The organism is Stenotrophomonas sp. 2619 (assembly GCF_040548725.1).
Lineage (GTDB): Bacteria > Pseudomonadota > Gammaproteobacteria > Xanthomonadales > Xanthomonadaceae > Stenotrophomonas > Stenotrophomonas maltophilia_AP.
The window spans coordinates 1-57,671 of record NZ_JBEPSF010000016.1 but is presented as its reverse complement, the minus strand read 5'-3'; the positions used below and the strand labels follow the sequence as shown (position 1 = coordinate 57,671).

43 protein-coding genes, 1 pseudogene and 1 riboswitch (1 of these 45 running past the window's edge) are annotated in these 57,671 nt (G+C 68.3%); of the genes and pseudogenes, 27 read left to right on the top strand and 17 right to left on the bottom strand.

Annotated features, from left to right (window positions below):
* On the top strand, positions 1 to 875 hold the 3' portion of the coding sequence (locus ABIA71_RS15895; RefSeq protein ID WP_354286466.1) for a DnaJ C-terminal domain-containing protein. Its footprint begins 22 nt before the window's first position; only the last 875 of its 897 coding nucleotides appear in the window; its start codon lies off the left edge, out of view; it ends in the stop codon at positions 873 to 875.
* 111 nt (positions 876 to 986) lie between these two features.
* Here the strand turns inward: ABIA71_RS15895 and pilH are convergent, their stop codons facing one another.
* Positions 987 to 1,370, bottom strand: coding sequence for a twitching motility response regulator PilH (gene pilH / locus ABIA71_RS15890; protein ID WP_038686928.1), 384 nt, complete (start codon positions 1,368 to 1,370; stop codon positions 987 to 989).
* A gap of 89 nt (positions 1,371 to 1,459) precedes the next feature.
* Positions 1,460 to 2,455: a YhdH/YhfP family quinone oxidoreductase gene (locus ABIA71_RS15885; RefSeq protein ID WP_354286464.1), complete on the bottom strand. Its 996-nt coding sequence runs from the start codon at positions 2,453 to 2,455 to the stop codon at positions 1,460 to 1,462.
* A 204-nt stretch (positions 2,456 to 2,659) separates the two neighbouring features.
* On the opposite strand from ABIA71_RS15885, the gene hflK reads away from it, so the two are divergent.
* The 5 genes from hflK to ABIA71_RS15860 all read left to right on the top strand — a co-directional run bounded on the left by hflK (position 2,660) and on the right by ABIA71_RS15860 (position 9,177).
* Positions 2,660 to 3,784: an FtsH protease activity modulator HflK gene (hflK, locus tag ABIA71_RS15880; protein WP_128098128.1), complete on the top strand. Its 1,125-nt coding sequence runs from the start codon at positions 2,660 to 2,662 to the stop codon at positions 3,782 to 3,784.
* A complete protein-coding gene (gene hflC, locus ABIA71_RS15875) occupies positions 3,781 to 4,644 on the top strand; it encodes a protease modulator HflC (protein WP_128098129.1) in 864 nt (287 codons plus the stop codon). Before hflK ends, hflC begins: the two co-directional genes overlap by 4 nt.
* A gap of 70 nt (positions 4,645 to 4,714) precedes the next feature.
* Positions 4,715 to 4,903: a DUF2065 domain-containing protein gene (locus tag ABIA71_RS15870; RefSeq protein WP_354286461.1), complete on the top strand. Its 189-nt coding sequence runs from the start codon at positions 4,715 to 4,717 to the stop codon at positions 4,901 to 4,903.
* A gap of 590 nt (positions 4,904 to 5,493) precedes the next feature.
* Positions 5,494 to 6,786 carry an adenylosuccinate synthase gene (locus ABIA71_RS15865; protein WP_128098131.1) on the top strand — a complete coding sequence of 431 codons (1,293 nt, stop codon included), beginning with the start codon at positions 5,494 to 5,496 and terminating at the stop codon, positions 6,784 to 6,786.
* Positions 6,787 to 7,053: 267 nt separating this feature from the next.
* A complete protein-coding gene (locus ABIA71_RS15860) occupies positions 7,054 to 9,177 on the top strand; it encodes a methyl-accepting chemotaxis protein (protein WP_354286459.1) in 2,124 nt (707 codons plus the stop codon).
* A 317-nt stretch (positions 9,178 to 9,494) separates the two neighbouring features.
* Here ABIA71_RS15860 and ABIA71_RS15855 read toward each other — a convergent pair whose 3' ends face one another.
* A complete protein-coding gene (locus ABIA71_RS15855; protein WP_354286458.1) occupies positions 9,495 to 14,513 on the bottom strand; it encodes an autotransporter domain-containing protein in 5,019 nt (1,672 codons plus the stop codon).
* 258 nt (positions 14,514 to 14,771) lie between these two features.
* Here ABIA71_RS15855 and ABIA71_RS15850 point away from each other — a divergent pair, with 258 nt between their 5' ends.
* Positions 14,772 to 15,584, top strand: coding sequence for a hypothetical protein (locus ABIA71_RS15850; protein WP_354286456.1), 813 nt, complete (start codon positions 14,772 to 14,774; stop codon positions 15,582 to 15,584).
* 56 nt (positions 15,585 to 15,640) lie between these two features.
* Here the strand turns inward: ABIA71_RS15850 and ABIA71_RS15845 are convergent, their stop codons facing one another.
* From ABIA71_RS15845 to ABIA71_RS15835, 3 genes and pseudogenes are all read right to left on the bottom strand, one after another.
* Complete coding sequence (locus ABIA71_RS15845) at positions 15,641 to 16,477, bottom strand: hypothetical protein (RefSeq protein WP_354286454.1); 837 nt, start codon at positions 16,475 to 16,477, stop codon at positions 15,641 to 15,643.
* Between the two features lie 206 nt (positions 16,478 to 16,683).
* Positions 16,684 to 16,866, bottom strand: a pseudogene (locus ABIA71_RS15840) (HupB); the annotation flags it as partial.
* A 31-nt stretch (positions 16,867 to 16,897) separates the two neighbouring features.
* Complete coding sequence (locus ABIA71_RS15835; protein ID WP_354286452.1) at positions 16,898 to 18,982, bottom strand: catalase; 2,085 nt, start codon at positions 18,980 to 18,982, stop codon at positions 16,898 to 16,900.
* Positions 18,983 to 19,157: 175 nt separating this feature from the next.
* Here ABIA71_RS15835 and ABIA71_RS15830 point away from each other — a divergent pair, with 175 nt between their 5' ends.
* Together ABIA71_RS15830 and ABIA71_RS15825 are read left to right on the top strand one after the other, a co-directional pair.
* A complete protein-coding gene (locus ABIA71_RS15830; RefSeq protein WP_038686947.1) occupies positions 19,158 to 19,865 on the top strand; it encodes an AraC family transcriptional regulator in 708 nt (235 codons plus the stop codon).
* A gap of 81 nt (positions 19,866 to 19,946) precedes the next feature.
* On the top strand, positions 19,947 to 21,329 hold the full coding sequence (locus ABIA71_RS15825) for an amino acid permease (RefSeq protein ID WP_502961266.1): 1,383 nt from the start codon (positions 19,947 to 19,949) through the stop codon (positions 21,327 to 21,329).
* Between the two features lie 423 nt (positions 21,330 to 21,752).
* Here ABIA71_RS15825 and gcvP read toward each other — a convergent pair whose 3' ends face one another.
* Positions 21,753 to 24,632, bottom strand: a complete 2,880-nt coding sequence (gene gcvP, locus ABIA71_RS15820; protein ID WP_354286450.1) for an aminomethyl-transferring glycine dehydrogenase — start codon at positions 24,630 to 24,632, stop codon at positions 21,753 to 21,755.
* 88 nt (positions 24,633 to 24,720) lie between these two features.
* A riboswitch (glycine riboswitch) is annotated at positions 24,721 to 24,822 on the bottom strand.
* 293 nt (positions 24,823 to 25,115) lie between these two features.
* Between gcvP and ABIA71_RS15815 the strand changes: the two genes are divergently transcribed.
* The 3 genes from ABIA71_RS15815 (at position 25,116) to ABIA71_RS15805 (ending at position 27,853) form a co-directional block, all read left to right on the top strand.
* Positions 25,116 to 26,339 carry a multidrug effflux MFS transporter gene (locus ABIA71_RS15815; protein ID WP_354286448.1) on the top strand — a complete coding sequence of 408 codons (1,224 nt, stop codon included), beginning with the start codon at positions 25,116 to 25,118 and terminating at the stop codon, positions 26,337 to 26,339.
* Between the two features lie 148 nt (positions 26,340 to 26,487).
* Complete coding sequence (locus tag ABIA71_RS15810; RefSeq protein WP_354286446.1) at positions 26,488 to 27,381, top strand: siderophore-interacting protein; 894 nt, start codon at positions 26,488 to 26,490, stop codon at positions 27,379 to 27,381.
* A gap of 79 nt (positions 27,382 to 27,460) precedes the next feature.
* A complete protein-coding gene (locus tag ABIA71_RS15805) occupies positions 27,461 to 27,853 on the top strand; it encodes a hypothetical protein (protein ID WP_354286444.1) in 393 nt (130 codons plus the stop codon).
* Positions 27,854 to 27,965: 112 nt separating this feature from the next.
* On the opposite strand, the gene ABIA71_RS15800 is transcribed toward ABIA71_RS15805, so the two are convergent.
* The 4 genes from ABIA71_RS15800 to ABIA71_RS15785 form a co-directional block, all read right to left on the bottom strand.
* On the bottom strand, positions 27,966 to 29,963 hold the full coding sequence (locus tag ABIA71_RS15800) for a M2 family metallopeptidase (protein ID WP_354286442.1): 1,998 nt from the start codon (positions 29,961 to 29,963) through the stop codon (positions 27,966 to 27,968).
* A gap of 399 nt (positions 29,964 to 30,362) precedes the next feature.
* Positions 30,363 to 32,015, bottom strand: coding sequence for a phosphoethanolamine transferase (locus ABIA71_RS15795; RefSeq protein WP_354286440.1), 1,653 nt, complete (start codon positions 32,013 to 32,015; stop codon positions 30,363 to 30,365).
* Complete coding sequence (locus ABIA71_RS15790; protein WP_502961265.1) at positions 32,012 to 32,785, bottom strand: phosphatase PAP2 family protein; 774 nt, start codon at positions 32,783 to 32,785, stop codon at positions 32,012 to 32,014. The genes ABIA71_RS15795 and ABIA71_RS15790 overlap by 4 nt, the downstream gene beginning before the upstream one ends.
* 111 nt (positions 32,786 to 32,896) lie before the next feature.
* Complete coding sequence (locus tag ABIA71_RS15785; protein WP_354286554.1) at positions 32,897 to 34,522, bottom strand: ArnT family glycosyltransferase; 1,626 nt, start codon at positions 34,520 to 34,522, stop codon at positions 32,897 to 32,899.
* 214 nt (positions 34,523 to 34,736) lie between these two features.
* Between ABIA71_RS15785 and ABIA71_RS15780 the strand changes: the two genes are divergently transcribed.
* The 5 genes from ABIA71_RS15780 to ABIA71_RS15760 all read left to right on the top strand — a co-directional run bounded on the left by ABIA71_RS15780 (position 34,737) and on the right by ABIA71_RS15760 (position 39,877).
* Positions 34,737 to 35,438, top strand: coding sequence for a response regulator transcription factor (locus tag ABIA71_RS15780; RefSeq protein WP_128096234.1), 702 nt, complete (start codon positions 34,737 to 34,739; stop codon positions 35,436 to 35,438).
* Positions 35,425 to 36,735, top strand: a complete 1,311-nt coding sequence (locus ABIA71_RS15775) for a sensor histidine kinase (protein WP_354286438.1) — start codon at positions 35,425 to 35,427, stop codon at positions 36,733 to 36,735. Before ABIA71_RS15780 ends, ABIA71_RS15775 begins: the two co-directional genes overlap by 14 nt.
* A gap of 115 nt (positions 36,736 to 36,850) precedes the next feature.
* Entirely contained in the window at positions 36,851 to 38,101 is a 1,251-nt protein-coding gene (locus ABIA71_RS15770; protein ID WP_128096232.1) for a DUF819 family protein, read from the top strand.
* Between the two features lie 312 nt (positions 38,102 to 38,413).
* Positions 38,414 to 39,550 (top strand): DUF3103 family protein, encoded by a 1,137-nt coding sequence (locus ABIA71_RS15765; RefSeq protein WP_354286436.1) that lies wholly within the window; start codon positions 38,414 to 38,416, stop codon positions 39,548 to 39,550.
* A 102-nt stretch (positions 39,551 to 39,652) separates the two neighbouring features.
* Positions 39,653 to 39,877 (top strand): hypothetical protein, encoded by a 225-nt coding sequence (locus tag ABIA71_RS15760; protein ID WP_354286434.1) that lies wholly within the window; start codon positions 39,653 to 39,655, stop codon positions 39,875 to 39,877.
* 130 nt (positions 39,878 to 40,007) lie between these two features.
* Here the strand turns inward: ABIA71_RS15760 and ABIA71_RS15755 are convergent, their stop codons facing one another.
* Together ABIA71_RS15755 and ABIA71_RS15750 are read right to left on the bottom strand one after the other, a co-directional pair.
* Positions 40,008 to 40,232, bottom strand: coding sequence for a YbdD/YjiX family protein (locus ABIA71_RS15755; protein WP_038686969.1), 225 nt, complete (start codon positions 40,230 to 40,232; stop codon positions 40,008 to 40,010).
* Positions 40,232 to 42,313 carry a carbon starvation CstA family protein gene (locus ABIA71_RS15750; protein ID WP_128096230.1) on the bottom strand — a complete coding sequence of 694 codons (2,082 nt, stop codon included), beginning with the start codon at positions 42,311 to 42,313 and terminating at the stop codon, positions 40,232 to 40,234. The genes ABIA71_RS15755 and ABIA71_RS15750 overlap by 1 nt, the downstream gene beginning before the upstream one ends.
* Before the next feature lie 262 nt (positions 42,314 to 42,575).
* Between ABIA71_RS15750 and ABIA71_RS15745 the strand changes: the two genes are divergently transcribed.
* Complete coding sequence (locus tag ABIA71_RS15745) at positions 42,576 to 43,427, top strand: pirin family protein (protein ID WP_354286431.1); 852 nt, start codon at positions 42,576 to 42,578, stop codon at positions 43,425 to 43,427.
* Positions 43,428 to 43,589: 162 nt separating this feature from the next.
* Here the strand turns inward: ABIA71_RS15745 and ABIA71_RS15740 are convergent, their stop codons facing one another.
* The 4 genes from ABIA71_RS15740 to ABIA71_RS15725 form a co-directional block, all read right to left on the bottom strand.
* The gene (locus ABIA71_RS15740) at positions 43,590 to 44,051 is read right to left on the bottom strand and encodes a hypothetical protein (RefSeq protein WP_502961264.1); all 462 of its coding nucleotides are present in this window, start codon (positions 44,049 to 44,051) and stop codon (positions 43,590 to 43,592) included.
* A gap of 256 nt (positions 44,052 to 44,307) precedes the next feature.
* Positions 44,308 to 45,030, bottom strand: coding sequence for an aquaporin Z (gene aqpZ / locus ABIA71_RS15735; protein ID WP_159497537.1), 723 nt, complete (start codon positions 45,028 to 45,030; stop codon positions 44,308 to 44,310).
* Between the two features lie 103 nt (positions 45,031 to 45,133).
* A complete protein-coding gene (locus ABIA71_RS15730; protein WP_354286429.1) occupies positions 45,134 to 45,997 on the bottom strand; it encodes a pirin family protein in 864 nt (287 codons plus the stop codon).
* A gap of 411 nt (positions 45,998 to 46,408) precedes the next feature.
* On the bottom strand, positions 46,409 to 48,472 hold the full coding sequence (locus tag ABIA71_RS15725) for a 3-hydroxyacyl-CoA dehydrogenase NAD-binding domain-containing protein (RefSeq protein ID WP_354286427.1): 2,064 nt from the start codon (positions 48,470 to 48,472) through the stop codon (positions 46,409 to 46,411).
* Positions 48,473 to 48,710: 238 nt separating this feature from the next.
* Between ABIA71_RS15725 and rpoE the strand changes: the two genes are divergently transcribed.
* The 9 genes from rpoE to recO all read left to right on the top strand — a co-directional run bounded on the left by rpoE (position 48,711) and on the right by recO (position 57,438).
* Entirely contained in the window at positions 48,711 to 49,331 is a 621-nt protein-coding gene (gene rpoE, locus ABIA71_RS15720) for an RNA polymerase sigma factor RpoE (RefSeq protein ID WP_038686981.1), read from the top strand.
* Between the two features lie 8 nt (positions 49,332 to 49,339).
* Complete coding sequence (locus tag ABIA71_RS15715) at positions 49,340 to 50,221, top strand: sigma-E factor negative regulatory protein (protein WP_354286424.1); 882 nt, start codon at positions 49,340 to 49,342, stop codon at positions 50,219 to 50,221.
* 97 nt (positions 50,222 to 50,318) lie between these two features.
* Positions 50,319 to 51,845, top strand: coding sequence for a DegQ family serine endoprotease (locus ABIA71_RS15710; RefSeq protein ID WP_354286423.1), 1,527 nt, complete (start codon positions 50,319 to 50,321; stop codon positions 51,843 to 51,845).
* A gap of 168 nt (positions 51,846 to 52,013) precedes the next feature.
* Entirely contained in the window at positions 52,014 to 53,804 is a 1,791-nt protein-coding gene (gene lepA / locus ABIA71_RS15705; protein ID WP_181394095.1) for a translation elongation factor 4, read from the top strand.
* A gap of 114 nt (positions 53,805 to 53,918) precedes the next feature.
* Complete coding sequence (lepB, locus tag ABIA71_RS15700; protein ID WP_354286420.1) at positions 53,919 to 54,713, top strand: signal peptidase I; 795 nt, start codon at positions 53,919 to 53,921, stop codon at positions 54,711 to 54,713.
* Between the two features lie 32 nt (positions 54,714 to 54,745).
* Positions 54,746 to 55,129: a DUF4845 domain-containing protein gene (locus ABIA71_RS15695; RefSeq protein WP_038686989.1), complete on the top strand. Its 384-nt coding sequence runs from the start codon at positions 54,746 to 54,748 to the stop codon at positions 55,127 to 55,129.
* On the top strand, positions 55,119 to 55,799 hold the full coding sequence (rnc, locus tag ABIA71_RS15690; protein WP_128098210.1) for a ribonuclease III: 681 nt from the start codon (positions 55,119 to 55,121) through the stop codon (positions 55,797 to 55,799). Before ABIA71_RS15695 ends, rnc begins: the two co-directional genes overlap by 11 nt.
* Positions 55,796 to 56,692, top strand: coding sequence for a GTPase Era (gene era, locus ABIA71_RS15685; protein ID WP_038686993.1), 897 nt, complete (start codon positions 55,796 to 55,798; stop codon positions 56,690 to 56,692). Before rnc ends, era begins: the two co-directional genes overlap by 4 nt.
* Positions 56,693 to 56,715: 23 nt before the next feature.
* The gene (gene recO, locus ABIA71_RS15680; protein ID WP_354286417.1) at positions 56,716 to 57,438 is read left to right on the top strand and encodes a DNA repair protein RecO; all 723 of its coding nucleotides are present in this window, start codon (positions 56,716 to 56,718) and stop codon (positions 57,436 to 57,438) included.
* The last annotated feature ends 233 nt before the right edge of the window (positions 57,439 to 57,671 follow it).

Genomic DNA, 57,671 nt, shown 5'->3' with positions numbered 1-57,671 from the left:
CCACGCTCGGGGTGGAACCGACCGCGGGCGATGCCGAGATCAAGACGGCCTACCGCCGGTTGGCACGCAAGTACCACCCCGACGTCAGCAAAGAGGCGGGGGCCGAAGACAAGTTCAAGGCCGTGAACGAGGCCTACGAGGCGCTGCGCGACCCGCAGAAGCGCGCGGCCTACGACCAGCTCAAGGCCCAGGGCTACCGGCCGGGCGAGGAGTTCCATGCACCGCCGAACTACGGCGGCGGGCAGGGCTTCGATTACGAGGAAGTGTTTGGCGGCGGCGCCGGCGGCGGCGGCTTCAGCGACTTCTTCGAAAGCCTGTTCGCGCGCCAGCGCGGCGGTGGCGGTGGCCGCGCCAGTGGCTTCGGTGGCGCCAGCCAGGGCCCGCAGCCCACCCGCGATACCCGCGCCAAGCTGTCGGTGCCGCTGGAAGCCGCCCACACCGGCGACAGCCTGCGCATCAACGTCAACGGCAAGCAGCTGGACGTGCGTGTGCCCAAGGGCATCCGCCCGGGCCAGGTGATCCGTCTGGCCGGGCAGGGCACCGGCGGCGGCAACCTGCTGCTGGAAGTGGAATACGCCGAGCACCCGCAGTTCGAGGTCGACGGCCGCAACATCCTGTACACCCTGCAGGTGACGCCGTGGCAGGCCGCGCTGGGCACCAGCATCAGCGTGCCCACCCTGGGCGGGTCGGTGGAGCTGAAGGTGCCGGCCGAATCCGATGCCGGGCGCAAGCTGCGCCTGCGCGGTCGCGGCCTGCCGGGCAACCCCGACGGCGACCAGATCGTGGAGCTGGAGATCGTGGCGCCGGCCCCGACCGAAGAGGCGCAGAAGAAGGCCTACAAGGCGCTGGCCAAGGCGTTCGGCGAGAAGGTGTAAGACCTGCGGTGCGCCGGTGCATCGGCGTACCGGCCGGTGTTGCGTACCGACCAACGGTCGGTACCTGCACGGCAGGCGCCGACCGTGGGTCGGCTCACCCCACCGCCGGCATCACGCCGTCGGCGGTTCCTGGTTGCTGAAAACGCGCTCCAGCACTTCGGACAGCTCGTCCTCGGAGAACGGCTTGGTGATATAAGCCTTGGCGCCCTGGCGCATGCCCCACATGCGGTCGGTGTCCTGATCCTTGGTGGTCACCAGGATCACCGGAATGTGCTTGGTGCTCGCATCGCGGGCCAGCGTGCGGGTGGCCTGGAAACCGTTGAGGTTGGGCATCACCACGTCCATCAGCACCAGATCGGGCAACTGCGCACGGGCCGCTTCCACCCCGGCCGCGCCATCGGTGGCGGTCAGGATCTCGTGCCCGAGCTTTTCGACGATGCGCTGTATCCCCAGCAGCTGCGACGGTGAATCGTCGACGATCAGAATGCGTGCCATGTTGTTCCCCAGGTTATGCCCGCAGTGTAGTGCCGCGCGCGCATGGCCGGGAAGCGTCCGGCATGCCGTCCGTCGCCCCCCTGCAACGCTCAGTCGATCCGCACCACCGTGCGACCCACTGCGCCGCCCGTGAGCATCGCCTCGAACACGTCGGCCAATCCATCCAGGCCCACTTCGCGCGTGCAGATGGTCGCCAGGTGGCGCGGCTTCCAGTCGCCGGCGAGCTTTTCCCAGACTTGTTCGCGCAGCGCACGCGGTGCAGCCGCCGACGACACCCCCAGTAGTGACACACCGCGGATGATGAAGGGCATCACCGTCATGTCCAGCGCCGGGCTGGCGGCCAGACCGGCGCTGACCACGCTGCCGTAAGGCACCGTCTGCGCCAGCAGGCTGGCCAGCATGGGGCCGCCGGCATTGTCCAGGCCGCCACCGAAGCGCGCCGATTCCATCGGTTTGCCCGTGGCCAGCGCCTCGCGCGGCAACACCTGGCTGGCACCCAGCCCATGAAGGTAGTCGGCCTGGTCGGCCTTGCCGCTGACGGCATGCACCTCGAAGCCGGCGCGGCTGAAGATGTCCACCGCCAACGAGCCGACCCCGCCGGTGGCCCCGGTGACCGCCAGCGGGCCATGCGCCGGGGTCAGCCGGTTGTCGGTCATGCGCAGCAGCGCCAGCGCGGCAGTGAAGCCGGCGGTGCCCAGCACCATCGCCTCGCGCGGGCTCAGCCCGGCCGGCTGGGCGATCACCGCGCTCGCTGCCAGCCGCACGTACTGGCTGTAGCCGCCGTCACGGGTCTCGCTCAGCCCGCAGCCGGTGGCCAGCACCGCATCGCCCTCGCGGTAGGCCGGGTCGGTGGAGGCCACCACCGTGCCGGCCACGTCGATGCCCCCCACCAGCGGGAAGCGGCGCAGGATGCGGCCCTTGCCGGTGCCGGCCAGGGCATCCTTGTAGTTCACCGACGACCACTGCGCGCGGATCACCACCTCGCCCGGGTTGAGCTGGTCCAGGCCGATCGCCTCGATGCCGCTGCGGTGGCCGTGCTCGTCCTGGTGGATGCGGAAGGCGTTGAAGCGGTCGGGGAGGGGCATGGGGCGGCCTGGTGGGGTGTGGAACGACACCTTACCTGCTGCCCGCGCGGGCCGGGACCCCCGGGTGGGCAGCGCATGAATCGATCCCGTTGGCCCCTTGCCCCTTCCAATCCTGCCGATCCGCCCCATCTAGTAGAATCGAACAGGATTCATGGTTGACGGTGCGGAATGGCCCGCAGGCAACCTTTCACTGATGGAGCGTGCATGGCCTGGAATACACCCGGCGGCAACAAGGGCGGACAAGGTCCCGACGAGAACCGACGGGGGCCGTTTGGCCCGCGCGGTGGCGGCAATGGCAGCGGTTGGGGCGGTTTTCCCGGCCCGCTCAAGGATCTCTTCGATGGCAACATCCTGCGTTGGGTGGCGGTCGCGGTGGTTCTGCTGCTGCTGTTTTCCAGCTTCCAGCTGATCGGCGAACAGCAGCGCGGCGTGGTGCTGCGCTTCGGCCAGTTCTCGCGGATCCTGCAGCCCGGCCCCAACTTCAAGCTGCCCTGGCCGATCGAATCGGTGACCAAGGTCAATGCCACCCAGATCAAGACGTTCAGCAGCCAGGTACCGGTGCTGACCCGTGACGAGAACATCGTCAATGTCTCGGTCAACGTGCAGTACCGCATCGACGACCCGCGCCTGTACCTGTTCGGCACGGTCGCGGCCGACCAGGTGCTGGAGCAGTCCGCGCAGAGCGCGGTCCGCGAGCAGGTGGGCCGTGCCGACCTCAACGCGGTCCTCAACAACCGCGGCCCGCTGGCACTGGTGGCCCAGGAACGCCTGCAGGCCGCACTGAAGGCCTACCGCACCGGGCTGGCCGTGACCGGCCTGACCCTGCCCGACGCGCGCCCGCCCGAGGAGGTCAAGCCGGCCTTCGACGAGGTCAACGGCGCCCAGCAGGTCAAGGAACGCCTGATCAACGAAGCCCAGGCCTACGCGGCCAAGGTCGTGCCGGAAGCGCGCGGCCAGGCCTCGCGTGCGCGTACCACCGCCGAAGGTTACAAGCAGGCGGCCGTGGCCAAGGCCGAGGGTGACGCCGAACGCTTCACCCTGCTGCAGGCCCAGTACAAGGACGCCCCGGAAGTCACCCGCAAGCGTCTGTGGCTGGAAACCGTGCAGCAGGTGCTCGGCCAGAACCGCAAGATCATCGGTGGCGATGGCCGCCAGCTGATCTACGTGCCGATGCCCGGCGACAACCGCGGCGCTGCCGCACCGGCCGCACCGGCCGTGACCCCGGAAGTGATGCTGCCGTCGCTGCCGGCCAGCACGCCGGTGGATGGCGTGCGCAACACCGAACGCCCGACCACCCGCCCGACCGGTCGTGAAGGAGTCAGCCGATGAAGAGTTCCCTTTGGATCGGGCTGGCCGTGGCCGCCCTGCTGGGCCTGCTGGGCTCGGTGTACGTGGTCCGTGAGGACCAGACCGCGATGGTGTTGAACCTGGGCAAGGTGGTCCGTGCGGACATCAAGCCGGGCCTGCACTTCAAGGTGCCGCTGGTGGAAACGGTGCGGGTGTTCGACCGCCGCTTCCAGGTGCTTGCCACCGCCCCGGCGCGTTACTTCACCGCCGAGCAGAAGGACGTCAGCGTCGACTTCTTCGCCATCGGGTACATCTCCAACGTGCGCGATTACTACCGTGCCACCGGTGGCGATGCCAGCGTGGCCGATGCGCGCCTGGCCCCCATCATCACCGACTCGCTGCGCAACCAGATCAACTCGCGCTCGCTGCAGCAGCTGGTGTCCGGTGACCGCAGCGAGCTGATTGCCGGGCAGTTGACCGGCATCAATGAAGCGGTGAAGGGCCTCGGCATGCAGATCATCGACCTGCGCATCAAGCAGATCGACCTGCCCACCGACAGTCAGGTGATCAACGATGTGTACGAGCGCATGCGCGCCCAGCGCAAGCAGGAAGCGGCCAAGCTGCGTGCAGAGGGTGAGGAGCAGTCGCTGACCATCCGTGCCCAGGCCGACCGCGACAGCACGGTGATCGTGGCCGAAGCCGAGCGCGATGCGCAGCAGCTGCGTGGTGCCGGCGATGCCGAAGCCGCGCGCATCTACGGCAAGGCCGGCTCGGCCGACCCGTCGTTCTACGCCTTCTACCGCAGCCTGGAGGCCTATCGTGGGTCGATGGCCGACGGTAACGGCGTGATCGTGCTCGACAAGAACGACCCGTTCCTGCAGTACCTCAAGAGCGATCGCTGAGGCCGCAGGCGGCAGGTAACCCACGGGGACCCGGTGCAGACCGGGTCCCCGTTTTGTTGGTGGAGATGTCATGAAAGAGTTGTTCTCGGCCCTGTGCCTGGTGGCCGTGCTCGAAGGCCTGTTCCTGTTCGCCGCCCCGCTGGCCTGGAAGCGCATGGCCGAACAGCTGCTCATGCTGCGCAGGGCCACGCTGCGCACCTGGGGCGGGGTGATCCTGCTCGCCGGGCTGACCACCCTGTGGTGGATCCGCCGCGCGTAGCGCCGGGCCTGTCGCCGATCGTAGCGCCGGGCTCTGCCCGGCTCCCGACCCGGTAGTGCCGGCCGCTGGCCGGCTCCCCAGCCATGGTCGGCAGCCGGCCTTCCGACCCGTAGCGCCGGGCTCTGCCCGGCCCCCGACCCGGTAGTGGGGGGGGGGGGGGCGGGCCCCCCCCCCCCCCCCGCCCCCCCCCCCCCCCCCCCCCCCCCCCCCCCCGTGTGGGGGGGGGGGGGGGGCCCCCCCCCGGGGGGGGGGGGCCGCCGGCCAGCGGCCGGCACTACCGTTCACGCTCAGGCAGCCGGCCAGCGGCCGGCACTACCGTTCACGCCCAGGCAGCCGGCCAGCGGCCGGCACTACCGGTGGCGCCCCGTCCTGACCGGTTGCCAACGCCGCCCTCCAGCGGGGTGGCACCTGCCCGGGGAAACCCGGATAATGCAAAAAAGCCGGACGGGCCTCCCCGTTCGGCTTTTTCCGTGTCTGGGCCTTCCATCGCCGGCCGCTCCCCGTTTGGAGCCGCCATCACCGCGCTGGCCAGCCCCGCCACGGTTTACCCGTCCGCGGCCCCGATGGCCGCAACATATGAGGAGCCCGTCATGGGTCAGTCTGTCGTAGTGCTTGGTGCCCAGTGGGGCGATGAAGGCAAGGGCAAGATCGTCGATCTGCTCACCGAGGAAATCGGTGCCGTTGTACGTTTCCAGGGCGGCCACAATGCCGGCCACACGCTTGTCATCAATGGCAAGAAGACCGTGCTGCACCTGATCCCGTCGGGCATCCTGCGTGCCGACGCGCTGTGCCTGATCGGCAACGGCGTGGTGATCTCCCCGGCCGCGCTGCAGAAGGAAATCGCCGAGCTGGAAACCTCCGGCGTGGAAGTGCGTTCGCGCCTGAAGATCTCCCCGGCCGCGCCGCTGATCATGCCGTACCACATCGCCCTGGACCAGGCGCGCGAACGCGCTGCCGGCGGCAAGGCGATCGGCACCACCGGCCGTGGCATCGGCCCGGCGTACGAAGACAAGGTGGCGCGTCGCGGCATCCGCATCGCCGACCTGCACTACCCGTCGCAGCTGGAAGAACTCCTGCGCACCGCGCTGGATTACCACAACTTCGTGCTGACCAACTACCTGAAGACCGACGCGGTCGACTTCCAGAAGACCTACGACGAAGCCCTGGCCTTCGGCGAGTACGTCGAGCCGATGAAGTCCGACGTCGCCGGCATCCTGCACGACCTGCGCAAGCAGGGTAAGCGCGTGCTGTTCGAAGGCGCCCAGGGCGCGCTGCTGGACATCGACCACGGCACCTACCCGTACGTCACCAGCTCCAACACCACCGTGGGCGGCGCGCTGGCCGGTGCCGGCGTGGGCGCGGACGCGATCGACTACGTGCTGGGTATCGCCAAGGCCTACGCCACCCGCGTCGGCGGTGGTCCGTTCCCGACCGAGCTGGACGATGAAGTCGGCCAGGGCATCCGCGATCGCGGTGCCGAGTACGGCGCCTCGACCGGCCGCCCGCGTCGCTGCGGCTGGATGGACATCGTGGCGCTCAAGCGCGCCGTGGCCATCAACGGCATCAGCGGCCTGTGCATCACCAAGCTGGACGTGCTGGACGGCATGGAAAAGCTGAAGGTCTGCATCGCCTACGAATACCGCGGCAAGCGTACCGAATACGCCCCGCTGGACGCGCAGGGCTGGGAAGAGTGCACCCCGGTGTACCTGGAGTTCCCGGGCTGGACCGAGAACACCCACGGCATCACCAACTGGGACGACCTGCCGCCCGCCGCCCGCGCCTACCTGCGCGCGCTGGAAGAGCTGGCCGGCTGCCCGGTGAGCATCGTCTCCACCGGCCCGGACCGCGACCACACCATGGTCCTGCAGGACCCGTTCGCCTGAGCACCCTGGCAGTGCCGAGCCCGGCTCGGCACTGCCACCGCACCAGGCGATGCACGAAGGAGCCCCGCGAAAGCGGGGCTTTTTCGTGCGGGTGGCCCTGTGTGGCCTGAATACCGATTCTGGGTAGGGTCCTACCCAATTTGGGTAGACGACGCCCGGGCAACCCGGCAGCAATGTGAACCGCGGCCGAGTTGTTAAGAAAGTGTGGTCAAGAACGCGTGACGGGGGGCCGATACCCCCTCACCCCCCACGTTCTTGGATGTCCCCATGGATTTTTTGCGTAACGTCAGAGTGGTCTGGCGTCTTGGTATGGGCTTTGGCCTGTTGTTGTTGCTGGTGGCGGCCGTGGTGGCCACCGGTGCCACCGGCAGTGCGGTGCAGAAGCACGCGATGCAGCAGGTGGTCGAGGTTGGCGTCGCCAAGGTGCGGCTGCTGTCGGAAATGCTCGATGCGAACAACCAGATGATGGTCGTGCGTCGTGAAATGCTGATCCGCCAGGGTCAGGAGCGCGAGGCCGACGAGGCGCGCATTGCCGCGCTGGTCAAGCGCTACGAGGCCAGCTGGACCGCCTACCAGGCGCTGCCCACCGATGCCGAAGGCAAGGCCATTGGCGAGCAGATCGCGGCCAGGCGCGCCACCGCGCGCCCGCTCAACAAGCAGACCAGCGAGCTGATGGAGCAGGGCGATTTCCCCGGCGCCGTCGCCCTGACTCTGGGCCCGGTGCAGGAAGCGGCCAATGGCTGGAACAAGGCGCTCGCCAATGGCGTGGCCTACGAAGAGAAGGAAAGCCGCGAGGCCGCTGCCGAAGCGATCCGCCTGGGCGAGCGCACTTTGCTGCAGCTGCTGGTGCTCGGTGGCATCGCGCTGCTGGTCGGCATTGCCGCCTCGATCCTGATCGGGCGCAGCCTGACCGGCCCGCTGGCCCGCGCGGTGGGCCTGGCCGACCGTATGGCCCGTGGCGAGCTGGACCAGGACTTCCGCCTGGGCGGCCGCGACGAACTCACCCTGCTGGGCAACGCCATGGGCAGCGTGCGCCAGAACGTGCAGGCCGCGATCACCGCGCAGCTGCAGATGGCGCAGCAGCACGAAGCCGGCGCGATCAGCTACCGGATGGACGCGGCCGCGTTGCCGGGCGATTACGGCCGCATGCTGCGTGCCACCAACGAGCTGGTCGGCTCGCACGTGGCCGTGCAGTCGCACATGGTGGATGTGATGGCCGACTACGCCATCGGCGACCTCAGCCGCGACCTGGACAGCTACCCGGGGGAGAAGGCGCTGCTGACCCGCACCATGGCCACGGTCAAGAGCAGCCTGATGGCGATCAACCAGCAGATCGATACGCTGGCCAGCGCCGCGCGTGCCGGTGACTTCTCGGTACGTGGCGACGAAGCCGCGTTCCAGTTCCAGTTCCGCGCCATGGTGGCCAACCTCAACGGCATGATGGCCAGCTCGCAGTCGAGCATTGCCGATCTGTCGCAGGTGCTGCGTGCCATCTCCACCGGTGACCTGACCTCGCGCATGGAAGGCCACTACCAGGGTGTGTTCGCGCAGATGCGTGACGATGCCAACGTCACCGCCGCGCAGCTGACCGCTATCGTGCAGCAGATCCAGGGCGCCGCCGGCAGCATCAACGACGCCGCGCAGGAACTGGCCGCCGGCCACAACGACCTGTCGCGCCGCACCGAACAGCAGGCCGCCAACCTGGAAGAGGCGGCTGCCTCGATGGAAGAGCTGACCTCCACCGTGCGCCAGAACGCCGAGCTGGCCAGCCAGGCCGACCAGGAAGCGCATGCGTCGGGCGTTGCCGTGCGCGCTACCGAACAGGCGATCGCGCAGATGGCCACGGTGATGAGCGAGATCGACAAATCTTCCGCGCGCATCTCCGAGATCTCCTCGGTGATCGACGGTATTGCGTTCCAGACCAACATCCTGGCGCTGAACGCCGCCGTGGAAGCTGCGCGTGCCGGCGAGAACGGGCGCGGGTTTGCCGTGGTCGCCAGCGAAGTGCGTACGCTTGCACAGCGAGCGGGTACGGCGGCCAAGGAGATCAAGGACCTGATCGGCGAGGCCAGCGACAAGGTCAAGACCGGGCTGAGCGTGACCGTGGAATCCGAAGCGGCCATTGCCCGGCTCACCCAGGCCAGCTCGCGTACCAACCAGCTGATGAGCGACATCGCCGCGGCCACCAAGGAACAGGCCGCCGGCATCGAGCAGGTGAACCAGGTGGTGGTGCAGATGGACCAGGTGACCCAGCAGAACGCGGCGCTGGTGGAAGAAGCCACCGCGGCCAGCCGCGCGCTGGAAGAGCAGGCGCACGCGCTGAGTGAATCGGTGGCGGTGTTCAAGCTGGAGCAGGGCACCCGGACCGTGGCTGCCCGCCGCGCAGCGTAAGTTCCCGCGCCCCATGCGTCGCGCTGCCCCGGCAGCGTGGCGCCGGGCTGGCAACGAAAAGGCCCTGCTTGCGCAGGGCCTTTTTTTTTGGCGGTCCGCCCCAACACGGTAGGTCACCACCGTTGGTGGTGACGCCCTTGGCGTACACGCCCGCCTGGCGCGATCTTGGATGACTTGCATTGGTATCGTCGGGCGTTGCCGCAAGCCGACCAACGGTCGGCTCTACGCGCGTGCGTTTTTCCGGTTCGCTGATCCCGTCGCTGCCCCACCAACCGACCGATCCCCTGCAGGATCGGCCGGTCTGCAACCACCGGGTGTTATTTCGCGGCAGCGTTACCGGCCCCGCAGCGACGCGGCGCGCAGCGCTGTGCGGTACCGGACGCATGGTCCGCATCGGTCCCCTCCATCGTGCCGGCCGCAGGGCCCGCACCGGCTCCGGCACCGCCATAACTCACCCGCAGTCCCACGCTGCTGGCACGGCTGGAGCCGCGGGTCTGCTCATGGCCCAACAGCAGCGACAGCAACCAGCCACGCTGCAGGCGCACGTCCATGCCGGCGGCCATCGACAGGGCATTGTCGTTGTAGCTGTGCATGTCCAGGCGATAGTCCTGCGCGCGAGGGCCCACCACGTAGTTGAGGTAGGCCGCGCCCTTGTCGTCGATGGCCTGGCGGTACTCGATGTTCCAGAACGGACGCACGCGTCCTTCGCCATCGCCTGCCAGGTAGGCCCCTTCCAGGCCGAGTGCGACCGCGCTGTTGCGCACCACCTGGCGGCGGTAGTCGAGGTCGTACAGATCCAGCCCGGTCTCCCGGTAGGCATCGAGCCTTGTGCGGCTGGCTTCCACGCGACCGTAGCCGGTGAGGGTCATGCCAGCGTTGCGATGTTCGTAGCCGAAGGCCAACGAACCGAACCACTGGTCACCGTCGCGGCTGCCGCGCGCGAAGGCGTCCGCGTCCGTGCTCCAGCGGCGGGTAGCGAAGTCCAGCGCGCCGCCGGCGATGACGCCGTCGACGAACAGGTGCTCGCCGCTGCGCCACAGGCCGTAGGCGGCCAGCGAATGCTGCCTGCCGTCCACGCGCGACTCGCTGCCGTCCCTTTCGCTGTCGTTGCGCGCCAGGCTGGCCGCCACGCCCAGCAGCAGGCGCTCGCCGACAGCGCGGTCCAGGCCGACGGTAAGGCCGTCGGTGTGGAAGGTGTAACTGCTGCTGCGGTCACCGTCGCCGAAGGTGGCGCTGCCCGAGGCCCACAGGCCCCAGCCGGTGGGCAGGGACGGCCACGGCGCGGCCTGCATCGGCGCCAGTGGCAAGGCCAGGCCGGGGCGGTCGCGGCCGCCGGCATGGCCGAGCGACAGCTGGTTGCTGGAGCCGTTGTCGCCACTGCGCACCTGGCGCAGGCGATCGCGGATGTTGGATTGCTGCGCACTCGCAAATCGCACGCTCGCGTCCACCTGCGCCTGCACGCCGGCGACCACGCCCGGGTCGCGGGTCGGGTCGGGCCGCTGGGCGACGGTCAGGCGCAGCTGCGCGGTGCCGATGCCGAAGCCACCGGCGGCGGCCTGGGTAAAGGTGATGATCGCCACGCCTTCACCGTGCAGGGTGACAGTGCGCCCCTGCACGCTGGCCACGGCCGGTGCACTGCTGCTGTAGCTGAAGGTGCCGCGGCTGGGGCTGGTTGGATCGACCAGGTCGAACGCGGCCTGCCCGTACAGCTTCTGCAGCTCCTGCGGCCACTGCAGCACCGGCACGGCGGCGGTGATGTCCACTTCAAGCACGGCCTGGGTGGCGGCCTGGTACTGCGCGTTGCCGGCCTGGTTGGCGGTCAGGCTGCAGCGCCCGGCGGCCAGCATCAGCACGCTGCTGCCGTCCACGCGGCACACCGCCGGCGTGGTGGTGGCGAACACGACCGGATTGCCGGACGCACCCCCGTTGGCCGAGACCGAGAAGCGGCCGTCCACGCTGTACGTCGGCGCGCTCGGATTGGCCACGAACGTGTCGATCTGCTGCAGCGCTTCGATCACCACCAGCGTGTAGGACTGGCGGGCGGTGAAGCCATTGGCGTCGGTCACGGTGACGTCGAAGGCATGGCTGCCGGCGGCCGTCGCCATGCCGGACAGCAGGCCGTCGCTGGCCAGGGTGAGGCCGCCCGGCAGCACGCCGCCGGTAACGGCGAACGTATACGGCGCGACGCCGCCGGATACCTGCAGGCGCTGGTTGTAGGACGCCGCGGTGAACGGTTGCGGCAGGCTGGGCAGGGTGAAGGCGATCTGCGGGGCGGCGATCACCAGCGTGTAGCTGCGGGTGCTGGTGAACGGGCCGGTACCGGTGCTGCTGTCGGTCACCTGCACAAGGATGCTGTAGCTTCCGGCGGTGGTCGGCGTGCCGCTGAACTCACCGGTGGCCGCCAGGGTGATGCCGGCGGGCAGGCCGCCAAGCGCCTGATAGCGGTAAGGCGCTGCGCCACCGGTGGTGCTCAGCGTTTGCTGGTAGCTGCTGCCGGCGGTGCCGGGCGCCAGCGGGGTCGCTGCCAGGCTGAGCGTAGGCGGCGACACGGTGATGCTCACCACGGTTGCGGCGGACGTGGTGTTGCCGTCGGTCGCGCGGTAGGTGAAGGCATCCGGGCCGGCATAGCCGGCGTTGGGCGTGTAGGTCACCTGGGTGCCATTGATGGCCGCGACGCCGTGGGCGGCGGCCGTGGTCACGCTCACGCTGTTGGCGATGCCGCCGATGTCCAACGGGATCGGCGTGGCCGTGCCGTATGCCACAACCGCATTGGACGGGTGGGCCACGATCGCTTCGGCGGCCGCCGCGGCATTGGACGCCGCCGACGCGCTGCCCGTGCCGGCGCCGTTGGTGGCGGTGACCGTGAAGGTGTAGGACAGCCCGACGGTCAGGCCGGTCACCTTGATCGGGCTGCCCGCGCCGGTGGCGGTGATACCCCCGGGAGCGGCGGTCACCGTGTAGCCGACAATCGCGCTGCCGCCGGTGAAGGCCGGCGCGGTGAAGCTCACCTCGATCTGGCCGGTGCCCGAGGGCGTGGCGGTGCCGATCAGCGGTGCACCGGGCGCGACCGCATTGACCTGGAAGGTCTGCGACACGGTCGCGGCCGGCAGGAAGCTGCTGTTGCCGGGCTGGTTGGCCGCGATGCTGCAGGTGCCCGCAGTGAGGAAGGTCAGCGCACCACTGCTGGTGATCGTGCAGACCCCGGTGGTGGTGGAGGTGAACGTCGGGGTCAGCCCGGAATCGGACGACGCCGTCAACGTGGGCGTGGTGCCGACATTCTGCACGCCCGGGTTGCTGAAGGTGATGACCTGGGCGGCGGCCGGGGTGATCGCGTTGGAGGCGGCCGAGGCCCCGCCGGTCCCGGCATTGTTGGTCGCCGTCACGGTGAAGGTGTAGGCGATGCCGTTGGTCAGGCCGGTCAGCGTGATCGGCGAGCCCGCCCCGGTGGCGGTGATGCCGCCCGGCTGGGCGGTCACGGTGTAGCCGCTGATCGCCGCACCGCCGGTGCTGGCCGGTGCGGTGAAGCTCACCGTGGCCTGGGTATCGCCCGCGGTGGCGGTACCGACGCTGGGCGCACCGGGCACTACGGCCACCACGGTGAACGTCTGGGTGACCTGCGACGCTGCCTGGAAGGTGCCATCGCCGCTCTGGTCGGCGTGGATGCTGCAGGCGCCGCTGCTACCGAAGGTCAAGGTGCCGCCGCTGGTGATGGTGCACACGCCGGTGGTGGCGGAGGTAAAGCTGACCGGCAGACCGGCGCTGCTGATCGCGGCCAGGGTGGGCGCACTACCGAAGATCTGCGTGCCGGGATTGCCAAAGACAATGGTCTGCGTGCCTTTCGGCGTTACCGCCGACGAGGCGGCCGAAGCGACGCTGGTGCCGGTGGCATTGGTCGCGGTGACGGTGAAGGCGTAGGCGGTGCCGTTGGCCAGCCCGGTGACGACCAGCGGCGAGGCCGCGCCGCTGGCGGTGAAGCCGCCCGGGGAAGAGGTCACGGTGTAACCGGTGATCGCCGAACCGCCGTCGCTGGCCGGTGCGGTGAAGGCCACCGAAACCTGGCCGTTGCCCGGGGTGGCCACGCCCACGGTGGGCGCGCCGGGTGCGGTGGGAATGGCCACGGCGTGCGACGCGCCCGCGGTGTAGCCGGCAACGCCGGTGTTGCCCGCGCCGTCGCGGATGCCCGAGGCCGCGCTCAGGTCCAGGCGCAGCGTGCCATTGCCGTTGATGCTGTCGACCACCACGTTGAGGGTGTCGCTGCCCGCGCCGCTCACCGAACGGACGACCGCGGCGGCCGAACCGGTGGCGGTCAGGCTGAAATCACTGACCGCCACGTTGAACACCGGCTCGCTGAAGTTCACCTGCCAGGTCACGCTGGGGGCGGTGGCCGCAGGCGTGCCCAGCACGGCCATGCTGCTCACGCTCGGTGCCAGGTCATCGACCACGGTGATGGAGAAGGCCTTCTCGGTGCTGGCACCGCCGCTGTCGGTGCTGCGCACGCGCACGCTGTAGGTACCGGCGGCAAGGCTGGCCGCGTTGGTGGCGCGCAGCGCGTCGCCGACGATGGTGAACTGTGCGTTGGCGGTGTCGCCGGCGCCGCTGACCAGGCTGTAGGTGAATGCATCGCCCACATCGGCATCGGTGGTGCTCAGCGTGCCCACCACGGCGTTCGCGCCGGCGCTCTGGTTGAGCGCGGTGGCCGTCAGGGCAAGATCGGTGGGCGCGGTGTTGATTGCTTCCACGATGATGTTGTTGATCGAATGCCAGGTGCGCAGGCCCGGATCGGCACCGCCGCTGATGAGACGGATGCGGATCTCGTCCACGTTGCGGAAGGCCGCCGGGAACAGGGTCACCGTGAGCGGAACGCGCAGCGGCGCCGGGATCGAGAAGCCGCGCGTCCCCACCAGGGCGCCGTCGCGGTAGCCCTCGACCATGTAATTGACGCTCGTGTTCTCGCCCCAGTTGTAATAGCGGAACGAGGTGATCGAGAAGTTGCTGCCGTTGGCCGAGCGGATCACCATCCCGATACGACCGTCCTGCTCGGTGTGGGTCAGGCCCGACCAGCTGCCGTCATCGCTGTCCAGCCAGGCGTTGTCCTTCCAGGTCATGCCGGCCACGGGCGTGCCCGCCGCATCGCTGCTGTTGAACACCTGCAGGGTCAGGCCAGGCACATCGGCCGAGCCGCCCTGGCCATCCTGTGCGTAGGTGGTGCCCACGCCCGTGTTGCTGCTGAACACCACTTCCACGGGTGCGGCCTGCGCCGCCCCCGCCGCGCCGGCCAACAGGACAAACCATGCCAGCACCCGCAGCAGCGGATGGGCCAAATTGGAAACGGACATGCAACTCCCCTGAATCAATCCACGATCAACGCCGGGCAGCACGCGCGTGGGCGCGCCCCCGGCTTCCCCTTTTCACCACCCAGCGGATATCGGCCGGCAGCACCGAATCTGATGTCCGGCCGGCACGCCCTGGAAAGGGCCGTGGTCTGGGGGGCTTGAGAGGCGATGCAAGCCATGTGCCACGGCTCTGTCGGGCGGCGCAGGGTCTTCCGCGCACCGCCGATTTCGGTGATGCTCTGGCCACGTACAGGGGGCTGCATGCACACCACCGAATCAGGCGACATCCACGGCGATGTGCCGGCCATTGCACACCTCACCACCGACCCGGTGCCTGCCGCGGGCAGTGCGCCGCCCACCGACTGGTCGGTGCTGCCGGTGGTGCAGGGCAACGAGGATTCGGTGGTGATGGTGGTGTGGCGGCTGCTGCGGCAGGAGCCGGCGTTGATCGTCAGCGCCGGGTATGTGCTGCTGTCGCTGCTGGGGCTGTGGTCCAGTTACTTTTTCTACCGCGGTTTCCACCTGTCGATCCTGGACTACCTGCAGGTCAGCGATTTCCTGGTCGCCGGCCTGCGCGATCCGGCGTACGCGGCGATCCTGGCGGGCGGCGCCCTGCTGGCGATCCTGGTCGGTTGGCCCGACACGCTGCGCCGACGCAACCCGGCCCGGGTGGACGCACTGCGGGCGCGGCACTGGGGCTGGCGGGTGCTGTTTTCGCGTTCGGCGCTGACCAGCTGGGACATGTCGGGCATGCGTCCACTCACGGGTGTATGCGTGGCGGTGGCGTTCTTCATGGCATTGGGGGCGGCCATCTACTCCGTGGACAAAGCCGAGAACATCCGCCAAAGCGGGCAGGGCAGCGCGGTCACGGTGCATCTGGCAGGCGATACCGCCGCGTTGCCCGGTACCGCGCGCCTGCTCGGCAGCAGCACCGGGTTCGTGTTCCTGTGGTGGCCGCAGCAGCAGCGTGCCGAAGCAGTGCCGATCTCGGCGATCAAACGCATGCAGTCGGTGGTGCTGCCCGCCCGGCGTGCCGCCGCGCCGATACCAACACCGGCGCAGACACCGCGATGAGCCGGGCGGGTGGGCGGTCCCGCAGAAAGCGTGCCGCCCCCTCATGAGGCGGCAGCTCAGCTCCCGGAGGCGGGCGCCTGAGCCACGTCATCGCGCTTGTGGATGCGGCCGTCGTGGATCTCCCAGAGCTGGCCGTCGGTCGTAGCGACGTACATCGGCGTGCGTGCCCACAGGCTCCAGTACACATGGACCTCGGTGGGGGTGGGGTCCAACAGATGTGTCACCATCATGCCCACCACCTTGACGCCGCGCTTTGACGGCGTCCGGCCCAGCTGGATGCAGGTGCGGGTGAAGCCACGGCTCGCCGTTATCCGCCCGTCGGCGATGTCCAGCCGGTGGCTGCCGCCCAGTGGCACCACGTTCGGCAAGGTGGTTGCCGGCAGCAGATAGACCGCCCAGCGTCCCTCGCCTTCGGGCAGCGCGACGCTGTTGTAGGCCTTGGCGCATGGCGCCACCTGTGCGGTCATCGCCAGGGTGCGTGCCGTCGTGGCGGCGGCTTCATAGGCGCTCAGCGGTGCTGGCTCGGACAGCACCTGGACCTCGCCTGCGGGCGTGCCGTCGGCGGCCATCTCGACGCGGTACAGCACGGCGGGGGTCGCGTCGATGTAGCTGACCCGGTACTGCCCGTCATGTTCCTCGGTGATCCAGCCGCGTACCCGCGCGTCCTTGCCGAAGGCACGGTACTTGGCCCGTATCGCATCGGTCGCGCGCTCGGCCGCAAGGTCCTGCAGGAAGATCGCCTTGCCCAGCCGTTCGGCACGCGACAGCGCGGCCGCGGTATCGGCGGCGCTCAACGGTGTCGGCGTCGGGGGCGTCGCGGGGACGTCCTGTGCAAGCGCCATCAGCGGCATCAGCAAGACCAGCGTGGCCCATGCGCGCGCAGGTTTCATCATGACGTGCCCCTCGAAAGCCGCTTCCTGCGGCAATGGCGGAGTATCGCCGATCACCTGTCCGCAACGCCAACACTGCCCCCAAGAGGGGGCAGCTGGCGCAGCAGGCACGACGCGTTACGGTGTCGCCCGCTCCGCGCCCTCGTTCCGGGGCCATGCGTCCGCTGACGGGGCGCGGTCATACATATTGCGGCTTACTGGCCTGGTGTCTTCTTCGCCGCCTTCCTGGTTGCCCCAACCTTCTTCCCCCCGCCGTCCTGCTTGTTGACGGTGGCCCAGGCGATCCGTTCGGCCGCAGCATCGCTGCGGCCCTGGTCCTTCTCGCTCTCTTCGATGTGCGCGGCCTGACGCTTCTGCTTGTCGGTGTAGGCCGATTTATCACCCCGGGGCATGGCAGGTCTCCAGTGGGCGGTGGACGGGGGCTCAGGCCAGCATGCGGACCTTGGGCTCACGCGCCCACTGGCGGGTTGCCGCTGCGGAGAGGAAGGCCTTGGCATCCTCGGCTTCCACCACGCCCGGGTCGTTGCCCACGCGGGCCGCCTTGAGCAACGCCTGTGCACCCTCGTCGGCGGCGATTGCCTTCAGGTGCGCCCAGGCGTCGGCGATGAAATCGATGGCCGCCGATTCCTTCAGCAGCCGCTTGGCCGCTTCGTTGCTGAGCACCACCGCAACCGCGTCGAACACCACCGACGGGGTACCCGCCAGCTGGCCATCGGCCGCCAGGGTCTTGCCATCGCTGAGCTTTCCGCCGCCGATCTTCGGCGCAACCAGCTTGACCTTCGCACCGGCCTTTTCGGCCGCCTTGCGCAGGTTGCCGATCAACCCCGCGTCGGAGCCTTCGTCGAACAGGATGCCGATGCAGCGGCCCTTGAGCAGGTCCTTGGTACGACCGATCACGCGCACTTCCGGCGCCTTCGGAAAATCCTGCGCAGGGGTGGCGGTCGGCGCGGGATCGGGCAGGGCAGGCATCGCCAGGCCGGCCGCGACGCGCTTGGCCAGTGCGTCATCAATGTTGCGCAGGTGGCTCACCGTGCGTTCGCGCACCTTGGCCGTTTCCACCTTGGACAGCTCGAACACCAGCGCCGACGCCAGATGCGCCTGCTCGGGCGCTTCCAGGCTGCGGAAGAACATCCGTGCCTGGCTGTAGTGGTCGGCGAAGCTGGCCGCCCGCACCCGGCCTTTGACCCCGTCATCGGGTGCCGTGGCATGGCTCGGGAAGCCCTCGGCGGTTTCGCGCGGGGTGTCGTCCTGCAGTGAGCTGGGGTCGTAGGCCACGCGCCCCTTGGGCACCTGCATCTGCATGTGGCCATCGCGCTGGTGGTTGGCGAACGGGCACTTGGGCGCATTGACCGGAATCTGGTGGAAGTTCGGCCCGCCCAGGCGGCTGAGCTGGGTGTCCAGGTACGAGAACAGCCGGCCCTGCAGCAGCGGGTCGTTGCTGAAGTCGATGCCCGGCGGCACGTTGGCCGGGCAGTAGGCCACCTGTTCGGTTTCAGCGAAGAAGTTGTCCGGCCAGCGGTCCAGCACCATGCGCCCGATCACCGTCAGCGGCACCAGCGATTCGGGAATGATCTTGGTCGAGTCCAGATGGTCGAACGGGAACGCCTCGGCATCTTTTTCGGTGAACAGCTGCACCGCCAGTTCCCACTCGGGGAAGTCGCCGGCGGTGATCGCCTCGAACAGGTCGCGGCGGTGGAAGTCGTTGTCGGCGCTCTGCAGCTTCACCGCCTCGTCCCACACCGTGGACTGGATGCCCAGCTTGGGGCGCCAGTGGAATTTGACGAAGGTGGATTCACCGGCCTCGTTGAGCAGCCGGAAGCTGTGGATGCCGAAGCCTTCGATGGTGCGCAGCGAGCGCGGGATGGTGCGGTCGCTCATCGCCCACATGATCATGTGCATCGATTCGGGCATCAGCGACACGAAGTCCCAGAACGTGTCGTGCGCACTGGCTGCCTGCGGGAAGGCGCGGTCCGGTTCCATCTTCACCGCGTGGATCAGGTCGGGGAACTTGATCGCGTCCTGGATGAAGAACACCGGGATGTTGTTGCCGACCAGGTCCCAGTTGCCTTCGCGGGTGTAGAACTTCACCGCGAAACCGCGCACGTCGCGCGGGGTATCCACCGAACCGGCGCCGCCGGCCACGGTCGAGAAGCGGGTGAACACCGGCGTACGCACGCCCACCTCGGTGAGCACGCGCGCGCGGGTGAATTCTTCCAGCGACCGGGTCAGCTCGAAATAGCCGTGCGCCGCGCTGCCGCGGGCATGCACGATGCGCTCGGGAATGCGCTCATGGTCGAAGTGGGTGATCTTCTCGCGCAGGATGAAGTCTTCCAGCAACGTCGGCCCACGCGGGGTATCGCGCAGCGAGTTCTGGTTGTCGGCAACCGCAATGCCCTGGTTGGTGGTCAGCGCCGGGTGGCTGCCGCCGGCGTGCTGATGCAGTTCGTCCCCTTGGCCACGGCTGTCGGCGGGAGGTGCGGGTTTGGTGCGGGGCTTGCTGGCGGCCATGTGGCGGCTCCGGGCTGGCGGGAAGGCAGCCCCCACACTGGCGTGGCCGGCGTTAATCGCGGGTGCGAAAAGCCCGGCACGCATCCACCCGCGCTTCACATGCGGCGCCCAGGCGCTGGGTGGCGCACGGCCGGACGGGTATCCTTGGCCCGAATCTTCCGCCACCTGTTGCCGCATGCGCGTAGAACCTGCCGACATCGAAGCCCTGTTTGATGCGATCCCCGACGTGCTGTTCTTCATGAAGGACCGCGACGGGCGCTATACGCACATCAACCAGACCATGCTGCGCCGGCTGGGCCTGAAGTCGCGCAAGGAGGTGATCGGGCGCACCGCGGCGGAGATCTATCCGACCGGGCTGGGGGCCGATTACGCCAGCCAGGACGAACAGGTGCTGGCCGGGCGGGTGATCGAGAACCTGATGGAACTGCACCTGTTCGCCAACCGCGAGCCGGGCTGGTGCCTGACCTGCAAGCGGCCGCTGCTGGTGGACGGGCAGGTCAAGGGCCTGATCGGCATTTCGCGCGACCTCGGCCAGAAGGACAGCCTGGGCACCCAGTACGAGCAGCTGCGGCTGGCGCTGGCGCACCTGAACGCGCATTACGCCGAGAACGTGCGCATGCAGACCCTGCTGGACATCACCGGGTTTTCGCTGTCCAAGCTGGAGCGCACCTTCCGCAAGGTGTTCCAGATGACCCCGCAGCAGGTGCTCACCCGCCTGCGCATCCAGATGGCGGTGCACCTGCTGCATGGCGGCGACAGCATCGCCAGCATCGGCCAGGCCTGCGGCTTCACCGACCAGAGCGCGTTCACCCGCAAGTTCAAGGCCGAAGTGGGGGTGTCGCCGCGCGGCTACCGCGCGCAGATCGGCGAGCGCGACCGCTAGGCCCGGCTGGGCCGTGTGGCCTATGCCGCAGGCCAGCCGAACAGGTATCGTGTGGCACCTGTTGCCCGCCCAGCGATTCCGATGCCCGCATCCCAGACTCCGACGCCAGCCGCTCCCCGCCTGGGCCACGCACTCAAGCCGCGCCAGCTGATCATGATGGGGCTGGGCAGCGCGATCGGCGCGGGCCTGTTCCTGGGGTCCGGCGTGGGCGTGCAGGCGGCCGGACCGGCGGTCCTGCTGTCCTACCTGGTTGCCGGCGCGCTGGTGATCATCGTGATGAACGCGCTGGGCGAGATGGCCGCGGCCAAGCCCACCAGTGGCGCGTTCTCGGTGTACGCGGCCGACGCCATGGGCGCCACTGCCGGAGCCACCGTGGGCTGGCTGTGGTGGGTGCAGCTGGTGATCGTGATCGCCGCCGAAGCGGTGGGCGCGGCCGGGCTGCTGGCCACGGTCTGGCCGGCGGTGCCGGTGCCGATGGCCGCACTGGCCTTCATGCTGTTCTTCACTGCGATCAACCTGCTCGGGGTGAAGAATTTCGGCGAGTTCGAATTCTGGTTCGCCATTCTCAAGGTGGTGGCCATCATCGGCTTCATCCTGATCGGCGTGGCACTGTTGATGGGCTGGCTGCCGGACGTGGCCTCGCCGGGCCTGTCCAACTTCACCGCGCACGGCGGGTTCGCGCCCAAGGGCCTGGCCGGGGTGGGCGCGGCGCTGCTGGTGGTGGTGTTCGCCTTTGGCGGCACCGAGATCGTGGCGGTGGCCGCGGCCGAAACCGAAGACCCCGAGCGCAGCATCGCGCGCGCCATCCGCACCGTCGCCTGGCGCATCCTGGTGTTCTACATCGGCTCGCTCAGCGTGATCATCGCCGTGGTGCCGTGGACCAGCGAAGCGTTGAAGTCGCCCTTCGCGGCGGTGCTGCAGGTGGCCAACATTCCCGGCGCGGCCACGGCGATCACCCTGATCGCGGTGATCGCGCTGCTGTCGGCGCTCAACGCCAACCTCTACGGCGCCTCGCGCATGATGTACTCGCTGGCCCAACGCCAGGAGGCCCCGGCCGTACTGGGCTGGACCGACCCGCGCCAGGTACCGATCATCGCGGTGCTGGCCAGCGTGCTGTTCGGTTTCGCGGCCACGGTGATGGAACTGCTGTTCCCGGACAAGGTGCTGCCGGTGCTGCTCAACATCGTCGGCTCGACCTGCCTGCTGGTGTGGACGATCTCGCTGCTGTCGCAGCTGATCCTGCGCCACCGCGCCAACCGCGACGGCACCCGCCTGCCGTTCCGCATGGCCGGCTATCCGTACCTCACCGTAATCGGCCTGGGCGTGCTGGCGCTGATCTTCGGCCTGCTGCTGTCCGAGTCGCACACCCGCCTGCAGTTCCTGTCGATGGCCGCGCTGACCGCGGTGATCGCCATCAGCAGCGAAGTCGCCCGCCGCGTGCGCGCCAGCCGCCAGGCCGACTGACGATACTGCAGGCCGCTGGCCGGCACATCACCTAACCACCCGGTAGTGCCGGCCGCTGGCCGGCTCACCACCTCACCAATCGAGACCCGGTAGTGCCGGCCGCTGGCCGGCTCACCACCTCACCAATCGAGACCCGGTAGTGCCGGCCGCTGGCCGGCTCCCCACCTCACCAATCGAGACCCGGTAGTGCCGGCCGCTGGCCGGCTCATCGCCTCACTGATCGAGATCCGGTAGTGCCGGCCGCTGGCCGGCTCTGCACCATGCCGATGGGCATCTGTAGGAGCCGGCCAGCGGCCGGCACTACCGGGGAGATCGCAGCCGGCCAGCGGCCGGCACTGCCGGCGTCGCGTGCGACGGGGCATCCCGTCAAGAAAAACGGCCCGCTTGCGCGGGCCGTTTCCTGTTGCGTCGGGGCAGGGAGGCTTAGACCTCCACGCCCTCGTCTTCCTTGTAGGCATCCACCGGGATGCACGCACACATCACGTTCTTGTCGCCGTACACGTTGTCCACGCGCGCCACCGGCGGCCAGTACTTCTGCTGGCGCAGGCTGGCCAGCGGGAAGGCCGCCAGCTCACGCGGGTAGGCGTGCGCCCACTCGCTGGCCGACACCGCGGTGGCGGTATGCGGGGCGTGCTTGAGCGGGTTGTCCTCGCGGTCCAGGCGGCCGTCTTCGATCGCGGCGATTTCCTCGCGGATCTGGATCATCGCGTTGATGAAGCGGTCCAGCTCGTGCAGCGATTCGCTTTCGGTCGGTTCCACCATCAGCGTGCCGGCCACCGGGAAGCTCAGGGTCGGGGCGTGGAAGCCGAAGTCGATCAGACGCTTGGCCACGTCCTCGGCGGCGATGCCGGAGGTCTTCTCCAGCGGGCGCACGTCCAGGATGCACTCGTGTGCCACCAGCCCGTTGCGGCCGGTGTACAGGGTCTTGAAGTGCGGGGCCAGGCGGGTGGCGATGTAGTTGGCGTTGAGCAGCGCCACCTGGGTGGCCTTGCGCAGGCCGGCGGTGCCCATCAGGGTGATGTACATCCAGCTGATCGGCAGGATCGAGGCGCTGCCGAAGCTGGCCGCGCTGACCATGCCCACCGGGCCGTTGTCGCCCAGCTTGCCCGGCAGGAACGGCGCCAGGTGCGACTTGACCGCACACGGACCCACGCCCGGGCCGCCGCCGCCGTGCGGAATGCAGAAGGTCTTGTGCAGGTTCAGGTGCGACACGTCCGAGCCCCACTTGCCGGGCTTGGCCACGCCGACCAGGGCGTTCATGTTGGCGCCGTCGGTGTACACCTGGCCGCCGTGCTTGTGGATGATCTCGCAGATCTCCACCACCTCTTCCTCGAACACGCCGTGCGTGGACGGGTAGGTCATCATGATCGCGGCCAGGCGGTCGCTGTACTTCTCGGCGTTGACGCGGATGTCTTCCACATCGACGTTGCCGTTGGCGTCGGTCTTGGTCACCACCACCTTCATGCCGCACATCTGCGCCGACGCCGGGTTGGTGCCGTGCGCCGAATCCGGGATCAGGCACACGTCACGGTGGTCGTCACCGCGCGAGCGGTGGTAGGCGCGGATCGCCAGCAGGCCGGCGTACTCGCCCTGCGCACCCGAGTTGGGCTGCAGGCTCACCGCGTCGTAGCCGGTGCATTCCACCAGCATCGCTTCCAGGCTCTCGATCAGTTCCTTGTAGCCGGTGGCCTGGTCGGCCGGGGCCAGCGGGTGGATGTTGGCGAACTCCGGCCAGGTCACCGGAATCATCTCGGCGGTGGCGTTGAGCTTCATGGTGCAGCTGCCCAGCGGGATCATGGTGCGATCCATGGCCAGGTCCTTGTCCGCCAGCGAACGCAGGTAGCGCAGCAGTTCGTGTTCGCTGTGGTGGGTGTTGAACACCGGGTGGGTCAGGAACGCGCTGGTGCGCACCAGGCCGGCCGGCAGGGCGTCGGCGGTGCGGGCGTCCAGGGCATCCACATCCACCGTGGCACCGAACAGCTGGCCCAGGGCCACGATGTCCTCGCGGGTGGTGGTTTCATCCAGGCTGATGCCGACCGCTTCGCTGTCGATCGCGCGCAGGTTGATGCGCGCGGCGGCGGCCTTGGCGTGGATCGCCTTGGCGTCGATGTCCTTGACGTGCAGGGTGTCGAAGAAGTGCTCGCCCACGTTGACGCCGGCGGTGCGCAGCGCACTGGCCAGGATCGCGGCCAGGCGATGGGTACGGCGGGCGATCCGGGTCAGGCCCTCCGGGCCGTGGTACACCGCGTACATCGAGGCCATCACCGCCAGCAGCACCTGTGCGGTGCAGATGTTGGAGGTGGCCTTCTCACGGCGGATGTGCTGCTCGCGGGTCTGCAGGGTGAGGCGGTAAGCCGCATTGCCCTGGGCGTCGACCGACACGCCGATCAGGCGGCCCGGCATCGAGCGCTTGTAGGCGTCGCGGCAGGCCATGAACGCGGCATGCGGGCCGCCGAAACCGAACGGCACGCCGAACCGCTGCGAGTTGCCCACCACGATGTCCGCGCCCCATTCGCCGGGGGCGGCGATCAGGGTCAGCGCCAGCAGGTCGGTGGCCACGGCAACCAGGCCGCCGCGCGCGTGCACGGCATCGGCCAGCGCCTTGTAGTCACCCACATGGCCGAAGGTGTCCGGGTACTGCAGCAGCACGCCGTAGGCTTCTGCTTCCATGGCCTCGGCCGGGGTGCCCACGCGCAGCACGATGCCCATCGGCTCGGCGCGGGTGCGCAGCAGTTCCAGCGTCTGCGGGTGCACCGCGTCGTGCACGAAGAAGGTGTCGGACTTGCTCTTGGCCGAACGCTTGGCCAGGGTCATCGCTTCGGCTGCCGCAGTCGCTTCGTCCAGCAGCGAGGCGTTGGCGATTTCCATGCCGGTCAGGTCGGCGCACAGGGTCTGGAAGTTGATCAGCGCTTCCATGCGGCCCTGCGAAATCTCGGCCTGGTACGGGGTGTAGGCGGTGTACCACGCCGGGTTTTCCAGCACGTTGCGCAGGATCACGTTCGGGGTGAGCGTGCCGTAGTAGCCCTGGCCGATGAAGGTGCGGAACACCTGGTTCTTGTCGGCGATGGCGCGGATCTTGGCCAGGGCCTGCACTTCGGTCAGCGACTCGGGCAACGCCAGTGCTGCCGGCGACTTGATCCCGGCGGGCACGATCGCATCGGTCAGTGCGTCCAGCGAGGCGTGGCCGACCACGTCGAGCATCTGCGCGATTTCGGCGTCGTTGGGGCCGATGTGGCGTTCGACGAACGCGTGGCTGTGTTCAAGCTCGCGCAGGGAAGGGGTGTTCTGGGACATGGCTGGCATCTCGAAGAGTGGGCACGCACGTTCGGAAGGCGGCCTGGCCGGGGTGCATCGCACACGTGCGCGAACCACCGGACCTTGCGGTCTTCCTGGGTGCCCCTCTGTCCTTTTGCCTGAGAGTTTAAAAGCGCGCATCTGCGTGCTTCGTGCCCCTTCGGCGCCGGCAGTGGCCGGTCTCTCCAGAGTTTTGATGCGGGTGGTATCGGGCCTGAGCGATTACGGGCGTTGCGCCTTCGGCAGCGGGTGCTTCAAAACAAAGCGCCGCTTCTCCCACCATGTAGCCCGGCGATTATAGCCCAGCGGTCTTCCCGGCAACGGCATTCTCCGGGATGAATGGGGGCCGCCAGACGCCCCCGGATGGCGCCGTTGGCATGGTGCGGGGGCCGGCAAAGGCCTATGATGGCTGGATCCTCGTATTCATCTGGCGCCGCCCGTTCCGGGCTGGCGCCCGCCGTGCATTTGCGCATGGCCCAGACGGAAGACCGCATGACGCCCGCCTCGCCCTCGACCCGCCGCCTGGCCCTGCTGCTCGCAGGCCTGGCGATGTTCGGTCCGTTCTCCATCGACACCATCTTCCCGGCCTTCCTGCTGCTGGGCGAGCGCATGCAGGTGGACCAGGTCGCGGTGCAGCAGACCATCAGCGTGTACCTGCTGTTCTACGGCCTGATGAGCCTGGCGCACGGCCCGCTGTCCGACGCGTTCGGGCGCAAGCGGGTGATCATCGGCGGGCTGGTGCTGTTCATCGGCGCCTCGATCGGCTGCGCGCTGTCGCGCGACATGACCACGCTGCTGGTGTTCCGCGCGCTGCAGGGCGTCACCGCCGGGGTCGGGGTGATCGTCGGCCGTGCGGTGATCCGTGACCTGTACCACGGGGCCGACGCACAGCGGCTGATGAGCCAGGTGTCGATGATCTTCGGCGTGGCCCCGGCGATCGCGCCGATCATCGGTGGCTGGATCCTGCTCGGCGGGGGCGACTGGCCGCTGATCTTCTGGTTCCTGGTGCTGTTCGGGGTGGTGCTGCTGCTGGCCACCGGCAAGTGGCTGCCCGAAACCCACCCGGTGGACGCACGCACGCCGTTGTCGATGCGCGAACTGCTACGCAGCTACCTGCGCATGGGCTCCAACCCGCGCCTGTTGCGGCTGGCGGCGGCCGGTGCGTTCAACTTCTCCGGCATCTTCCTGTACATCGCCTCGGCGCCGGTGTTCGTCATGCAGCACCTCAAGCTGGGCGAGGGCGGTTTTGCGTGGCTGTTCATTCCCACCATCGGCGGCATGACGATGGGCTCGTTCCTGTCCGGGCGCATGGCCGGGCGGCTGACCGCGCAGCGCCAGATCGGCATCGGCTTCGGCCTGTGCGCGGTGTCGGCGGCGCTCAACCTGGGCTATGTGCTGGCGGTGCCGCAGATCATGCTGCCGTGGGCGGTGCTGCCGATCTTCCTGGGTGGCGTGGGCATGGCGCTGATCTTCCCGATCCTGGCGCTGGCGGTGCTGGACATGTACCCGCACCAGCGCGGGCTGGCCTCGTCGATGCAGATGTTCATCCAGCTGATGATCAACACCGTGGTCGCCGGCGTGGTCTCGCCGCTGCTCAGTGCCAAGCCTCTGCATCTTGCGCTGGGTTATGCCGGCTTCTTCGCCGTGGGGGCCAGTTTCTGGTACTGGGAACGCCACTGCGAGCAGCGACGCGCGCTGTTGACGCCGATCGAATAAGCCGCGCGCACGCCACGGTTGCGTCGCGCGCAGCTGCCAGCCTGCGATGGCGGCGTATCCTGTGCGCTCGCCAGCCAGTTCGTGCACCACGACAGCCAACCCATTCCCCTGCGGGCCGTCCGTGTCCGCCGCACTCCAGGGTGATTGCATGGCTGCACAGCAGACCTACCGCCTGTTCGACGTCGCGCTCAAGCAGCGCACCGTCCTTTCCCCGTCGCTGACCCGCATGGTGTTCGCCGCGCCCGACGTGGCCAACATGAAGTCCGACGGGCCGGACCAGCGCATCAAGGTGTTCTTCCCGTTGCCCGGCCAGGACGCGCCGCAGGTGCCGCAGGGCGAGGACTGGTACGCGCGCTACCGCGCCCTGCCGGAGGGCGAGCGCGCCCCGATGCGCACGTACACCATTCGCGCGCTACGCCCCGAAGCGGGCGAGGTGGACATTGATTTCGTCCTGCACGGGGAGACCGGCCCGGCCTCGCGCTGGGCCACCCATGCCCGCGTCGGCGACCGCATCGGTCTGCTGGCCCCGGATGCACAGGTGGCCGAGAGCAGCCAGGGGTTCGAGTGGAAGCCGCCGGCCGATGTACAACGGGTGCTGCTGGTGGCCGATGACACCGCGCTGCCGGCGGTGGCCGGCATCCTGGAAGACCTGGCCCGCTGGCCGCACCCGCCGCAGGTGCAGGCCTTCCTGGAAGTGGCCCATGACGCCGACGTGCTGCCGCTGGCGGCCCCGGTGGGCGCGCAGCTGTTCTGGCTGGCGCGCGAGGGCGCCGCGCACGGCCAGCTGCTGCAGCAGGCCGTGCAGGCGCGGGTCGGGCCGTTGGGGCTGCGCGCGGCCGAGCAGGACCTGGCCGAGATCGACATCGACCAGGACATCCTGTGGGAGCAGGCCAGTGCGCAGGGGGGCGGGCTGTACGCCTGGGTGGCCGGGGAGGCCGGCGCGGTGATGGCGATCCGCCGGCACCTGGTGAAAGACTGCGGGATCGACAAACGGGCCATCACCTTCATGGGGTACTGGCGTCACGGCAAGGTGCTGGACTGAGGCGGGCGGCGGCCCCCCGGCAGGCCTGGCGGGGCACCTGCGGTATCCTTGGCGCTTTGATGCAGTCCGGACGTTCTTGATGTCGACCACCTCCAAACTGCGCCGCGACATCCGCCGGCGCCGTGAAACCCAGGCCGCCAACCGTGAGCAGGCCGTCGCCTCGCCGGTCGAACCGCATGCGGAACTGCGCGACCAGCAGCGCACGCTGCTGGCCGGCGTGGTGCGCCGTGATGGCGAATGGGTGCTGGGCATGGACGGCCGTATCGCCGGCCAGACCCCCAGTGCCGCCCGCGTGCTGGCGCTGATCATGCAGGCCGCCGAACTGCACGAACGCCAGGGCACGCCGGTGCGCCTGGTGTATTCGGATGCACTGAAGGACGCCGCGCATGCCGAGGCCAAGGCCGACGGCAAGGACTTCGAGCAGTTCAAGGCCGAACTTGCGGCCAGCCTGAAGACCCCGACGAAATCCTGAGGCCGGGCGGGTAGAGCCACGCCATGCGTGGCTGCATTCAAGAAAAAACCGGCCTTTCGGCCGGTTTTTTATGCAGCGATGGAGTCGACCAGCGGCCGGCCCTGTTGCACGGTCAGCGTGCCGCCGGTGCGGTCGCGGCCGGGGTGGCCGCGGCGGTGGCCGCCGGTGCCTTCCAGCCACACATCTGGCCCTGGTTCTGCTGCTTGAGCCACTCGTTGACCGGGGTGAAGTACTCGATCATCGGGCCGGCATCGAGCTTGTCGCCGCCGGTGATCTCGCGCAGGGTGGCCTGCCACGGCTGGCTGGCGCCCTTGCTCAGCATCGCCCAGAACTTCTGTCCGGCTTCCTTGTTGCCGTAGAAGCTGCACTGGTGCAGCGGCCCCTTGTAGCCGGAGGCATCGCACAGGCCCTTGTAGAACTGGAACTGCAGGATGCGCGCCAGGAAGTAGCGGGTGTACGGGGTGTTGCCCGGCACGTGGTACTTGGCACCCGGATCGAAGAACTCTTCACCGCGCACGCCCACCGGGGCCACGCCCTGGTACTTGGCCTTCAGGTCCCACCACGCCTGGTTGTAGTGGTCCGGGGTGATGGAGCCGTCGAACACGCCCCAGCGCCAGCGGTCGATCATCAGGCCGAACGGCAGGAACGACACACCGCTGAGGGCCATGCGCATCTGCGCGTTGATGGTGGCCTCGCGGCTTTCCTGCGGCTTGTCGACCAGGCCGATGGAGTTGAGGTACTGCGGGGTCATCGCCAGCACGATGGTGTCGCCGATCGCTTCGTGGAAGCCGTCGTTGGCACCGCCCTGGAACAGCGGCGGCAGCGGGTTGTAGGCCAGGTCGTAATAGATGTGGCCCAGCTCGTGGTAGATGGTGGTGAAGTTTTCTTCGGTGGGCTTGATGCACATCTTGGTGCGCACGTCGCCGTCCATGTTCATGTCCCAGGCGCTGGCATGGCAGACCACGTCGCGGTCCAGCGGCTTGATGAACTGGGTCTTGTCCCAGTACGACTTGGGCAGCGCGGGCATGCCGAGCGAGACGTAGAAGTCCTGCGCACGTTCGGTCATCTGCTTGGCGGTACGCAGTTCGGCCTCACGCTGCGCCTTGAACTGCGCTTCGACAGTGGCGCTGTTGCCGCCGGCCTTGGCCAGCGCGCCGCTGAGGTTGGTCTGGTACTGCTTTTCCAGTGCGGCGGTGATGTCCAGGCTGCCGGCGCCGGGGTAGGGTTCAAGCTGGTCCCAGAGGTTGGACCAGTCCTGCTGCCACATGTTGCCGAGCAGGTGGGCGGCGATCAGGCCACCGTCGGTTTCGGCTTTGTCCTTGCCGTAGGTGTCGTCGAGCTTGGTACGGGCGTAGCAGTGCAGCTGTTCGTACATGGGCTTGACCTGTTCCCACAGGCGGTCGGTTTCCGGGCCGATCTGCTCGGGCGGCATGTCATAGCCGCTGCGCCACATCTGGCCGGCGTCGGCGAAGCCCATTTCCTTGGCACCTTCGTTGACGAGGCCGACGAAGCGCTGGTAGTCGGCGCGCATGGGTTTGGTGGTGGCGTGCCAGCCCTGCCAGGCGTCCAGCTGCTTGTCGTAGTCGCGGCTGCGGGCAAGGACCTGTTCGAGGTCGCCAAGCTGGCGGCAGGTGGCGGGGTTGGCGTCATCGGTGCAGTACTTGCCCGCACCGTAGGCGCCTTCCATGCGGCTGGCGATGCGGGTGAGCTCGGAGAGCTTGGCCGGGTCGCGCGGGGCGGGCATGGAGGTCATGAGTTTGAGGAGGTGGATCTGGCGCTTGGTATCCTCGCTCATGGGCTTGCCATCATAGGTGCCGGCCTGGGTGATCCAGCCGTTGAGGACGGTGAGCCAGCGTTCGTTGGCCTTGGCCGCCACGCGCTCGGAATCCTCGTTGATGTAGGTCGAGGAGAGCCACTGTGCCGAGGTCATTTCCGGGTACATGGCCTTGTACTCGGCGTTGACGCGGGCGATGAACTGGTCCGCGGTCTCGGTGGGGGTGGCAGCAGCCGCGGCGGGGGCATCGGCCGGGGTCGTTTCCTTCTGGCAGGCCGCCAGCGTCAGTGCGGCAGCGCTGACAGCCAGGGCCAGCAGGAGCGGGCGGTGGTTCACGGGGACATCCTTGGGTGGTGACAGACCGGCGAAGGCTAGTGAAGCGTCCGTCACACCGCAAGGGGCAGGGCAGCACGCACGCGCTTCGCGCGCCAACAACATGGCGTCATTGCTGCTGTTGGCGGGTCGGTACGGGCGGGTTGGCGGGACACGCCGCAAGTACGTCCGTGTAGGCTCGTGAGCGCCTTGCGCGTTTGTGCAGTCCTGCACAAACGGCAAGGCCGGGGTCGGGCGTCCTGCCCGACCCGTCCGGCGCATGCGCCGGACCCATGGCGCCCAACGGTCCCGCCAACCCACCCGTACCGACCCGTCCACACAGGGCTGGTGCGCATGGCAACGGCAAGTGCAACTACAACGGCCACTCTCGCCTTGCGCGGAAACCGACTCGCCAGCAGAAGACTAAGCCTCGCATCCTGCAAACAGATCGCGGTCGCGTTCGTAGATGGCCGTCTTGACCTGCATCAGCCCCAGTACCGACGGGAACAGGTTGTCATGGTCGGTGTAGCGGCCCGCGCGCTGGCGCACGCAGGCCAGGTTGAGGCCGCGGTTGGCGGCGAACGAGGGGGAGAACCACATCGTCATCGGGACCCGCGTCTGTTCCTGCGGTGCGATCGCATACGGTACGCCGTGCAGGAACAGGCCCTTCTCGCCCAGTGATTCACCATGGTCGGAGAGGTAGATCATCGCGGTGTCGTAGTCGTCCATGCCCTTCAGCGTGCCGATCGTGCGCGACAGCAGGTGGTCGGTGTACAGCAGCGCGTTGTCGTAGCTGTTGGTGATCTGCTCACGGCTGCACCTGCCCAGGTCGGCGGTGTCGCAGGTGGGGGTGAAGTGGCGGAAGCGGGCCGGGTAGCGTTCGAAATAGCTCGGCCCGTGGTTGCCCAGCTGGTGCAGCACCACCACCCGGTCGCCGGGCCTGGCGCGTACCTGCGTGGCCAGGTCGTCGATCAGGATCTCGTCCATGCAGCGTCCGTTGGCGCACAGCTGCGGGTGCGTGGCGTCGTCCAGCGCCTGCATCGGCAGGCCTTCGCAGACCCCCTTGCAGCCGGACTGGTTGTCACGCCACAGCGTGCTGATGCCGGCGCGGTCCAGCACGTGCAGCAACGACTGGTGCGCGCGGATTTTTTTCTCGTCGTAGTCGTGGCGACCGTACGGCGAGAACAGGCAGGGCAGGGAGACTTCGGTGCTGGTGCCGCACGAATGCATGTCCGGGAAGTTGATCACCCCGGCCTGCGCCAGTTCCGGTGTGGTCTGCTTGGCATAGCCGTTCAGACCCCAGTTCTGCGCGCGTGCGGTTTCGCCCATCACGATCACCAGCAAGCGCGGCCGGCTGCCTGCGGCGCGCGGCGTGGCGGTGGCGTCGGTGCCGATTGGCAGCTTGGGCGCGCGCTGGATCGGATTGTCGCCGCGCAGCGCCTTGGGCAGGCCCAGCAGGACATTGCCGGGGGTAGCCAGGTAGCGCACCTCGCGCTGGTTGCGCATCAGCGCCGACATTTCCTGGAACGACAGCATCGCCCCGCCCAGTGCCACCAGCAGCGAGAGCAGCAGGAAGCCGGCACGCCACAACAGCGCCTTGCCCCAGCTGCGCTTGAGCAGTTGCAGCCGCCACAGCACCAGCATCGGCAGCAGCGCCAGCAGCACCAGCGGCGCAATCAGCGCCGGCGTCATCAGCTCGCCGCTTTCCTTGTGATCGGTGGCCAGCACATTGCGCAGCATGTCCGCATCCAGATAGATGTGGTAGCTGCCCATGTAGTGCGCGGCCATCGCCGTGCACAGCAGCAACAGCCCAATGACCACCTTGGCGTTCCACCGCCACACCAGCAGCCCCATCAGCAGGCAGTGCGCGCCCACCAGGAACAGCAGCAGCGAGGTGGCAAAGCGCAGGCTGCCCGGGTGGGTGGCCATGGCGCTGTGCCAGAACAGGCCATTGCAGGCCAGCGCGAAGAACACGCTGGTCAGCACGATCAGCGCTTCGGTCGACAGCTGCGGCCGCCACGACAGCAGGGCAGTCAGCGCGGGCAGGCGCGCGCTGCGCGGCAGGGTCGCGCTCATGCGGCCTCTCCCTGCGCAACGGAGGCAGGCACGGTCTGCGTGCGCGCGGCGACGCGTTGTACCAGCAGGTACAGGCCCAGCGAGAGGGTCCAGCAGGTGGCCAAGGTCCACAGGTCATGCGACAGGAAGTGGGCGCCACGCAGTTGCTGGGACAGGCCGAACACGCCGCCGGCCACCAGCCCTACGGCCAGCCCGCGCCAGCGCCACGCCGGGCGCACCAGCAGCGCGAAGAAGTACAGGCTGACCCAGGCGAAGCCGGCACTGGAATGCCCGGCCGGGAAGCACACCCCGCGCGGCATGCCCGGCGCACGGCTGGCGAACAGACCCACGTACTCGCGGTGCCCGCCATAGCGGGCCAGGTCCCACGGGCAGTCCATGTTGGTCAGCGACTTGAGCAGCGACACCGCGCCGGTGCCCAGGGCGACCGCCAGCACCAGGTACAGCAACGGCCAACGCCATGCCGCGGCGCGGTCGCTGCGCCAGGCGTGCATGCACAGCAGGATCGCGACCAGCGCCCCCAGCGTGCTGGCCCACTTGCCGCCCTTGTGCACCAGCTGGCTGGTGGCCCAGGCGTTCTGCAAGGCCCAGTGCTGGCCTTCAAGCCGATAGAACTGGTCGGCCAGCCACTGGTCGCCGCCCATGCCCATCAGCACCGTGCTGGCGACCACGGTGAGCAACAGCGGCAGCCCCAGGTGGCTGCGCAGGAAACCCGGGCGGGCGGCTGCGGCCAGCGGAAGCGGGCCAAACGGTACGGCAGGAACTGAGGACATGGGCAAGGCGCCGGGCGGGGTGATCCGCGGCCATGGTCGTCAGCGGTGTGTCGGAGAGCGGTCGGAGCGGTGTTGCCCGCAGGTTAAGCCGCGACCGCCGATGCCGGCGGTTCAGTCCTGCTCGTCGTCCGACGCCGCATCGGGGGCCAGGTGGGCCTGGCACCCGGCGCGCCATGCACGGCCCGGCACCAGCTGCCAGCGATTGCGGTTGCTGCTGCCAATGTCCACCACCTGTGCGGCGTCCACGCAGGGGCTCATGGCCTGGTCCAGCACCAACAGCCAGCGTGTCTCCGGCGCCTGCTGCAGCCATGGCCCGGCCTGCTGCCACTGTTCGTCCCACGGGCGCTTGAAGCCGAACTCGGTTACCGTGCGGTCGGCCTGCAGCAGGTTCTGTTCGCGCCACGCCACCAGGCCCAGCTGCGCGTCTGGCCCGATCCGCTGGCCAACCCGCTGCATCAACGCCGAGGCCGAGCTGTAGGGGTCCAGCGCCGGCATCAGGCCCCAGCCGTACACGTTCCAGAGCAGGCAGGCGCACACCACCACCAGTGCACCGACGCGTCGCTGGCGCAGCCACACCAGTGCGGCCATCAGCAGCACGCCGAACCCGAGCACCCAGCCCCCCAGCAGGGGCAGCAGGCTGTCGGGCATGCCACGCCGATCCAGCTGGGCATGCGCCCAAGGGCTTCCGCCGAGCAGTTGTACGCCGACGTACAGCGCGGCGGCGGCCAGCACGCCCACGTAGACCAGCAGCAGCCAACGCGGTCCGGTGCGGCGCAGCAGGCCAGGCAGCACCGGCGCAGCGGCCACGCACAGCAGCGGCAGCATCGGGAAAATATAGACCTCGCGCTTGCCCGGGCTGGCGCTGAAGAACACCAGCACCAGCACCGCCCACCCCAGCAGCAGCCAGTAGCGGCCATCCAGGCGCTTCAGCCGCCGCCACCACGCCGGCAGCAGCGCCGGCAGCAGCAGGCTGCCGGGCAGCCACAGCGTGGCCATCACCTGCAGGTAGTACCAGGCTGGCTTCACGTGGTGCCATGCATTGGCATAGCGCGTGCCGGTCTGCTTGAACAGCAGTTCACGCGCGTAGGCCTGCAGGCTCGGATCGGTGGAGTGGAGCAGGGCAATGCCCAGCGGCGCCAGCCACACCGCCGTGCCGAGCAGGAACCCCGGCACCAGCAGCCACAAGGCGCGTCCCCGGCCCGCGTGGCCGTCGTCGCCGCGCACCCGCCACCGCCACAGCGCCCAGGGCAACAGCACCAGCAGGGGCAGGAAGCCTACGCCCTTGGTCACCGTGCCCAGGCCGGCGGCGAACCCGGCCAGCAGCACCGCGCGCCGGTTCGGCGCCTCCAGCAGGTGCCGCAGCAGCCCCCACATGGCCAGCGTGGTCAGCCCCACCAGCACCATGTCGATCTGCGCGCGCTTGGCCATCAAGCCGAACTGCAGGCAGCTGGCCAGCGCCAGCATGGCCCACCAGGCAACCCGCCGGTTCCACAGACGACGCCCCAGGTCCCAGCACAGCCACAGCGTCAGCAACGCCGCCAGCAGCGACGGCAGCAGGAACGCCAGGGTCCAGTTGCCCAGCAGCTGGTGGCTGGCGGCCTGCATCCACATGAACACCGGCGGCTTTTCGGCATACAGGTCGCCGCCGCGATGCGGCAGCAGCCACTGGCCACTGTCCACCATGGCGCGGGCGGCCAGTACGAAGCGCGGCTCATCCGGCGGCGAGGGCTGGCGCATGCCGATCCCGGCCAGCAGCGCCAGCACGATGGCCACGCAGGCGAGCAGATGCCAATGCTGGCGGGACAAGCGGGCTTCAGGCACGTCCGGATCCTTGGGCAAAACCAGTACTGTCTCCCCGACAGCGTAGGAAAAGCGTCGAAACCGGGCCATTGCGACCGGATTCCGACATGGATGCGGCTACCATGCGCCGATCCGTTCACGAGAGTCTGCCATGCGGCTCCTGGTCATTGAAGACAACCGCCAGCTGGTCGCCAACCTGTTCGACTATTTCGAGTCGCGCGGACATGTTCTGGATGTAGCCCCCGATGGCGTCACCGGCCTGCACCTGGCCGCCAGCCATGCCTACGACGCGTTGATCCTGGACTGGATGCTGCCGCGCATGGAAGGCCCGGAGGTGCTGCGCCGGCTGCGCGCCGACCACGGCTCGGAAGTCCCGGTGATCATGCTCACCGCACGTGACGAACTGCCCGACAAGATCGCCGGGTTCCGCGCCGGCGCCGATGATTACCTGACCAAGCCCTTCGCGCTGCCCGAACTTGAAGTGCGGCTGGAAGCGCTGATGGTGCGTGCGCACGGCCGCAACCCGCGCAAGCTGCTGGAGGTGGCCGACCTCAAGCTGGACCTGGCCACGCTGGAGGCGCACCGCGACGGCAAGGCGCTGCACCTGTACCCGGCCTGCCGCAAGCTGCTGGAAGTGCTGATGCGCGCCAGCCCCGGCGCGGTAACCCGCCAACAGCTGGAATTCGCCTTGTGGGGCGATGAACCACCGGATGGCGACCTGCTGCGATCGCACGTGTACGAACTGCGCCGCAGTGTGGACGGCCCGTTCCAGCAGAAACTGATCCACACCTTGCCACGTGTAGGCTACCGGCTGGGTGTGAGCGCCGCGGACAGTGCCGATGAAACCGCGTAAACCCGCGCCGCTGCATCGGCGCCTGGTGTGGTGGCTGTTGGGCTACCTGGGGCTGATCTCGCTGGCGGTGTTCAGCGTGGGCAACTACGTGCACGAACATGCCGAGCATTCGGCCTGGCGCGCGCTGCTCAACTCCGAGCTGGACAGCATCGTCAACCACATCGAACACGAGCCGCACTACCGCTGGCAGGACTCGGACACACTGCGCCTGTTCACCGTGGATGGCAGCGAGGGCGTGCCACCGATCCTGCGCACGCTGCACCCGGGCCTGCACGACGGGGTGGTGATCAATGGCCGGTCCAGCGCGGTGATGGTGCGTGATACCGCCACACTGGGGCGGCTGGCGCTGGCGCTGGACATCAACGACTTCCATGAACTGGAAGAGTTCGCCACGCGCTGGGTGATGCTGGCCGGCGTGGTGATGATCATCGTGACCGTGCTGATGGCGTCCTTCGGCGTGGGCCGGCTGGTACGCCCGCTGCGGTCGCTGGCCCAGCGCATCGACGGGCTCAAGCCCGGTGTGCCGGGACAGCGCGTGCAGGTGGACCCGCGCGGCAGTTCGGAGTTGTACGTCATTGCCGACGCGGTCAACGACTACCTGGCGCGCAACGAACAATTCGTCGAGCGCGAGCGCGTGTTTGTCAGCACCGCCAGCCACGAGCTGCGCACGCCGATCGCGGTGATCACCGGTGCGGCCGAACTGGCGCTGGAGCAACCGGGCCTGCCCGAACGCGCGCGCCAGCAGATGCAGCGCGTGCATCGCACCGCGCAGGGCGTGGAACAGTTGATCCAGCTGCTGCTGGTGCTGGCCCGCGAACCGGCGCGGCTGGTCGCGCTCGGCGAGCGCATCGCGCTGGACCAGCTGGTGCCGGCCATCATCGAAGACCACCGCCACCTGATGGGCGACAAGGACCTGCGCATCGCCGTGGATGGCCTGGCCCGTATCGACATCATCGCGCCACCGGCGGTAGTGCAGGCGGCCATCGGCAACCTGCTGCGCAACGCCATCGAGAACAGTGGGCGCGGCACCATCCATGTGCACGTGTCCGACCGGGCCGTGGTGACGTTGCAGGATCCGGGGCATGGCATGAGCCCGGAGGAAATCGCCGCGGTGCACGCACGCCTGGCGCGTGGCGATCGCAACGAGCAGAGTGGGATCGGGCTGGAACTGATCGCCAAACTCTGCGACCACCTGGGCTGGGCGCTGCAGATAGAGCCCTGCGCGCCACGCGGCACCCGGGTGATTCTGGATCTGGGTGCGTCGCTGCCGCAGGCAGCAGGCGATGCGATGACGTAATCGACCTGGCGAACGCTGCACTGCAGGGTGGCGCAGCGTGAAGATGATGTTAACCTCTGGAAAGGCGCCGCTTTATGCGGCGCTTTTTTTTCTTCGATCGACAGAGGATGGCAAGATGCCGACCGAAACCAGTACCGCGCTGATCACCAACGATATCGTCGGGCTTGGCCTGATTGCCGCTACGCTCGCCGTTATTTTCTGGGCAGCCAGTGGCCCGACCCCGCAGCTGAAAAAGATCTTCGCCTGGGTGCCGGCGTTGCTGCTGTGCTACTTCATCCCGGCCATCTACAACACCGTCGGCCTCATCGATGGCCACAACACCTCGCTCTACAACCCGGTCGCACGCGACGTGCTGCTGCCGGCCGCGCTGGTGCTGCTGACCCTGTCGATCGACCTCAAGGGCATTCTCAAGCTGGGCCCGAAGCTGCTGGTGATGTTCTGCGCCGGTACGCTGGGCATCATCCTGGGCGCGATCGTGTCGTTCCAGGCAATGTCCTGGATCCATCCGGCAACCGTCGCGGGCGATACCTGGAAGGGCATGGCCGCACTGGCCGGCAGCTGGATCGGTGGCGGCGCCAACATGGTGGCGATGCGCGAAGTGTTCGGCACCGATGCCACCACCTTCGGCCAGTTCGCCGTGGTCGACGTCGCCTGTGCCAGCCTGTGGATGGCGGTACTGCTGTTCCTGGCCAACCGCGCCCAGCAGATCGACACGCGCAACGGTGCCGACACCCGGGCCATCGATGAAATGAAGGCACGGATTTCCGCCTATGAGGCGCAGAACGCCCGCATTCCCAGCCTCACCGACCTGATGGTGATCGTGGGCGTGGCGCTGGGCGGAGTGGGCCTGGCGCATGCGATCGCCGCGCCGCTGAGCGGGTGGTTCAAGGCCAACGTCAGCTGGGCCAGCCAATTCAGCCTGGACAGCGCGTTCGTGTGGGTGGTGCTGTTGTCCACCGCGCTCGGCCTGGGCCTGAGCTTCACCCGCGCGCGGCGGCTCGAGTCGGCCGGTGCGTCGCGCCTGGGCACGCTGTTCCTGTACTTCCTGATCGCCTGCATCGGCATGCAGATGGACCTGTTGTCGCTGCTGGACCGCCCGTGGCTGTTCGCGCTGGGCGCGATCTGGATGCTCACCCACATCCTGGTGCTGTGGATTGCCGCCAAGCTGCTGCGCGCGCCGTTGTTCTTCTTTGCGATCGGCTCGCAGGGCAACATCGGCGCCGCCGCGTCGGCACCGGTGGTCGCCGCCGCGTTCCACCCGAGTCTGGCGCCAGTCGGCGTGCTGCTGGGCACGGTGGGCTACGCCACCGGCACCGGCCTGGCCTACGTCACCGGCCTGATCCTGAAATGGATGGCCGGCGCCTGACCGCCCAGCGAATCGCACGCCCCCGCAACGACGGCATTCCTCCCCGGTAGTGCCGGCCGCTGGCCGGTTCCTCATGAACCCATGGTTTCACCTGGAGCCGGCCAGCGGCCGGCACTACCCTCTGCGGAGAGATGGCGTGGAGCCGGCCCGCGGGAAGACGGCGTTGAGCCACGCGACGTCCAGAGTGTGGATCAGGTACCAGACCCTTTCGCAATTGCCCCGTAACGTGCGGCGTTATGCGCCACCCCGTGGCAGGGGGCATCACGGGTGGAATCTCCGCCGATGGCAATCGGCGTCCAGCCAGGACGATGCATGAAACCGCAGGGACTGTTCCGATGCTGTGTGACCGCGCTGCTGTTGTTGGCCAGCGCCACCGCCGTTGCCCAGACCGCGCGCATCGAGCGCGCCGATGTGCAGGCCATTACCGATGCCAGCGCCCGTGACGTGGCCGCGCTGATGGCCCAGCCGGGCTTCGCCGCCGCGGTGACCGGTGCACTTGCGACGCGCCCCGACGGTGTGCCGCTGGCTCGGTTGATGGCCCGCTTCGATCCGCAGGCACGCACCCAGGCCACGCGCACGCTGGCCGCGCAGGATCGCCAGCTGCGGCAGACGAAGGGGCTGCCCGCCGCCGGCGCGGACCTGCTGCAACTCCGCGCTTACGTCCCCACCGGTACCCGGCTGACCGACGTGCCCGCCGCCCAGCTGTGGGTGGCGGTGTTGCCACGCGGCGATGACCGCCACTGGACCACGCTGACCGCCTACGACCCGCAGGGGCGGCGCCACATACTGGACGCGCGCAGCGCCCCGGCCTTTCCGGTGCTGATCGTCGATGTGGATACGCGCACGGCGGTGGAAGAGGGCATGGCGGTGGTCAACGCGGGGCTGCAGGCGCGCGGCCTGCAGTCGCCGGATCGCATCCGGCTGGCCGCCAACGGCAGCGCCTCGCTCGACCTGACCCGGCTGGACCGCATCCGCCTGGCCGACGACCAGGAGCCGTGGGCGTTGGGCGGTGCGGAGGTATTCGCGGTGGTGTCGGGCCTGCAGATCGGCGCGGCCGAACCGGAAATGGCCACGCTGACCCTGCCGTACCTGGACCACGACAACACCGACTACACGCCCGGCCAACCGCTGGTGATCTGGGGCAACTACCGCTTCGACGCGGCCAACGTGCAGCTGTTTGAAGATGACGGCGACACCAACTACCAGGACCTGCTGGTGGCCTTGACCGATGGCGTCAAGGCGGTACTCGGCGCGTTCGCGCCGGAGTACGCGGTGATCGCCGATATCGCCGGCGCCATTCTCAAGGCGATGCCCACCACCTGGTTCGCCAACGACACCGACTACCTGGACAGCTTCTACCTGCTGCAGCGCGGGCAGGCCTACACCGACCGCATGGGCGCGGCCAACAATGCCAAGGTCACGCTGACCCCGGTGACGCTGACCGAATAACGCCCGGCCCTGGCAATCAGCCCGCACCCGGTAGTGCCGGCCGCTGGCCGGCTCTTCGTAATCTCAACGCACCCGGTAGTGCCGGCCGCTGGCCGGCTCCAGGTGAAACCGTGGGTTCATGAAGAGCCGGCCAGCGGCCGGCACTACCGGGTAAGGTTTACGCGCCTGGAGCCGGCCAGCGGCCGGCACTACCGGGTAAGGTTTACGCGGCTGGAGCCGGCCAGCGGCCGGCACTACCGGGTGGGGTTTACGCGGCTGGAGCCGGCCAGCGGCCGGCACTACCGGGTGGGGTTTACGCGCCTGGAGCCGGCCAGCGGCCGACAGTAGAGAGTGGGGTTTACGCGCGCCGCCCGAACCAGGTGAGGTCCATGGGACGAACGGGCCGACACCCCATTGGGCCATGAAAAAACGGCGGCGCTTTCGCGCCGCCGTTCCAGTATTCAACCGATGTCGCCGCTCAGCAGCAGCGGCCCCCGTTCCTGCCGCCGTAGCGCGCCTCCTGGCGCTCGCGGAAGAAGGTCTTGTAGTCCATCGGCACGCGGTCGGGATGGTTGTCGAGCACGTGGCGTACGTAGTTGTCGTAGTCGGGAATGCCGCAGCACAGGCGTGCGGTCTGCACCAGGCGCCGCCACAACCGGCGGTGCGCCTGGTACTGCCCAACGGGAACCAGTTCGGTACTCATCACAGGTCCGCCATCTGGTGCGGCTGCAGCGCCACGTACGGAGTTTCCTTGTCACTGCGCTGCGGATTGCGCCGCGCCTGCACGATGGTCTTGATCGCATAGAACAGGATCGAGAACACCACGAACAGGAACAGCACGGTCAGGCTGGTGTTGACGTAGGCATTGACCACGATCTGATGCATCTGGTCCAGGCTCTTGGCCGGCGCGGTGATGGTGCCGGTGGCGATCGCGTCCTGGAACTTGTGCGCCTGCGCCAGGAAGCCCTGGGCCGGGTTCTTGTCGAAGATCTTGATCAGGCCCGCGTAGGTGGTGCAGATCAGCAGCCACACCGCCGGCACGCCGGTCACCCAGGCAAAGCGCTCGCGCTTCATCTTGAACAGCACCACCGTGCCCAGCATCAGGGCAATGCCGGCCAGCATCTGGTTGGAGATGCCGAACAGCGGCCACAGGGTCTGGATGCCGCCGAAGGGATCCTTCACGCCGGTGTACAGCAGGTAGCCCCACAGCGCCACGCAACCGGCCGTGGCGATGATGTTGGCCGTCCACGATTCGGTCTTCTTCAGTGCCGGGATGAAGTTGCCCAGCAGGTCCTGCAGCATGAAGCGACCGGCACGGGTACCGGCATCCACCGCGGTCAGGATGAACAGCGCTTCGAACAGGATCGCGAAGTGGTACCAGAACGCCATCATCGCGTTGCTGCCACTGGGGATGGCCTGGTGCAGGATCTGCGCGATGCCCACCGCCAGCGTGGGCGCACCACCGGCACGGTGCAGGATGGTCGGCTCGCCGATCGCCAGCGCGGTGGCTTCCAGCTGTTCGGGGGTAATCGCAAAGCCCCAGGTGGTACTGATGAAGTGCGCGGCCGAAGCGGCATCGGCACCGATCACCGCCGCCGGGCTGTTCATTGCGAAGTACACGCCCGGGTCGATGATCGACGCCGCCACCAGGGCCATCACCGCCACGAACGATTCCATCAGCATGCCGCCGTAGCCGATGTAGCGCATGTGGCGCTCATTGGCCAACAGCTTGGGCGTGGTGCCCGAAGCGATCAGCGCATGGAAGCCGGACACCGCGCCGCAGGCAATGGTGATGAAGAGGAACGGGAACATGCCGCCCTTCCAGACCGGGCCGTCGCCGCTGGCCGCGAACTGGGTCAACGCCGGCATCTTCAGTTCCGGCATGACGATCAGGATGCCGATCGCCAGCGCCACGATGGTGCCGATCTTGAGGAACGTGGAGAGGTAGTCGCGCGGTGCCAGCAGCAGCCACACCGGCAGCACCGAGGCGACGAAACCGTAGCCGATCAGCATCCAGGTGATCTCGATGCCGGTGAAGGTGAAGGCCGGACCCCAGACGGGATCGGCGGCGACCTTGCCGCCGTACCAGATGGCCGCCAGCAGCAGGAACAGGCCGACCACCGAAATTTCCCCGATCTTGCCGGGGCGGATGTAGCGCATGTACACGCCCATCAGGATCGCGATGGGCATTGTCGCGATCACCGTGAACATGCCCCACGGGCTTTCGGCCAGCGCCTTGACCACCACCATCGCCAGCACCGCCAGGATGATGATCATGATCAGGAACGCGCCGAACAGCGCGATGGTCCCGGGCACCTGGCCCATCTCCTCGCGCACCAGGTCACCCAGCGAGCGACCGTTGCGGCGGCTGGAGATGAACAGCACCATGAAGTCCTGCACCGCACCGGCCAGGACCACGCCGACCACCAGCCACAGCAGGCCGGGCAGGTAGCCCATCTGCGCGGCCAGCACCGGGCCCACCAGCGGCCCCGCACCGGCGATTGCGGCGAAGTGGTGGCCGAACAGCACGTGCTTGTTGGTGGGCACGTAGTCCAGGCCGTCGTTGTTGAGCACCGCCGGGGTGGCCCGGGTCGGGTCGAGCTGCATCACCTTGTCGGCGATGAACAGGCTGTAGAAACGGTAGGCGATCAGGTAGATCGACACCGCAGCGACGACGATCCACAGCGCATTGATGTGTTCGCCACGGCGCAGTGCGACCACGCCCAGACAGAACGCGCCGAGCAGCGCGAGCGCGGCCCAGCCCAGCTTGGAAAAACCTTTCATGAGATTGCGTCTCCCTGGAGATCGTCGTAAGAGTCTGCCTTGGCACCGATGGGGTCAATGCAAACGCAGGTGCTTGCCGCTAGTACTTTGGTCGTAGGGCGCAACGTGGCGCGCGTGAGGATGCGGACAGCGGCCCGGCACACGCGCGCGCCTGCACGGCACGCGAACGCCACCGCTGGAACAATCGGTTGCGGGCGTGGCGATTGGCGGTTGCCACCCGGGCGCCCATCTTGGTGGCTGGTTTCCTTTTGCTGGAGTCGAGATGAGCAGCCCCACCCCGGTGCGCGTACAGCGCACGATCCGTGGCATGGCCACCTCCGATGGCGCCGGCGTGCGCCTGACCAGGGTGATCGGCGGCCCCTCGCTGCCCGACCTGGACCCGTTCCTGCTGCTGGATGAATTCGGCACCGACCGCGCCGAAGACTACATCGCCGGCTTCCCCAGCCATCCGCACCGCGGCTTCGAAACCGTCACCTACATGCTCGACGGGCGCATGCGGCACAAGGACAACCATGGCAACGAAGGCCTGCTCACCCCGGGCAGCGTGCAGTGGATGACCGCCGGCCGTGGGCTGGTGCATTCGGAGATGCCGGAGCAGGAATCGGGCCAGATGCGCGGCTTCCAGCTGTGGGTGAACCTGCCGGCGCGCGACAAGATGACCGACCCGAAGTACCAGGAATTCGCGCCCGAGCGCATTCCCGTCACCACGCCCGGCGACGGCGTGCAGGTGAAGGTGATTGCCGGCCAGGTGGGCGAGGTGACCGGTCCGATCGTGCAGCCGGCCACCGACCCGGTGTATCTGGACATCACCCTGGCCGCGAACGCGCGCTGGGAGTACACCTTGCCGGAAGGGCACAACGCGTTTGCCTACGTGTTCGAAGGCGGCTTGACGGTGGGGCAGGGCGAGGATGCCCGTCCGGTGGCGCACCAGGAACTGGCGGTGCTGGGCGGCGGCGAACTGCTGCAGCTGCAGGCCGGCGCCGAGGGCGCGCGCCTGATCCTGGTGGCGGGACGACCGCTGCGCGAGCCGGTGATGCGCCACGGGCCGTTCGTGATGAACACCCGCCAGGAGCTGATGCAGGCCTTCGTCGATTTCCAGGAAGGCCGCTTCTAACCGGCACTGCCGGCCGCTGGCCGGCAACCCCATGACGCCGCAGCACCCCGGGCACTGCCGGCCGCTGGCCGGCAACCCCATCACGCCGCAACACCCCGGGCACTGCCGGCCGCTGGCCGGCACCCCCATGACGCGCCAGAAGCACGGGTAATCCCGGCCATCTCAGCGCCCTGCGGCGACCGCGGCAGGCGTGAGGTTCATGCCCTGGGTGAGCGACTGCAACGCGCCCAGTTCCTTGGCATCGTCGGCATACAGCGCGATCTGCGCGTAGCGGTTCTTGTCGAACTTCACCACGGTGATACGACGCGTTTCGTAGCCCGGCGGCTGCTGGCCGCCCAGGTCGGGCTGGTACCAATACAACGATTCACCGGCGAACAGGCCCTTTTCCTGGCGCAACGGGCGGCTCAGTGGCAGGTTCGGGTCGCGTGCGGTCAGCATCAGGCTGAGCACTTCGCGGCCATCGCCGGTGCTGGCCTTGCACAGGACGAAGTCGGCCCTCGCCTGCTCCTGCCATTGCAGGCCGCTGTCGGCGGGCAGGGACGGGCACACGTTCGAGGACTGGGCCGAAACGGCCGCAGCGGACAACAACAGGCTCAGGCACACGGCAGCGCGCAGGATGTTCATGGCTTCCCCCAAAGGTCGAAGTGGCCGCGCGTCGTGCTGGCAGAGGGGTTCCGGGGGCCGTACACAACCCAGGCCGTCCGTGCGCATTTCCCCATGCGCGTCCCGGAGTACCTCGCCTGCCAGGTGACGGCGTGGTGATTCGGACCTTAACGGAATGTGACTGGATCTACAAATAACTGTTTCAGATGGTCCCATCTGCGCGCCGTGAGGCGCTGAATCAGGCGGCCGGGGCCACGTCGGCCCCGGCCGCCGAGGCTCAGCGCGGCTCGGTGCCGATCCACTTGTAGGCGATGCCGCCGATCAGGCCGCCCAGCAGCGGGGCCAGCCAGAACAGCCACAGCTGGCTGAGCGCGCCGCTGCCGGCAAACACGGCCACCGCCGTGGAGCGCGCCGGATTCACCGAAGTATTGGTCACCGGAATGCTGATCAGGTGGATCAGCGTGAGCGCCAGGCCGATCGCGATCGGCGCGAAGCCGGCCGGTGCATTGCCGTGGGTGGAACCCATGATGACCACCAGGAAGAAGGCGGTGAGCACCACTTCGCACAGGAACGCTGCGGCCACGCTGTAGCCACCCGGCGACAGGGTGCCGTAGCCATTGCTGGCGAATGCGCCGGCCTGGCTGCCGTCGATGGCGAAGCCCGGGGCACCCGAGGCGATCTGCAGCAGGATGAAACCGGCCAGGATCCCGCCCAGCACCTGGGCCACGATGTAGGGCAGCAGGTCGCGCGCGGGGAAACGACCGCCGGCCCACAGCCCCAGGCTGACGGCGGGATTGAAGTGCGCACCGGAAACGTGGCCGAAGGCATACGCGCCGGTGAGCACGGTCAGCCCGAAGGCCAGCGCCACGCCCACGAAACCGATGCCAAGCGGGTTGCCATCACCGCCGAACTTGGCCGCCAGCACCGCGCTGCCGCAGCCACCCAGAACCAACCAGAACGTGCCGAGAAACTCCGCGGCCAGACGTTTGCCCATGCTCATCGATCGTTCTCCACCTGATGCCCGGGACGGGCAGGCAGAACGTAGCTGAATCGCGGTTCATCGGGGTGAATGCCGCGTCAAGGCGCCGACGAACGGCACCGCCTCAATAGGTGGGCAGCGGAATGAATTCCTTGTCGTCGCCGGGAATGGTGCCGAACCGGCCGGCGTCCCAGTCGTGCTTGGCCTGCTCGATGCGCTCGGTGGAACTGGACACGAAATTCCACCACAGGTGGCGCGGCCCATCCAGCGGTTCGCCGCCCAGCAGCATCGCCTTCACCGGCGTCTTGGCGCGCAGGCGACCGCGCGCATTGAGCTCGGGAATTACCAGGTGCTGCGCGGGCAGGTCCACGCCGTCCAGCTGCGCCTCGCCTTCCAGGATGTACAGGGCGCGCTGCACGTGACCGGTATCCAGGTCGATTTCCGCACCCGGATCCAGATCGATCGCCACATTCAACGTGTCGGCGAATACCTTCACCGGCGACTCTTCGCCATACGCACGCCCGGCGATGACGCGCAGCCAGGCACCGTCGCGGCGCTGCTGGGGCAGGGTGGCCGCCGCGTGGTGGAAGAAGCCGGGATCGGTTTCCTCGAAGCTCTTCGGCAGTGCCACCCAGGTCTGCATGCCGTGGATGGGGTGGTCGTGCTCGCGCTCGGGCGGCGGGGTACGTTCGGAGTGCGCGATGCCACGCCCGGCGGTCATCCAGTTGACGTCGCCGGGGCGGATCACCTGGTCCGATCCCAGCGTATCGCGGTGACCGATCGCACCGGACCACAGGAAGGTCACCGTCGCCAGACCGATGTGCGGATGCGGACGCACGTCGATGCCCGTCCCCGGCGCAAGCACCGCCGGACCCATCTGGTCCACGAACACGAACGGACCGACGCTGCGCGCCTGCAACGTAGGCACGGCGCGGCGCACCTGCAGGCCGCCGATATCGTGGACACGGGGCGCAATGATCGTCGTCATGCGGGCTTTCTCGCTGGCGTGGACAGGCCAGCAGGATCGCACGCAGACACACCCCCTGCATGCCCCATTCGGGCAACAGGGTGTTGCGGCAACAGGCCCATGACGACAGGCAGCCGGGCAGAGCCCGGCGCTACGCGTTGGCGGTTCTGCCGTCACCGGCCAATTATCGGAGGCGGGGTGGGTCAGGTGGCGGGGGTGTGAGCGCCATGGATGGCGCGACCAAGCCCCCACGGATGGGTTCACGGCGTCCCCCGCCACCTGACCCACCCCGCCAGCCCCCGATCCAATCCAGAGCCGCATTACGCTCTTTGCTTTCGCTCTGGCCGTCGCCCTTGCAGTTGCAGTTGCAGTTGCAGTTGCAGTTGCACTTGCAGTTGCACTTGCATCAGCAGCCGCCGGGCGCAGCCCGGCTTACATCACCGGCTCACGCAACACCGCAGCATCCCAACCCGGGCGCGGCGCGAAGCGATCGCCGTGCCGCTGCTGCAGCACCTTCAAACGCTCCACCAGCGCATCGGCACCGGTCGCCCGGATGTACTGGATCGGGCCGCCGCGGAACGGCGCGAACCCGGTACCGAAGATCACGCCTGCATCCAACAGATCCGCATCGGCCACCACCCCATCGTGCAGGCACGCCACCGCCTCGTTGAGCAGCGGCAGGATCAGACGGTCTTCCAGATCCGCAGGCACCTCATGGTTGGCCGGCACGTCCGGCTTCTGCGCGCGACCGTTTTCCCACGTGTAGATACCCTGGCCATCTTTCTTGCCGCGCTTGCCCTGCTCGACCGTCTGCAATGCAGCCGGAATCTGCAGGCCCAGGAACGGCGCCAGCTCCTTGCCCACGCCGGCGGCCACGTCCAGCCCCACCGTATCCAGCAGTTCGATCGGGCCCATCGGCATGCCGAACTTCACCGCCGCCTTGTCGATCACCGGGCCCGGAATGCCTTCCGCATACGCCGTGGCCGCTTCCAGCATGTATGGGAACAGCACGCGGTTGACCAGGAACCCGGGCGTGCCGGCCACCGGCACCGGGAACTTGCCCAGCGCCTTGCAGAACGCCGCCAGCCGGCGCTCGGTCTCCGGGGCCATGCCGTCGTGGTGGATGATCTCCACCAGCGGCATCTGCGCCACCGGATTGAAATAGTGCAGGCCGGCAAACTGCGCCGGGTGCTCGATGTGGTCGCGCAGCTCAAGCAGCGGAATCGACGACGTGTTGGTGGTCAGCAGCGCACCGGCCTTCATCTTCGGCTCCAGCGTCTGGTACAGCGAACGCTTGGCGTCGGCATCTTCGATGATGGCCTCGATTACCAGGTCGGCCAGCGCCACGCCTTCACCGGCCAGGTCGGCCTTCAGGCGCGCGGCCACCGCCGGACGCTTGCTCTCGTCCTTCACCTTCTTGGCGAACAGCGCCTGCGCGCGTTCCATCGCCGGGTCGATGAAACGCTGCTCACGGTCCTGCAGCGTCACGTTGAAGCCCTTGTAGGCCGACCACGCCGCGATATCACCGCCCATCACCCCGGCGCCCACCACGTGCACGTGGCTGATGCCATGGTCCTTGCCACCCAGCGCCTTCAGGCGTTCGGTGAGGAAGAAGATGCGGATCAGGTTGCGCGCGGTCGGGGTGCCGGCCAGCTTCACCACCGCACGGCGTTCGGCATCCAGGCGGGCCTGGATCGGGCTGCCGCCGGTGCGTGCCCAGGTGTTGATCAGCGCGTACGGTGCCGGGTAATGGTCCTTCTTGGCCTTGCGCGCGACCTGCTTGGCCATCTGCGGGGCGAGCAGCTTGCGCGCCAGCCAGGTGTTGGTGGCCCAGGCAGTGGCGCGCTGCTTGAACGGCCGGGTGGTGCCGGTCAGCGCGAGTGCCACGGCAGTATCCAGCAGCACCGCCGGCGCCACGACCTTGTCGACCAGGCCGATGCTGCGCGCGGCCGATGCCGACAGGTTGCGACCGGTCAGCATCATGTCCATCGCCGCCGGCGCGCCCACCAGCTGCGGCAGGCGCGAACTGCCGCCCCAGCCGGGGAAGATGCCCAGCTGGGTTTCCGGCAGGCCGATCCGGGTGGACGGATCGTTGGAGGCCACGCGGTAGCGGCAGGCCAGCGCCAGCTCGGTGCCGCCGCCCAGGCAATGCCCGTGAATGGCGGCCACGGTCGGGCAGGGCAGCTCGGCCAGCTTCTGGTAGGTGCTCTGGCCGCGGCGGATGGCGTCGTTGACGGTGCCGCGGCGGTCGAATTCCTGGAACTCCTTCAAGTCCGCACCGGCAATGAAGCCGGCCGGCTTGATCGACTGGATAACCACCGCCTTGGGCGGGTCCATGGCGATGCGTTCGATCAGGTCGCCCAGTTCCAGCAGAACGTCCTGGGACATCGCGTTGACGCTGCTGTCGTGGCGGTCGAGGCTGAGCACCACCACACCATCATCACGGATCTGCGGGTGCCAATGTGCGAAGCGGAGCCCATCGAAGCCTGAGAGCATGGGAACGTTCCATCCGGTTGTGTATGGAGAAGGGGGCTATGATCCAGAGGTTGTTTCCTCCCCGTCAAATCCCAATAGCTGGGGGATGGGCAGGCCCGGTTCAGTGCCGTGAGCGGGAACCTTAACGGAACGGTGGTTAAAAGCTGGTGCGGCGTCGTGTGATCGGTCGCTGAACTTTTCCCGGGATTGGCAGTCTCATTGCTCGACGTTGGTCGGGCTGACAGGAGTGCGGCCCCACATGGCCGAGGTTGAAACACCACAGGAGCTGGACCTGGAGCTGGTCCGGCGCGTGCAGCGCGGCGAGAGTGCGGCGTTCGATGTCCTGGTGCGCAAGTACCAGCATCGGATCGTGGCGCTGATCGGGCGCTACATCGCCGACTGGAGTGAATGTCAGGACGTCGCACAGGACACGTTCGTCCGCGCGTACCGCGCGATCGGCAGTTTCCGGGGCGACGCCCAGTTCTATACCTGGTTGCACCGGATAGCCGTGAATACTGCCAAGAACCACCTTGCCGCCCACAACCGCCGCCCGCCCACCGATGACATCGACATCGGTGACGCCGAGCAGTTCGACAGCGGCACCCGCCTGCGCGACACCGACACTCCCGAGCGCGAGTTGATGCGCCAGGAGCTGGAGCAGACGGTGATGAAGGCGGTGGCGGCGTTGCCGGAAGAACTGCGATCAGCCATCACTCTGCGCGAGGTGGACGGGCTGAGTTACGAAGATATCGCGCAGAAGATGGGGTGCCCGATCGGCACCGTGCGGTCGCGGATCTTCCGCGCCCGCGAGGCGATCGACACTGAACTTCGGCCGCTGCTGGATATCGGCAGTGCCACCCGCGAGAAGAGCCGCGTATGAGCGAACACATGCCAATTCCTGGAACCGCCGGCACCACGCCGGACAAGATCGACACGCACAACCGCCAGCAGCTGTCGGCGCTGATTGATGGCGCACTGTCGCCCGACGAGGCGCGCTTCATGCTGCGCCGCCTGGAGCACGATGAGGCGCTGGCCGGTTGCCACGAGCGCTGGCAGGTGCTGGGCGACGTGCTGCGCGGCCAGGCCTGCGCACCGGCCCCGGTGGATTTCGCCGCGCGCGTGCGCGGTGCGGTCGCCGCCGAACCGGCCCCGCTGGCGCACGTGGCGCCAGTCGAACGCAATCGCGAACGCCGCGGTGGCTGGCGTCGGTGGGGCGGTGGCGCCGCGCTGGCGGCCTCGGTCGCCGCAGTGGCGATGTTCATGACCCGCGAACAGCTGCCCAGCGAGACGCCGCTGGACGCCCCCGCCACCACCATCATCGCCAGCCAGGCCACGTTGCCGCCGAGCCCCCCGGCGGTCGCGCCGGCGCCGGTGGACGCAGTCGTTGCCGTGGCCGCCGTGCCGGCGGCGGCAGTGGCGGCCGCCAGCCGTCGCCAGGACGTGGCCGCTGTGCGCCGCGCCAGCGCCACCCGTACCCAGCAGGCCGCGCGCAGCGCCGGCGAACGCAGCGCCGAGCCGCAGCGTGCCGTGGCCAGCCAGGCCGTGCCGGTGCCGGTGATGCCCGCCGCCACTGCCCGTGCCCTGCCGTTCGGCGACGTCGCCGCGCTGCAGGCCAAGCCGTGGCCGCGCTCGACCCTGGCCCCGGCGGCTGGCGGGGCGCTCAACGCCAGCTTCTCCACGCAGGAGCCGCAGGCCGCGTTCTACCCGTTCGAGCCGCGCCTGCAGGAGGTCGATCCGGCCGCCCCCGCGCCGCGTCGGCATCGCGACTGACCCTGTCGTCGCATCCGCTCACGCACACCTTGCGTCCGGCCCCGTGGCCGGAACGCCCCCGCTTTTCCCCACGTCCCGATCCGGAGGCTGACGTCCGATGACTCCCCGCATGCGTAGCCAGGCCATGACCCTGCTGGCCCTGACCCTGCCATTGATGGCCTGCGCCCAGGCGCCGGCCCCCGCCGCTCCCGTGGCCGCCGCTCCCGCCGCGGCACCGCGCGCGCCCGCCCCGCAGCTGGTCAGCGGCCTGCCGGACTTCACCAACCTGGTCGAACAGGTCGGCCCGGGCGTGGTCAACGTGGAAACCACCATCGTGCGCAGCAACCGCCAGGCCCGCGGCATGGGCCCGGGCGGCGACGATGAGATGCCCGAATTCTTCCGGCGCTTCTTCGGGCCGGACTTCCAGATGCCGGGGCAGGGTCCCGGCGGCCAGGACGACAGCCCGCGCATCCAGGGCCGCGGCATGGGATCGGGCTTCATCATTTCCGCCGACGGCTACGTGCTGACCAACTACCACGTGGTCGCCGACGCCAGCGAAGTGAAGGTCAAGCTGGGCGACCGCCGCGAGTTCACCGCCAAGGTGATCGGCAGCGACCAGCAGTACGACGTGGCCCTGCTCAAGATCGACGGCAAGAACCTGCCTACCGTGCGCGTGGGCGATTCCAACACGCTCAAGCCCGGCCAGTGGGTGGTCGCGATCGGCTCGCCGTTCGGGCTGGACCACTCGGTCACCGCCGGCGTGGTCAGCGCGGTCGGGCGCAGCACCGGCGGCGCCGACCAGCGCTACGTGCCGTTCATCCAGACCGACGTGGCCATCAACCAGGGCAATTCGGGCGGCCCGCTGCTCAATACCCGCGGTGAGGTGGTCGGCATCAACTCGCAGATCTTCTCCGCCTCCGGCGGCTACATGGGCATCAGCTTCGCCATCCCGATCGACCTGGCCATGGGCGCGGTCGAGCAGATCAAGAAGACCGGCCGGGTCAGCCGCGGCCAGCTGGGCGCCGCCGTGGGGCCGATCGACGGGCTCAAGGCGCAGGGCCTGGGCCTGTCCGACAGCCGCGGCGCACTGGTCAATGAAGTGGTGCCGGGCAGTGCCGCGCTGAAGGCCGGGGTGGAACCGGGCGACGTGATCCGCTCGGTGAACGGCAGCCCCATCAACACCTTCAGCGACCTGCCGCCGCTGATCGGCGCGCTGCCGCCGGGCAGCAAGGTCCGCCTGGGCGTGGTCCGCGACGGCAAGGAGCGCGACATCACCGCCACCCTGACCGAGTTGGCCGAAGATGCCGAACGCGGCACCGCCCGCCCCGCTGCCGAGGCCGCCGCGCCGCAGACCGGTTCCAACGCCCTGCTGGGGCTGGAGGTGGCCGACCTGACCGCCGCCCAGCGCAAGCAGCTGGGCCTGGGGGCGGGCGAGGGCGTCCGGGTGACCCGCGTCAATGGGGCATCGGCGCGCGACGCCGGTGTGTCCCCCGGCATGGTGGTGCTGCAGGTCGGGCGTACCCCGGTCGGCAGCGTGGCCGCGCTGGACAAGGCGCTGGCCACCTACAAGAAGGGCGATGTGGTCATGCTGCTGGTCCGGGCCACGGGCAACAGCGCCTTCGTGGCGATCAAGGCCGGGCAGTAAGCCCCGCCAGCGTTACGTTTCCGGGCCCGCTTCGGCGGGCCCGGTCGTTTCTGGCGGGCCGATCACGCCAATCGCGGGCGGTCGCACGCGGGACCGGGCCGGCCATGCGATAATCCGCAGTCATCCTGACGACGCGACGCGCCGCCGCCACCTATGTCTTCTGATTCGATGCGATTCATCCGCAACTTCTCCATCATTGCCCACGTCGACCACGGCAAGTCCACGCTGGCCGATCGCATCATCCAACTTTGCGGTGGCCTCCAGGCCCGCGAAATGGAGGCGCAGGTGCTCGACTCGAACCCGATCGAGCGCGAGCGCGGCATCACCATCAAGGCCCAGTCGGTCTCCTTGCCCTATGTTGCAAAAGACGGCCAGACCTACCACCTGAACTTCATCGACACCCCCGGGCACGTCGACTTCTCCTATGAAGTCAGCCGCTCGCTGGCCGCCTGCGAAGGCGCGCTGCTGGTGGTCGATGCCGCCCAGGGCGTGGAAGCGCAGTCGGTCGCCAACTGCTACACCGCCGTCGAGCAGGGTCTGGAAGTGGTGCCGGTGATCAACAAGATCGACCTGCCCACCGCCGACATCGAGCGCGCCAAGGCCGAGATCGAGGCCGTCATCGGCATCGACGCCACCGACGCGGTGCCGGTCAGTGCCAAGACCGGCCTGAACGTGGTCGACGTGCTGGAGGCGATCGTGCATCGCATTCCGCCGCCGGTGCCGCGCGATACCGACAAGCTGCAGGCGCTGATCATCGACTCGTGGTTCGACAACTACCTGGGCGTGGTCTCCCTGGTGCGCGTGATGCAGGGCCAGATCAAGGCCGGCGACAAGCTGCAGGTGATGTCCACCGGCCGTACCCACCAGGTCGACAACGTCGGCGTGTTCACCCCCAAGCGCAAGGTGCTGCCGGCGCTGCGGGCCGGTGAAGTGGGCTGGGTCACCGCCAGCATCAAGGACGTGCACGGCGCGCCGGTCGGCGACACCCTGACCCTGGCCGCCGACCCGGCCGCCAAGCCGCTGCCGGGCTTCCAGGAAATGCAGCCGCGCGTGTTCGCCGGCCTGTTCCCGGTCGACGCCGAAGACTACCCGGACCTGCGCGAAGCGCTGGACAAGCTGCGCCTGAACGACGCGGCGCTGCGCTTCGAGCCGGAAAGCTCGGAGGCCATGGGCTTCGGCTTCCGCTGCGGCTTCCTGGGCATGCTGCACATGGAAATCGTGCAGGAGCGCCTGGAGCGCGAGTACAACCTGGACCTGATCAGCACCGCGCCGACCGTGGTCTATGAGGTGCTCAAGACCGACGGCACGATCATTAACATGGACAACCCGGCCAAGCTGCCGCCGGTCAACCATGTGCAGGAGATCCGCGAGCCGATCATCCGCGCCAACGTACTCACCCCCGAGGAGTACATCGGCAACATCATCAAGCTGTGCGAAGAAAAGCGTGGCAGCCAGATCGGCATCAACTACCTGGGCAGCCAGGTGCAGATCAGCTACGAGCTGCCGATGGCCGAAGTGGTGCTGGACTTCTTCGACAAGCTCAAGTCGGTCAGCCGCGGCTACGCGTCGCTGGACTACCACTTCGTGCGTTTCGACGCCGGTCCGTTCGTCCGCGTGGACGTGCTGATCAACGGCGACAAGGTCGACGCCCTGTCGCTGATCGTGCACCGCAGCCATGCCGACCGCCGGGGCCGCGAGCTCTGCGAGAAGATGAAGGAACTGATCCCGCGCCAGCAGTTCGACGTGGCCATCCAGGCGGCCGTCGGCTCGCAGATCATCTCCCGCACCACGGTCAAGGCGATGCGCAAGAACGTGCTGGCCAAGTGCTATGGTGGCGACGTTTCGCGCAAGAAGAAGCTTCTGGAAAAGCAGAAGGAAGGCAAGAAGCGCATGAAGCAGGTTGGCCGCGTGGAAATCCCGCAGGAAGCCTTCCTGGCCGTGCTGCAGATGGACAAGTAAGGCCGGCAGGTCGCCCGGCCACCGCGCGGCACCCGCCAGGTGCCGCCGGGCGCGCAGGGATGGCCCCGTAGCCGTTGCACCCGCACCGCTGCACCCGTTGCCCAAGGACACCGCATGAAATTGTTTGAGATCCTCCTGGTCGTACTGACGCTGGCCTCGGGTTTGATCCTGCTGGCCGACAAGCTGTATTTCGCCAAGCGCCGTGCCGCGCGCGCCGGCCTGCTGGATTCCGAGCCGGTGGCGGTCGACTACGCCCGGGCGTTTTTCCCGGTGCTGGCCATCGTGCTGGTGGTGCGCAGCTTCATCGCCGAGCCGTACAAGATCCCGTCCAGCTCGATGATGCCCAACCTGCTGATCGGCGATTTCATCCTGGTCAACAAGTTCTCCTACGGCCTGCGGCTGCCGCTGAACAATGCCAAGGTCGTCCCGCTGGGCGAACCCAAGCGCGGCGACGTGGTGGTGTTCCATTTCCCGGGCCACTCGGACAACGATCCGGCCAAGGGCGAGAATTTCATCAAGCGCGTCATCGGCATCCCCGGTGACGAGATCGTGTTCGAGGGGGACGGGCTGATCCTCAACGGCGAACCGGTCAAGTACGACAACAAGGGCCTGTATGCCGGCCATCGCGGCCAGGGCGAGGGCAGCTCGCTGCTGGTCGAGCACCTGCCGGGCCGCACCCATACCGTGCTGGAAACCGACTACCCGCGTGGCGCAGGCCAGTGGACGGTGCCGGCCGGCAAGTACCTGGTGATGGGCGACAACCGCGACAACAGCGATGATGGTCGCTTCTGGGGCCTGCTCCCGGAAGAGAACCTGCGCGGCAAGGCGTTCCTGATCTGGCTGAACTGCTCGGGGTGGTTCTGCAAGGACGGCTTCGAGCCGTCGCGGATCGGCTCGAGCATCAATTGATCCATCACACTCGCGTATCTGGGGAGAACGCAATGAAGACGATGAACACGCAGCGCGGCATGACCCTCACCTCGTTCCTGGCGGTACTGATCGTGGTGGCGTTCGGCCTGTATGTCGGCATGAAGCTGTTCCCGATGTACCAGGAGTACTACTCGGTGCGCTCGGCGATGAAGAGCCTGGCCAAGGAGCCGGGCGTGGGCAACATGGAGCCGGCCCGCGTGCAGGACCTGTTCTTCAAGCGGCTGTACATCAACTACTCGGAAAACGTGAAGCCGGCCAACGTCAAGTTCGATCGCATCGACGGCGGCTGGAACATGAAGGTCAACTACGAAGTGCGCCGTGAACTGATCGGCAACCTCGACGTGGTGGGCAAATTCGATTCGAACCAGGAACTGACCCTCGCCGGTGTCGACTAAGACTTTCCAACGTGGTGACCGCATTGGCCACCCCTTCGCAGATCCGGGCCTGCTCCAGCAGGCCCTGACGCATCGCAGTGCCGGTACGCCCAACAACGAGCGGCTGGAATTCCTCGGCGACAGCATCGTCAACATGATGGTGGCCCAGGCGCTGTACCAGCGCTGGCCCAAGGCCGACGAAGGTGCGCTCACCCGCGCCCGTGCCGAACTGGTGCGTGAAGGTGCGCTGGCGGTCATCGCCCGCACCCTCGAACTGGGCGACCGGCTGATCCTGGGCCCGGGCGAGATGAAGACCGGCGGCCACCGCCGCGATTCCATCCTCGCCGACGCCCTCGAGGCGGTGGTGGCCGCCATCTATCTGGATGCCGGGTTCGAGGCCTGCCGCGGCGTGGTTCTGCCCTGGTTCGGCCCCTCGATGGAGGCGCTGCCGGCCACCGGCAAGCCCGAGAAAGACCCCAAGACCCGCCTTCAGGAATGGTTGCAGGCCCGACAGAAGACGCTGCCGCTGTACGAGCTGCTGTCAGAGTCGGGTGACGACCATGCCAAGACCTTCCGGGTACGCTGTGGCGTAGCCGATCCCGCTGTCAGCACCGAAGGCGAAGGTGCCTCGCGACGGCTGGCCGAACAACAGGCGGCCGCGGCCGCCCTCGAGCAACTGGATTCCAAGTGAGCGAAGCAATTCCCCATCATTGCGGCAGCGTGGCCGTCATCGGCCGCCCCAACGTCGGCAAATCCACCCTGACCAACGCCCTGGTGGGCGCCAAGGTCAGCATCGTGTCCAACCGCCCGCAGACTACCCGGCACCGGTTGCTGGGCATTGCCAGCTACCCGGAAGGGCAGCTGGTGCTGGTGGACACCCCCGGCCTGCACCGGGTGCAGAAGCGTGCCATGAACCGGGTAATGAACCGCGCCGCGCGCGGCTCGCTGGAGGGCGTGGACGCCGGCATGCTGGTGATCGAGGCCGGGCGCTGGGACGAAGAAGACACCCTGGCCTTCAACGTGCTCAGCGACTCGGGCATTCCGGTCGTGCTGGTGGTCAACAAGGTCGACCGGCTCAAGGACAAGGCGGCGCTGCTGCCGTTCCTGCAGCAGGTCACCGAAGGCCGCACGTTCGCCGCCGTTCACCCGATTTCGGCGCAGAAGCGCAACGGCCTGGAAGCGCTCGTGCGCGACCTGCTCAAGCTGCTGCCCGAAGCCCCGCCGATGTTCGGCGAGGATGAAATCACCGACCGCAGCCAGCGCTTCCTGGCCGGCGAACTGGTCCGTGAGCAGCTCATGCGCCAGTTGGGCGAAGAACTGCCGTACGCCACCACGGTGGAAATCGAGCGGTTCGTCGAAGACGGCAACCTGCTGCGCATCGGCGCGGTGATCTGGGTCGAGCGCGAAGGCCAGAAGGCCATCGTGATCGGCAAGGGCGGTACCCGCCTGAAGGACATCGGCGCCAAGTCGCGCATGCAGATGGAGCGCCTGTTCGGCGCCAAGGTCTTCCTGGAGACCTGGGTGCGCGTGCGTGAAGGCTGGTCCGATGACGAAGCCGCGCTGAAGGCGTTCGGCTACGAGTAAGCCGGGTCGCTGACGGCTGCGCCATGCGCATCGATGACGAACCCGCCTTCGTGCTGCATGCCCGGTCGTGGCGCGAAACCAGCCTGCTGGTGGAAGTACTGACCGAGCAGCACGGCCGGATCGGCCTGCTGGCGCGGGGCGTGAGCAGCCCGCGCAGCCAGGCCCTGCGGGCGGCATTGCAGCCGCTGCAGTGGATCCGCTTCAGTGCCGTGCAGCGCGGTGAACTGGCCCAGCTGCGCGGTGCCGAAGCCCTGGATGCCGCACCGCGGCTGGGCGGCGAGGCGATGCTGGCCGGGTTCTACATCAACGAGCTGCTGATGCGGCTGGCCCCGCGCCAGGATCCACTGCCCGAGCTGTATGACCACTACGGCCTGGTCCGCCAGCGCCTGCGCGACGGCGAGCCGTTGGCCTGGACATTGCGCCGGTTCGAGCGCGACCTGCTGGAAGCCCTGGGGTTCGGGTTCGACCTGGCCCATGGCAGCGACGGCGAGCCGGTGGACCCGGCTGCCCGCTACGAACTGGACCCGCAGGAAGGGCCGCGCCGGCTGCTCAGCGAGCGCGGCGCCGACCCCCGCCGTGGCACCGCCACCGGCAGTGCTTTGCTGGCACTGGCCGAGGACCGCCAACCCGACCCCGACGACCTTGCCAGCCTGCGTCGCGCCATGCGCGCCGTACTGCTGCACCACCTGGGCGGGCGCGGGCTGAAGTCGTGGGAAATGCTGGAAGACCTGGCCAGGCGCAGGTAGCGCCGGGTTCTACCCGGCTGCTGTTGGCACGCGGACGTGCCAATGAATCCGCCCGCCGGGCAGAGCCCGGCGCTACGCGGTGTGTGGACGTGCCAATGAATGCGCCCGCCGGGCAGAGCCCGGCGCTACGCGGTGTGTGGACGTGCCAATGAATCCGCCCGCCGGGCAGAGCCCGGCGCTACGCGGTGTGTGGACGTGCCAATGAATGCGCCCGCCGGGCAGAGCCCGGCGCT

Bases quoted from the DNA above. Each gene is read 5' to 3' on its own strand.
- ABIA71_RS15730 (WP_354286429.1), bottom strand. From the start codon at position 45,997: ATGACGACGATCATTGCGCCCCGTGTCCACGATATCGGCGGCCTGCAG.
- lepB (WP_354286420.1), top strand. From the start codon at position 53,919: ATGAAATTGTTTGAGATCCTCCTGGTCGTACTGACGCTGGCCTCGGGT.
- hflC (WP_128098129.1), top strand. From the start codon at position 3,781: ATGAAGAGTTCCCTTTGGATCGGGCTGGCCGTGGCCGCCCTGCTGGGC.
- ABIA71_RS15745 (WP_354286431.1), top strand. From the start codon at position 42,576: ATGAGCAGCCCCACCCCGGTGCGCGTACAGCGCACGATCCGTGGCATG.
- ABIA71_RS15855 (WP_354286458.1), bottom strand. From the start codon at position 14,513: ATGTCCGTTTCCAATTTGGCCCATCCGCTGCTGCGGGTGCTGGCATGG.
- recO (WP_354286417.1), top strand. From the start codon at position 56,716: ATGCGCATCGATGACGAACCCGCCTTCGTGCTGCATGCCCGGTCGTGG.
- ABIA71_RS15770 (WP_128096232.1), top strand. From the start codon at position 36,851: ATGCCGACCGAAACCAGTACCGCGCTGATCACCAACGATATCGTCGGG.
- aqpZ (WP_159497537.1), bottom strand. From the start codon at position 45,030: ATGAGCATGGGCAAACGTCTGGCCGCGGAGTTTCTCGGCACGTTCTGG.
- gcvP (WP_354286450.1), bottom strand. From the start codon at position 24,632: ATGCCAGCCATGTCCCAGAACACCCCTTCCCTGCGCGAGCTTGAACAC.
- ABIA71_RS15785 (WP_354286554.1), bottom strand. From the start codon at position 34,522: ATGCGCCAGCCCTCGCCGCCGGATGAGCCGCGCTTCGTACTGGCCGCC.
- ABIA71_RS15830 (WP_038686947.1), top strand. From the start codon at position 19,158: ATGCGCGTAGAACCTGCCGACATCGAAGCCCTGTTTGATGCGATCCCC.
- ABIA71_RS15775 (WP_354286438.1), top strand. From the start codon at position 35,425: ATGAAACCGCGTAAACCCGCGCCGCTGCATCGGCGCCTGGTGTGGTGG.
- ABIA71_RS15835 (WP_354286452.1), bottom strand. From the start codon at position 18,982: ATGGCCGCCAGCAAGCCCCGCACCAAACCCGCACCTCCCGCCGACAGC.
- pilH (WP_038686928.1), bottom strand. From the start codon at position 1,370: ATGGCACGCATTCTGATCGTCGACGATTCACCGTCGCAGCTGCTGGGG.
- ABIA71_RS15865 (WP_128098131.1), top strand. From the start codon at position 5,494: ATGGGTCAGTCTGTCGTAGTGCTTGGTGCCCAGTGGGGCGATGAAGGC.
- ABIA71_RS15810 (WP_354286446.1), top strand. From the start codon at position 26,488: ATGGCTGCACAGCAGACCTACCGCCTGTTCGACGTCGCGCTCAAGCAG.
- ABIA71_RS15750 (WP_128096230.1), bottom strand. From the start codon at position 42,313: ATGAAAGGTTTTTCCAAGCTGGGCTGGGCCGCGCTCGCGCTGCTCGGC.
- ABIA71_RS15850 (WP_354286456.1), top strand. From the start codon at position 14,772: ATGCACACCACCGAATCAGGCGACATCCACGGCGATGTGCCGGCCATT.
- lepA (WP_181394095.1), top strand. From the start codon at position 52,014: ATGCGATTCATCCGCAACTTCTCCATCATTGCCCACGTCGACCACGGC.
- ABIA71_RS15845 (WP_354286454.1), bottom strand. From the start codon at position 16,477: ATGATGAAACCTGCGCGCGCATGGGCCACGCTGGTCTTGCTGATGCCG.
- ABIA71_RS15740 (WP_502961264.1), bottom strand. From the start codon at position 44,051: ATGAACATCCTGCGCGCTGCCGTGTGCCTGAGCCTGTTGTTGTCCGCT.
- ABIA71_RS15725 (WP_354286427.1), bottom strand. From the start codon at position 48,472: ATGCTCTCAGGCTTCGATGGGCTCCGCTTCGCACATTGGCACCCGCAG.
- rpoE (WP_038686981.1), top strand. From the start codon at position 48,711: ATGGCCGAGGTTGAAACACCACAGGAGCTGGACCTGGAGCTGGTCCGG.
- ABIA71_RS15695 (WP_038686989.1), top strand. From the start codon at position 54,746: ATGAAGACGATGAACACGCAGCGCGGCATGACCCTCACCTCGTTCCTG.
- ABIA71_RS15765 (WP_354286436.1), top strand. From the start codon at position 38,414: ATGAAACCGCAGGGACTGTTCCGATGCTGTGTGACCGCGCTGCTGTTG.
- ABIA71_RS15815 (WP_354286448.1), top strand. From the start codon at position 25,116: ATGACGCCCGCCTCGCCCTCGACCCGCCGCCTGGCCCTGCTGCTCGCA.
- ABIA71_RS15885 (WP_354286464.1), bottom strand. From the start codon at position 2,455: ATGCCCCTCCCCGACCGCTTCAACGCCTTCCGCATCCACCAGGACGAG.
- ABIA71_RS15825 (WP_502961266.1), top strand. From the start codon at position 19,947: ATGCCCGCATCCCAGACTCCGACGCCAGCCGCTCCCCGCCTGGGCCAC.
- ABIA71_RS15755 (WP_038686969.1), bottom strand. From the start codon at position 40,232: ATGAGTACCGAACTGGTTCCCGTTGGGCAGTACCAGGCGCACCGCCGG.
- ABIA71_RS15710 (WP_354286423.1), top strand. From the start codon at position 50,319: ATGACTCCCCGCATGCGTAGCCAGGCCATGACCCTGCTGGCCCTGACC.
- hflK (WP_128098128.1), top strand. From the start codon at position 2,660: ATGGCCTGGAATACACCCGGCGGCAACAAGGGCGGACAAGGTCCCGAC.
- ABIA71_RS15860 (WP_354286459.1), top strand. From the start codon at position 7,054: ATGGATTTTTTGCGTAACGTCAGAGTGGTCTGGCGTCTTGGTATGGGC.
- ABIA71_RS15795 (WP_354286440.1), bottom strand. From the start codon at position 32,015: ATGAGCGCGACCCTGCCGCGCAGCGCGCGCCTGCCCGCGCTGACTGCC.
- ABIA71_RS15790 (WP_502961265.1), bottom strand. From the start codon at position 32,785: ATGTCCTCAGTTCCTGCCGTACCGTTTGGCCCGCTTCCGCTGGCCGCA.
- ABIA71_RS15780 (WP_128096234.1), top strand. From the start codon at position 34,737: ATGCGGCTCCTGGTCATTGAAGACAACCGCCAGCTGGTCGCCAACCTG.
- ABIA71_RS15715 (WP_354286424.1), top strand. From the start codon at position 49,340: ATGCCAATTCCTGGAACCGCCGGCACCACGCCGGACAAGATCGACACG.
- ABIA71_RS15870 (WP_354286461.1), top strand. From the start codon at position 4,715: ATGAAAGAGTTGTTCTCGGCCCTGTGCCTGGTGGCCGTGCTCGAAGGC.
- ABIA71_RS15805 (WP_354286444.1), top strand. From the start codon at position 27,461: ATGTCGACCACCTCCAAACTGCGCCGCGACATCCGCCGGCGCCGTGAA.